Genomic DNA, 57,027 nt, shown 5'->3' with positions numbered 1-57,027 from the left:
CCGTCCAGGAGGACTTCGTTCGGCGCTGGCAACTGGAAGCGGCCTTCAAAGACGTTCGGGCGCATTTGAGTGAGGAGACACAACGCCAGTGGACGGAAGTGGTCACCAGCGAACCCTGGCAGGAGCAGGGCGCTTAGGCCAGACGCGCTGCCTGGTATGACGAGCGTGCCCGAACCGTGTACGGACTCCGATTGAGTCGTTTGCGAAGCGATTCAATCCAAGCAGAGCGAGAAGGAAAGATAACGGGTTCCGTATACTCCTTAACAGACTGGAAGACCGCCGGTTTGCTTCCCTCCACACCCGCAACCCGTATTAGGAGATGCGCCTGCCAAGGTGCGGCAGGCAGGCTGGAAGGCCCCGCCTTTTTGTATATCTGCCCCAGCCCAGGAGATCGTTTAGAGCACGCGTCAAAAAGAGGACTTCTTTTTGAGCGAGCCCGGCGAGCGAACTTGAATGCGCATGGGGAGATGGAGCCGTGAGGGGTGTCCTTCCACGCGCGGCGCCATTCTCCCCCATGCGCCAAGTCCCACGGGCCTCCACCGGTCGCCTTGCTGACGTCCTTTGTTGTCCCGCCCAGGTACAAGAACAGGAGAAAGTGCAGGGCCGTTGGGTGCGGCCGCACGGCAGCGATGGGGATCTCCGGCTTTTCCAACATCCCGCATCCCTTCTGTTCTCGCGCTCAGAACGCAGGAATGACGCTACCGCTGTATTTTTTCAGGAGCCACGCCCTGGCCTCGGGACTCGTGAGCGCCGCGGCGAGTTTAAGAATGTCCGGATTCTGAGCTTTGTTCCGGGTGGTGGCCAGGACGTTGACGTAGACGCTGTTGCGCTCCTCGTGAAAAATAGCGTCCTTCGTTGGGCTCAGGCCGATGTCCAGAGCGTAATTCGCGTTGACGATCGCCGCGTCCACATCCTGGAGGGAGCGGGGCAACTGGGCTGCTTCGAGTTCGCGGAATTTGAGGCGTTTGACGTTGCTGACAATGTCGGTGAGGCCCGCCCGTACACCTGCGCCGGGCTTCAGCCGGATCAGTCCAGCCCGTTCCAACAGCAGCAGGGCCCGGGCACCGTTGCTGGGATCATTGGGGATGGCGATGGTCGCCCCGCTGCGAAGCTCGGTGACCTTGGCAACCCTCTTGCTGTAAAGCCCCAGTGGGGGTAGATAGACGCCCCGTACCGGCACGATGTTCAGCGGCCGATTTTGCTGAAAGGCGTTCAGATAAGGCGTGTGCTGAAAAAGGTTGGCGTCGAGACTGCCTTCGCCGAGCGCGACGTTGGGTTGAACATAGTCGCTGAATTCACGGATCTGCAGCTCCACCCCCTGCTTGGCAAGGATGGGCTTGACGAATTCCAGCAGTTCTCCTGCGGGAACCGGGGTGGCTCCGACCCGGAGGGTTCCAGCAGAGGCCGTGGAAGCGAGGATCAGGGCGGACAGGGGCAGCGTCAGTCGCATAGCGGCACTCCTTGGAGAAAAGGTTGAGAACGTATTTAACGGTGGTCGCTGCGGGAGGCGGCGCGGTCACCCACCCACTGCACGCCCTGCACGAGCAGAAGCAGCACGGTGACGGTGGCGATCATGACGCCCGTTTCGAAGCGCTGGTAGCCATAACGGATGGCCAGGTCACCCAGGCCGCCGCCACCAATGGCACCGGCCATCGCGCTGTATCCAATCAGGCTGACGAGCATGACAGTGAAGCTGTAGATCAGGGCCGGACGGGCTTCGGGCAACAAAACTTTGAACACCACCTGCGGGGTGGTGGCTCCCATGGCGCGCGCGGCGTCCGCCACGCCCTGGGAAACGTCCCGTAACGCGCCGTCCACCAGGCGGGCGACGAAAGGGATGGCCGCGACGGTCAGCGGCACGATCGCCGCGGTGGAACCGATGCTGGTGCCGGTCAGGAGCCGCGTCAGTGGAATGAGCAGCACAAGCAGGATGATGAAAGGCAGGCTGCGCCCGACATTCACCACGGCGTCCAGTGCGCGGTGGAGCAGCCGCTGGGGGAGCAGACCGCCAGGACGCGTCAGGGTCAGAAAGACGCCCAAGACCATTCCCAGCAGTTGCGCCACCAACGCGGCGGGCACCACCATCCACAACGTATCCAGGGTGGCCTGCCAAAGCAGGGGCCAGAGGGCTGCCAAGTTCATGCGGGTACCTCGACCAGGTGTGCGCTGCGGTCCAGATGCCGGTTCACGTCTGCGGCCCCTTGAGGCAGGGCCAGCCAGGCATCTACCCCCTTCGGATGCGCGTGGGCCTGCACGATGCGCGCGCCCAGCCCCGCAAGGGCGTTCAGGGTACGGGGGCTAAGGTCCGGCAGCGTGAGGTGGCGGAGTTGCTCACCGTTTTCCAGCGAAACTTCCGGACGGTGGGCATTCAGCAACGCGCGGGTCACGGCGTGCTGAGGGCAACTGAGCACGTGGCGTGTTTCGCCCGCTTCCACAAGCACGCCGGCGTCCAGAACGGCGACGTGCGTGGTAACCGCCCGCACGACTTCCATCTGGTGGGTCACGATGACCAGGGTGAGGTTGCGGTCCTTTTGCAGGTCGGTGAGCAGGGTCAGGATGCCGGCGCTCGTCTCCGGGTCCAGGGCCGATGTGGCTTCGTCGGCCAGAAGCAGGTCAGGATCAGTCGCGAGCGCGCGGGCGATCCCGACCCGTTGCTTTTGCCCTCCAGAAAGTTGCGCTGGGTAACGGGAAGTGTAGTCGCCCAGGCCGACCTGCGCCAGCAGGTCGCGTCCACGCGCTTCACGCTTGGCGCGGGGGACACCCAGCAGTTCCAGCGGGAGGGTGACGTTGCCGAGGGCGGTCCTCTGCGTGAGCAGGTTGAAGTGCTGAAAGACCAGGCCGGTCCGCACCTGGCGTTGCCGCAGGGCTCTGGAGCTCAGCCCAGCCATGGACTGACCCTGGACGAAGAGACGGCCAGCATCGGGCGTTTCGAGCCCACTGATGAGCCGAACGAGGGTGCTTTTACCCGCTCCACTGCGTCCGATAATGCCCGTGCAACTGCCTCGTGGGACGGTGAAGTTCAGATCGCGCAGAGCTGGAGTGACCTGACCAGGGTATGTTTTTCGCACCTGTTCAAAGTGTAGGGCGGGGGGCGGAGTGACGTTTGGCGTCACGGGGAGGGGCCTCCTCTGGCAGGATCGGGGTGGGCAGGGAACGCAAAACGGCGCGTCCCCTTCCGGGGCTTGAGCTCGTGGAAGGGGACGCGCCTTGAGGCTTGTCCGCTGGAACCTGCAAAGAGGAACACCCTTCCCTTATCGTTCCCGCCGCCTATGTAAAGCCATCGTTGGCGCGTGCGGGCTGGCGGAGCACCGGGTGCCGCGATGAGGGCCGGTTGCTGCGGCGATCTTCAGGCCAGATCCCTACGCCGCTCTGGATAAAGGTGGCCCGCCGAAACAGGCCGACGAGGAATCTAAAGCAGATGACCAGAAGTGTCAACCAAAGGGTGATGGCCTGCGCGCCGAACGCTGCTTCAATGCTTCCCGGTCTGCTCGGGGACAAGGCAAGCCGGAAGCAGGGCCATCAGGTGAGGGCCAGTTGCGCTTCACGCTGTTGCCGGGCCGCAGGGTGGTGTGGGTAAGGCAGCCCCAGGTTTTCTCGCAGGGTGCGGCCCTCGTACTCAGAACGAAACAGGCCCCGCCGCCGCAGTTCAGGCACCACCAACTCAATGAAGTCGTCCAGTCCTGCCGGGAGCACGGGGCCCATCACGTTGAAACCGTCTGCTCCACCCTTCACAAAGCGCTCTTCGAGCTCATCGGCGATCTGCTCGGCCGTCCCAACCAGCTGCCAGTGCCCCCGCCCCCCCGTGACGAAGAGGTACAGGTCACGGACGGTGAGGTTGTCCCGCCGGGCCTGCGCGATCAGGAGTTGCTGCCGACTGCGGTTGTTGTTTGTAAGGGGCAGGTCCGGCAGCGGACCGTCAATGTCGTACCCGGTCAGGTCCACCCCGAGAAGGTTGGAGAGTTGTGCCAGACCCACCTTGGGCAGCACCAGCGACTGAATCCTCTCAAACTTGTCCCGCGCTTCCTGTTCTGTCCGGCCAACGTAGGGCAGGACGCCCGGCATGATTTTCAAGTCCTCCGGCTGCCGGCCGTACGTTCTGAGCCGCCCTTTAAGATCGGCGTAGAACGCCTGGGCGTCTCGCAACGTCTGCTGAGCGGTGAACACCACGTCGGCAGTGGCCGCCGCCAGTTCTTTACCATCTTCGGAAGAGCCCGCCTGCACGATGACCGGGCGGCCTTGAGGAGAGCGCGCGACGTTCAGCGGTCCCCGGACTTTAAAGTGAACGCCTTCATGGTTCAGGACGTGCACCTTGCCAGGATCAGAAAACAGCCCACGGTCCTTGTCCCGAAGAAAAGCGTCGTCTTCCCAGCTGTCCCATAAGCCCAGGACCACCTGTGCGAACTCGCGGGCCCGGTCATAACGGTCCGCGTGGAGCAGGTGCTCGTCACGATTGAAGTTGAACGCTTCCCGACTGTTGGCCGACGTCACGAGGTTCCATCCGGCACGTCCACCGCTGATCTGATCAAGTGAGGCGAATTTGCGTGCGATATGGTACGGCTCGTTGTAGGTGGTGGTCTGGGTGGCGATCAGGCCGATGTGAGACGTGACGGCGGCCAGCGCAGAAAGCAGGGTGACGGGTTCAAAATGCGCGCCCCGCGAGGTGTGGCTGAAGACGCCGTCACCGTCCACGGAGGCGGCAACAGAGTCGGCAAAGAAAATGGAGTCGAATTTGGCCGCTTCCGCTTTCTGGGCAAGGTTCCGGAAATGATCGAAGCGGACGTGGGCGTCGGCCGGAGCACTGGGGTGCCGCCACGCCGCGATGTGGTGGCCGTCCGTCATGAGGAACGCGCCCAGCTTCATGTGTTGTGGGGTGGAGCGGGTCATGGGTGTTCTCCTGAATGTGCCTGCGCAACCGCTGGGCGGGTGCGGACGGGGAGGGTTAGCGGTCTGCCGTGAAATTCAGGGGCACATACCTGGTGGCGTCGATTTTCAAGGGGGTGGGGAGAATCTTGATCTCGTAGAAGGTATCGGCCAGACGCTGGAGCGGCACGGAGTCCGAAGGCCGGAAAGGGCGGATATTGAAGGGCATGGATTTGGGAACGGACACCGCCGCAACGCTGCGGGGAAGGCCGAGTTCCTCGCTGATCTGGGTGATTACCGCTGCCTGGTTTTTGTTGGCCCAATCGGCAGTCTGATCGAGGGCACGCAGGAGGTATTGCAGGGCACGCCGCTTCTCCGCGTCCTGAGTAACTTTGCTGCGCACCAGGAAGTAGCTGTTTGAGCGCCCCAGCCCTTTCAGATCGCGGATCACGCGCGCTTTGGTGGCTTGCAGGGCCGTGGTCAGGAACGGCTCCCAGATGACCCAGGCATCGATGGTGCCGCTTTCGAACGCCGGGCGCGCATCCGGCGGCAGCAGGGAAACGATGGTGACGTCGTTGAACGTGAGCTTCGCGGCTTTCAAAGCCCGGTAGGCGAAGAAGTGGGCGCTTGATCCCCGGGCCAGGCCGATGCGTTTTCCCTTGAGGTCGGCGACCGTTTTGATGGGAGAGTTGGTGGGAACGATGATGGCCGACGCGGTATCACTTTGCGCCTCCGTCACGGCAACGTACTTCAGGTCTGCTCCTCCCGCCAGCGCAAACACGCCAGGCGTGTCGCCGACCGAGCCAAAGTCGATCGCACCGGCGTTGGCCGCCTCCAGCAGTGGAGGACCCGCGGTGAACAGGCTCCATTTGAACTCGATTCCCTGTGCTTTGGCCGGGTCCAACGTTCCCCGCGCTTTGAGCAGCGCGAGCAGACCACCCTTCTGGTATCCGATGTTGAAGATGGTGGCCGCCTGGGCTTGATGGGTCAGGGTGAGGGCGGCACCGAGTAACAGTGCCCGGGAGAGGGTAGACACGGTAGCTCCTGACTGAAACTGAGAAACGGTAGAACAAGGCTGCCACGACCCAGCGGAACGGGTACTCCCCCGGGGTTCGGCGCAGGAGTCGGTGTGACGCCCAAGTAACGGCGTCACGGCACCTGGGCGCAACGCAGCGGGTCAAGCGGCGCAGCAGCGCCGGGAAAATCGTTCAGGTTCCGCTCAACAGCGGCAACAGGCTGGAACAGAGGGTAACGGCATGGAACCAAGGGGCAGTGGAGGCTTCATCATGGGTCTCCTGGCGACAGTGCGCTGGGCGAAAGCAGCACCAGCGGCTGTGTGGACTGGCCCTTTTCTGGGTTGGCGTTAACGTAGACTAGTTTACAAAGGTTGTCAACTATAATGGAGTCCTGTTCATCTTTGAGCCTTGGAGACCCGCGACTAAAGTCGTGGGAGGAAAAGGCTCTGGCGTGAAGCGCCACACAAGGTGGAAGCCTCTTGACGGTCTTATACGAGACCAAAGTGATTCTCGTATGGGCAAAGTCGATGATGAGGCTGTAAAACTCGTCTATGAAGGCCTGGTGCGGAATGGCTCTCAGGCGCTAAAAGGTGAAAATCACTTTAATTTCGTATTGTTGGTACTCCGTTGGGTCTGAAAGTGCTGGCGAAGAACACGGGGGATTCCCACTCTTTCCGTACCGCACTGACCCCAGAAACACGGGCACCATCCATCAGGTTCCCGCCAGTCAACGAAGTACCAATAATGGTACTCCGTTGGGTCTGAAAGTGCTGGCGAAGAACACGGGGGATTCCCACCCTTTCCGTACCGCGCTGACCCCAGAAACACGGGCGCCATCCATCAGGTTCCCGCCAGTCAACGGAGTACCATTATGCGGAATTAAGGTGAGTTCGGAATATGAGAGCTGCAGCCTTGATTCCGCACCATACATCTGAAGAGCTTGAAGTGGCGTATCGCCAAGCCGAACGTCCTACGCCGTTTAGGGCTGAGCGAGGTTGTGGGCGAGGACGGCCAGGACGACGCGGAGCTGGAGAGAGGGAAGCGTTTTGGTCTGAACGGAGCGAATTTGAGCTTCGACCAATTGTGAAAAGACGGTTTCAATGCGTTTGCGGAGCTTTGGGTGGCGGTCTTGCCGCCACCCGTTGTCATAGCGGGTGTTTTCTTGGGTGGGAACAGGTAGCCCAGGCAGCAATAGCCCTTGTCCCCAATGATCTTTGGCCCGCCGAACTCAGGCCACCTCCGGTTCAACTCATAGCTGACGATGGTGTCGTGAAGATTGGCGGGTTTGAGGAGGTACTGGACGATCTCCCCTGCGGGTGTCACCCAGGCATGCAGCTTGTACCCGTACACGTCGCCCTGGGTCCCAAACCCCCATTTCGCTCCCGGGAACTTGCACCGCTTCCCTCGTTTCGGGCGACACACCGGGAGCGGCATGGAGTCAATGATCACTTCTGCACAGCGTTTGGCGGGGCTGACCAAGGCTTCGAGGCGGTCCAGCAGACGTACGCTTCGCATGTACGCCTGGGTGTAGGAGGGAAGACCGCGTCGGTCTTCCCTCAACATGTTCCACCAGATCGAGGGATACGGCTGCTTGAACACGAAGCGAGCGAGCAAGAGGGCCACGAGCAGGGCATCCGTCAGCTTCTGATGCTTGAATCGCTTCAGATCGCTGAAGTGCCGCTTCGCCCAACGGTGGAGCTGACGAATCACCGCACGACGACCTAAACTATGATGGAGACGGTATCTGCAGATACCGTCTCCATTTTTCCTCGTCTCCGTCCTACTCGGCTACCCCAGCCTCAAGCCCTAAACGGCGTAGCCTATTGAACGTTCCCGCTGGCAGATTATCTGGCTCAAAAGCAAAGGAAAGTCAATTCCGGAGATCATTGACGCAACCGGATTCTCGCGTACAACGATCATCGCCCTTCAATCCGACACTGCGGGATTACTGGCAGGCCCGACAGAAGCGTTGCGTTGCGCGGCAGATTCACCAGAAGGAGAGGTTGGAACTTCTGCGCCTTCAGGACGGCAAGTGTGGTCTGTGCCGTCTTCCGCTTGCAGCGGAAGACATGGACGACCATCACGTCACGCCAAGACACGCGGGGACAGAACACTGGACTGAACCCTTAGGAGCGGACCAAGAGGCCAAGCACTTCGTCCCCGTCAGCCCGTAGGCTGACGGCACCGAAGGAGCCCGTATGCCCGGACGTACCCACAGCCGTGAGTTCAAGCTCGACATCGTGAATCAAGTTGACGGGGGTCAAAAGACGACCGCTCAGCTCTGCCGAGAACACGCTCTCTCGCCCAGTCTGATCCACCGCTGGCGGAAGGAGGTCGAGGTGCGTGGGGAAATGGCTTTCACCGACCAGGCCAAGCCCGACCAGTCGTTGGAACAGCGAATCGCCGAGTTGGAACGGTTTTGCGGGCAGTTGTCGTTGGAGAACACAATCCTAAAAAAGTCGTTGGCGACGTACCGCTCGAAACAAGGCACCAAATGATCGAGGATGCGCGGAGCGCGCCCAAAAGAGGTGTCGGTGCGTCGTCTGTGTGAGCTGCACGGGGTTAATCGCTCGTGGTTCTACGAACAGCAGGGCCGGGAGGAGATGGACGCCGATCAGGCGTTGTCCCAGGACATTGAGGCCGTAGTGGTGGAGTTCGACGGATACGGATATCGGCGTGTCACCCGCGAGTTGGCCCGACGAGGCCGCCCAGTGAACCACAAGCGCGTGTTGAGAGTCATGCGGGAACGCCGGTTGCTCTGCCGCCCGAAGCGCCGCTATCGGGCGACAACCGATTCCAACCACAACGAGAAGCGCTTCCCAAATCTGCTACGCGAAGTCGTCCCAGTACGGCCAGATCAGGTCTGGCAAGCCGATCTGACCTACGTGCGAGTCCGCCAAGGCTTTGTGTACCTGGCCTGCGTGCTGGACGGTTTTACCCGTGAGGTGGTGGGCTGGTCCATGTCAAAGTTTCTGGACGCAGATTTACCGCTGGCAGCGCTCAACAACGCGCTTGCAGCGCGTTGTCCTGCCCCCGGTCTGCTGCACCATTCGGACCAGGGCGTGCAATACGCCAGTCGGGTGTACGTGGACCGCTTGCGGTCCGCAGGAATCACGCCAAGTATGTCCAGGACAGGCAATCCCTATGACAACGCCAAAATGGAGAGCTTCTACAAGACCCTGAAGACTGAGGAGGTCGATCTGCAAGAATACGTCGATCTGGACGACGCTCGACGACACATCGAGTTCTTTATTGCGGACCTGTACAACCGTCGCCGACTGCACTCCAGCCTGGGGTACGTTCCACCCGCCGAGTTCGCCGCCCGCTACACTACCGCCCAGATGTGACTTGCCCTGCGGTCCGCTCGATTGGGTTCACTCCACACATTGGATAACCGGATGCTTGTGCATCGCTGGTGCCACCACGCGCACCATCAGCGGGTTGGGTATAAGGGCTTGAAGGCTTGAGCCGTGTGCGGTGAAAGTCGCACGCACGGTTCTGAGGGGGCTGGGTGAGCCGCAAGGCTCACCCGGCTACCCGACGGGAGTGTCAGTTTAACTACGTATGAAACAAAGAAAGCCTCTGGGAAGCGGGGTACGCGTGTACACGCCGTGCTGCTACGCTGGCTTGTGTATGCCCGCCAAGCGAGGCCCCACCATCCTTCACGACCAGGCCGCCGTCAAGCCCCTGCCGCCCTCCATCCTCGCTGCGCTCGCCGCGTTCCGTGCGGCGCTGTCCAGATACAGTGACGCCACGCGCCACTGTTTGGCGGAGGAGGGCGTCAGCCCCAGGCAGTTCACGCTGCTCGCCGTGCTCAGTCAAGCGCCGTCCGGACAACTCAGTGTCGGTGAGGTGGCTGCTGCGCTGCATCTGAACCACAACAGTGCTGTAGGACTGACGCAGCGTGCGGAACGCGCTGGGCTGATCGAGCGCGTTCCGGATTCGTCCGATGCCCGGCGGGTCCTGATCCGCCTGAGTGAACGTGGAACGGATCTGCTGCACCAGCTGGCCCGCGCGCATATCACTGGACTCTGCGAGGAGCGCGGTCAGCTGGTCACGTCACTGCAACGCTGGACACAAGAGCTTGAGGCAACGGAGGATCCCTAACTTCCATTGAGACCGGCACCAGCCCCTGCACCACAGCGCGCACGTTTCTCCATGAAGTTGGAACAGCGCGTGAAGGACTGCTGAAGCCTGGGCGCTGCACAAATGTCTAAGCTGAAACTCGCCGATTTGTATCGCATAACGATCAATTTGTGAAGCAGGTCTACCAACCCAGTCGCCCGTCCCTTGCCACATGTCTGACCCACACCGTTTCCGTCATCCAACGTTTGAGGTGCCCCACTTCTCCAGGCAGGAGGAAAAGCATGACCACCGAATCACGCAACAGCATTAACGACATCTGGGGACAGCGCACGCCGCACGGTCCTACTCAGGAGTGGCCCATACGGGTGGACGAACGGGTCCTGGAAACACCCGAGCGCTGGGTCCGGGGGACTTGCGTGCTGTGCTCGAATGGATGCGGTCTGGATATAGGTGTGAAAAATGGCCGGATCGTCGGCGTCCGCGGCCTCGCTACGGACGTGACCAATAAGGGTCGCCTGGGCCCCAAAGGTCTGCACGGCTGGGTGGCGAACCACAGTCCAGACCGACTGACGAAGCCGTTGATCCGCGAGGACGGGCAGTTACGAGAAGCGAGTTGGAACGAAGCCATGGACCTCATCGTGCGCAAGTCCAAACAGATCGTCGAGGAATACACTGCCCTGGGAATTGGCTTTTACACCAGTGGACAGCTCTTTCTGGAGGAGTACTACACGCTGGCCGTGATCGGCAAAGCGGGGCTGGGGACGCCGCACATGGACGGCAATACTCGGCTGTGCACAGCGACCGCCGCCGCCGCGCTGAAAGTCTCGTTCGGCAGTGACGGGCAGCCCGGTGGGTACGAGGACCTCGATACAACCGACACGATCTTGCACGTCGGGCACAACATCGCGTCACAACAGACGGTGCTGTGGATGCGGATCCTTGACCGCCTTGCAGGTCCCAACCCACCGAAAATCATCGTGATCGATCCCCGCTGCACCTTCACCGCCGAGAAGGCCACCATACACCTAACACCCAAAGTGGGTACCAACGTCGCGGTCCTGAACGGCCTGCTGCACCTGATCCTTCGGGCCGGGACCATCGATCAGGAATTCCTCAACGACCATACCATTGGGTACGACGAGCTCAAGGCAACCGTCGAGAAGTACACTCCCGAACTCGTGGAACAGTTGTCAGGTGTGCCGGCCGCTCACCTGCGTGCGGCCGGCGAGATCCTGGCGAATACAAAGAGTCTCGTCTCTACCGTCTTGCAGGGCGTGTACCAATCGATGCAAGCCACTGCAGCTGCCGTACAGGTAAACAACATCCACCTCGTTCGTGGACTGATTGGAAAACCTGGCAGCGGCATTCTCCAGATGAACGGACAACCCACGTCCCAGAATACCCGTGAGACAGGGGCTGACGGCGACCTGCCCGGCTTTCGAAACTGGGGGAACAAAGGGCACATCGAGCAGCTTGCCAGGCTCTGGAACGTTCCTTTGAACAAGATCCCGCATTGGAGTCCTCCGACCCACGCCATGCAGATCTGGCGGTACGCTGAGCAGGGAAGTATCAAGATGTTGTGGATTCAGGCGACCAATCCCGCTGTGAGTCTCCCTCAACTGGACCGCGTCCGGAAGATCCTTCATAAAGAAGACCTGTTCGTGGTCGTGCAAGACGCTTTTATGACGGAGACGGCACGTTACGCCAACGTGGTGCTGCCCGCCGCCATCTGGGGTGAGAAGACCGGTACCTTCACCAACGTTAGCCGAACCGTCCATATCTCTTGCAAAGCCATTGAGCCTCCCGGGGAGGCGAAGAGCGACCTCGACATCTTCCTCGACTACGCCCACCGTATGGATTTCCGAGACCAGGACGGGGAGCCGCTCATCAAGTGGACTGATGCCGAGAGTGCATTTGAAGCCTGGAAGGAATGTACCAGGGGGCGGCCCTGCGACTATACGGGCTTCACGTACGAGAAACTCCTCGCGGGCAGTGGTATTCCGTGGCCTGTGAACGAGGCGAACCCAAACGGTACCGTTCGCCTGTACACCGACTTCGTCTTCCCGACGAGTGCAGACTACGCCGAGACGTACGGGCATGATCTTGAGACGGGAGCCGCGCACACCCAGGAGGAGTACAAGGCAAACGATCCGAAAGGCCGCGCCCTGATCAAGGCCTCGGAGTACCGCGAGCCGCACGAGGTGCCGGACGACGAGTACCCCCTGTGGCTCACCACAGGGCGGCAGGTGTACCATTTCCACACCCGCACCAAGACGGGCAGGTCCAAGGAACTGCAAGAGGCTGCGCCAGACGCGTTCGTGCAGATTTCTCCAGAAGACGCGGCAACGTACGGCATTGAACAAGACGACTGGATTCTGGTGGAGTCTAGACGGGGCGTGGTAATCGAGCGCGCCCGCATCGGTGATATTGAGCCGGGTCTGGTGTTTATTCCCTGGCATTACGGGTACTGGGATGACCCGAGCCGGCCACGCGCAGCGAACGAGTTGACGCTCACCGAGTGGGACCCGGTGAGCAAGCAGCCGCACTACAAGTACGCCGCTGTGCGAATCAGCAAATACGATGCCAAGGACGCCGTGCCCCAACCCGGGTTGATGAGGCGTGCTGCGCAAGCGGCCACGAACCTGCTCTCGAGAAACCAAGCCGAGGACAACACGGCCCCGAAGTCCCAAGCGCAACAGCCGAAAACGACACAAAGGGTGGATGGTTGATATGCACGTCGGAAATTACCTCGGATTGGTGCACGGCAGCGAAGAGCGGCTGGTGGACGCACTGTCGAAAGTGGCCGAACATCATCAGGACGAGCCCGATATTTACGAAACCTGTCAGCTACTCGCCGCCTGGTCCAGGAAACACCTCGGTCATTTGAAACCGCTGGTGCAGAAGTACAAGGAAAACAAGAATTCTGAACCGGAGAATCTGGAAAACGCGCTGTTTCATGGACCACGTCAGGGGAGCTTGGCGCTGCTGCGAGACCTGCACGACCTCTGGTTGCTGGCGAATGAAGTGCAACTCTGCTGGACTGTTCTGGAGCAGGCCGCTCAGGCACTGCGGGACGACGAGCTGGAGCGTGTCTGTCAGGAATGCGGCAACGAGACCAAACGTCAGCTCGCCTTTTTTCTGATGCGTATCAAGCAGGCTGCCCCTCAAACGTTGGTGGTCGCCTAGAGTATTTGTCCAAATTATATTGGGAGTTGAAGGACACCCCCCACAGCTGCGTTCTTGGCAACACGCATTGAGGGCTGCTCTCGCTGATCGATCAAAAAGAGGATCTCTTTTTGACAAACATCCCGAGGAACAGTAGGAAAGGGCACAGCCCTCCGCGGAAAGTACGGGTCAGAGGGGCAGCAGAGACGGGTTTAAGTTCCCAACGCCCTTCAGAGACGGCTTCGAGGGTTCCATCCGTCACCTTGATGGCGGTCTCGTCGTCAATCCAATAGGTTGGCACGGGGACCTCGGCGGCCATTCTCTCTACCTTGGCTGAAGAACGCTCTGGATGGTTCTCGTGATCCAGGTGTAAAAGCAACGCGAAATCTACCAGCCCCATCCCCGCACTGATGACAAAGGGCGTCTCAGGGTCATCGTACGTCTCTCCGAAGACAGGGGCCGTGACCATGCTACCCGCGCTAATCCCCACATAGACCGTCTCTCGCAGCGACGGCAGGAGGTTCTCTAATTCGGACTCCCGCGTCCAGCAGCTCAGGCACACGACGTCGCCGCCATATACCAGCAGGGCGTCCGCCTCCTGAATAGCAGCCCAATACTCTTTTTTAATGCTGGGCAGTGCGGTGAGTTCCAGCACGCCCAACGACTTTCAACCCAGTTCATACATGGGGCTGGCGGTTGAACCATTAATAGGCCTCTTGCAAAAGTCTTGGACTAAGCTGGCCGGGTGGAGCGAGACCGTCTGACACGCACACTGAAGATGAATCGCAAGCAGTTTCGTCGACGCACCGGGGTCTACCCGGAGACCTTTGCCGAGATGGAAGAGGTGCTGATGCGACGCGAAGGACGGAAGAAGAAGTCTGGGCGCCCAGCCGCACTCAGCGTGGCGGAACAATTGCTCAGTCACGCTGGAATTCTGGCGCGAGCAGCGTACCTTCGCGCACCTGGGTGACGACTGGGGCGTGCATGAGCATGGCGTGCACCGCACGGTGGAACGCGTGGAAGCGGCTCTGATCGCCAGTGCACGGTTCCAGATGCCCAAGAAACGCGTGTTTCAGGAAGCGCAACTCGTGCACAGCATCGTTGCGGTCGATGCAGCTGAAGTGCCCTGTGAACGGCCCAAAAAAAGCAGCGCGCTTGGTACAGCGGGAAGAAAAAGTGCCACACCCTGAAATTTCAGCTGGTCATCTGCACCGTGACGCAGCGCATCCTGAGCACCGCCACAAGCGCTGGAGCAGTTCACGACCTGAAGCTGTTGGGTTCGTCAGACGTCCGTTTTCCTCACCAAACGGCGCTGATTGGAGATGCTGGGTATCAGGGCTTGTGGAGAAGTCACAGGCACGCCATCACCCACAAGGCGACGCTCGCGCCCACCTCTGTCCGCGGAGCAGCGCCAGGAGAACCGTGTGCTGACCTATATCCGGCAGGGTATCCTACATGTGATTCGCCGCATGAAGATCTTCCGCGTGTTGAAGGGCGTGTACCGACATCAGCGGCGTCGGTTTGCGCGCCGGCTTCAGCTCACCGCGGCCCTGCGCAACCTCACACAAGCCTGCCGATCATGACTTTCGCAAGAGGTCTAATGAATTCCCGATCAGCCATGTCAGGTCCACCGGAAAAGGAGTAAATTGCTGTGGGAATGCATAGATCGGCTTCCCCAGGAGGTCGAGTAGCGCGGCATGAATGCTCGGGTTTTTAATGCCAGCCGAAGTAAGCAGGAGTTTCACTGTCCTCCCCAGGAAATGAGATACAGGCGTATGCGCCTTGACTTGGCGCGAAGCAAACGAGCACCGCCTTCCCCCAAACTCTACCCCCGTTTATGAGGGAAGCTTTCTACTGATGAGGCCTGTGCTGAGGAGGTGTTCGAGCCTCAGGACGAGGAGACGGAGAAAGCGCGGAGCACGAGTATCCGAGCGTGCCGAAATGACACGGCGCGCCGGGCCTTGCGACACTCAAGGGAGGGTGAGAGCCGGTGGAAGGGGGAACGTCCGCTGGTCCTCCTGGACCCTCGAATCGGGGAATGCTCCAAACGAGCGTCCCGACGATGAGCAACCCAACGCCGACCATCCCACAAAGTTGCGGGGCGCTTTCGCCGACCAGTCCCCAGACCTCTGCTACGGTACGGCGTGATCAAAGACGATATGGCCATTCACGCAGGCGTTCCCGAAAAAGCCGTTAAAGCCGCGCTTAAGCAACTCCGTGACCACGCAGAGCTGGCCGAGGTCACGTGGGATACGGCCCGTAGTCGTCCCGGTAGGCCCATCAAGGTCTACTTTGAGGCGGCCACCATGGAGCAGATTCGGGCAGCCAAGACGCGGCTGGAGCAGCGGCTCAACGAGGGGGGGTTTGACCTGTATCCCTGACCCATCCCTGGTCTTCAGCGCCTGGCGGAACGGGGACGGCGAATGCCGCTCAACAGGTGCCGGAAAGGCCAGACGCGGCAGGGTTTCGGCGAAAGGGTATGCTCGTCCGCGTGGCCCTCTCCTCCTCGTCAACGCCCACCCAGACTGCGACGCGGCAGGCCCTGACCGGCGTGCTCCTTACCGTGTTTCTGTGGGGCGCAAACGTGGTGCTGCTCAAGGCCTTGCTCGCCCACCTGAATGCCGAGACCATCAACCTCGGCCGCTTCCTGATCGCCGGTACCGTGTTGCTGGTTCTGGCTGTGCGTGCCCACGGCTGGCCCCGCTGGGACGCCCGGACCTGGGGTCAGGTGGCGGCGGTGGGCCTGCTGGGCAACTCGGTGTTCCAGACGTTTTTCCTGGCAGGCATCGGTGCGAGTCCAGCGGGGGTGGCAGGCCTGGTCAACGGCGTCGTGCCCGTGCTGGTGATTCCACTGGGGCTACTGCTGGGCCAGCGGCCGAGCAGGCGTCAGGCGGGAGGGGTGACCGTCGCGTTCGCTGGCCTGCTCGCCCTGTTGGCCGTCACGCGGCAGCCCGGGACGCCTGTGTCCCTGTCGGGTCTGGGATGGCTCCTGGCCGCCGCCACCGCCTGGGCCATGTATACCCTCTGGAACCGCCCCCTGACCCAGCGGCTCGGGGCGTTGCCATTCGTCGCGTTCAGTCTGGTCCTCGGCTGTCTGCCGTATGTGGCGTGGGCGCTCACCCACCTGCCGCGCGCTCATAACGTTCCCCTCTTTGCCTGGCTGGGCGTAACTCTCAGCGCCCTAGGAGCCAATGTCATCGCCTATCTGGCCTGGGCGAATGGAACGCGGATCCTCGGTGCCGCCCGAACGAGCGTCTGGAACACGCTCGCCCCGGCCATCGCCCTGGTGCTCAGCGCCGCCGCACTGCACGAACGTCTGCCGCCTGCCGTGTGGGGGGCTGCCGCCGTGATTCTGGTTGGAGCCACACTGGCAAACTGGCCCGGACAGCGCCAGGACCGTCCGGAGCCTCTGCGCCCACGGTAAGCGGAGCCGTTGCAGCGCCCTTCTCCCAAGCCCTGGGTACCTGCCACCAACGCAGCGCCAGACCGGCACCTTCCCTTTATCAGTGTCAAGGCGGGTGGACACGACGGAAGGACCACGCAGAACAATAGCCACCTTGGTCCTGTCTGCCCTCACTTGGTTGAAGAAGACCCCACCCTGCGCCTGGCGAGCGATCCAGACTCCGGACGGAGCCTGGTGAGCGGCAAGGGCGAATTCCACCCCGACGTGGTGATGGAGCGCGTGACCCGCAAGCAGGGTGTGATACGGAATCAAAGTGATTCCTGTATATGGACAGATGTGTGGTGAGGATATAGATCATGTCTGGGAAGACTTAAATAGATATGACTCTCATAGCCGTATGAGTGAAAATCATTATTATTCGGTATGATGTCCCGGCCAAGAGATGCCAGCGTCGCCTACCGCGAAACGGTGCGGGGCAGCGCCACAACCGACCATGTGCTCCGCAAGCAGACGGGCGGCAGCGTGCCGGGGACTGACCTCACCGGCATTCACAAAGGGCTGGAGGCCGCGCTGCAGACGGGGACGCAAGGATAGGTGACGGACGTACGGGCGACGCTCCTCTCCGGCACACACCATTCGGTGAATTTCAGCGACCTTGCCTTCCTGACGGCGGCCATGGAAGCGTTCAGACTCGCGTTCGCCCAGGCGAGCCGTCCTGGGCAACCTCTTCCTGGGTCTGGCCTGTTAGCTGTTCGGCCCTTTGCAGCACCTGGATCAGGCGCCTGACGGAGGTGCTGTTCGGCACCCTTCAGGTGGAGTTCACGTTGCGCCGCGAGATCAGCATTTACGTCGACCGCAACGCCGAGAAATGCAGGCGGGTGACCGTACGAAACGTATTTCGTACGCAAGCGTGACGTGCCAGACTGCTCCATGTTTCGTCTGCTTTCCGCGCTCGCTGCATGTACGCTTGGGACTGGGCCAGCCCTCGCTGCGGAAGGTGGGGCCGTCCACACCGGTCCCCCTGAGTTTCTCCTGCACCTGACCCTGCTCCTGCTGGTTTCGGCGCTCGCCGCATACCTGTCTTTTCGGGCGCGGCTGGTACCCATCATTGGTTTTCTGCTTGCGGGTGTACTCGTCGGACCGGGCGTCTTGGGGCTGATCCGCGACCCGGCCCTGATCTCCGCGGTGAGCGAGGTCGGCGTTATGCTGCTGCTCTTTACCATCGGGGTCGAGTTCAGCCTGGAGAGGCTCACGCGCATCGCCCGGCTGATTTTCCTGGGGGGCGGCCTTCAGACGGGATTGACGGTCGGTGCCGTTGCTGGAGCCCTGCTCGCCTTTGGAGTGAGCGGGCAGAACGCCGTTTTTACCGGTTGCCTGGTCGCCCTGTCGAGCACGGCCATCGTAATGCGCCTGCTCGGCGAGCGGGGCGAGACGGGCGCGCGCACCGGTCAGGTGGCACTGGGCGTGCTGATCTTCCAGGACCTCGCGGTGGTGCTGATGGTGCTGCTGATCCCCATGCTGGCGGGGCAGGGCGGAGGGCTGGGCGGCGTTGCCTTCGCGCTGATCAAAGCGGTCGGCATCATTGCCTTTGTGCTCGTCGCGGCGCGCCGCCTCGTGCCTCCCGTCATGGAGGTGGTGGCCAGGACGTGCAGCACCGAGATCTTTCTCCTCACCGTGGTGGCCCTTTGCTTTGGGACAGCGAGCCTGACTGCCATGGCGGGCGTCAGCCTCGCGCTGGGGGCCTTCCTGGCTGGCCTGCTGGTGAGCGAGAGCCGCTACGGCATGCAGGCGCTGGGTGAAATTCTTCCCCTTCAGGTGCTGTTCAGCGCCGCGTTTTTCCTGTCGGTGGGATTGCAACTGGACCCAGCCTTCCTCCTGGCCCACCTGCCCGCCGTGCTGGGGGCGGTGCTCCTGATCGCTGCGATCAAAGTGGTGATGACCGCCCTGAGTGCCCGGCTGCTGGGCGAACCCCCCCAGGTGGCCCTGCCGGTGGCGCTCCTGACAGCGCAAGTGGGCGAGTTCTCCTTCGTGCTGGCGGCCGCAGGCACCGCGTTGGGCCTGAGCTTCGCGGGACTGGGCGCACAGGGCACGCAGGTATTTATCGCCGCAACGGTGCTGCTGATGGTGCTGACGCCCACCCTCGGTGCCCTGGCCGGGCCGCTGGTGGGCCGGTTGCCGCAACCCATGCGCGCCCCGGTGGAGGAACCGGCCGCAGAGGATCATGGGGCTGCGCTGCCCGTGGCAGACCGGGTGGTGTTCGCCGGGTATGGAGCGCATGCGCGGCTCGCGGCTCGCGCACTGTCGCGCGCAGGGGTGCCGTACAGCGTCATCACCCGCAGTCCAGACGGAGCGAGCGAACTTTCGGGGCGTGGCGCCCCAGTCCTCATCGCCGACTACACCCGGGCCGGCTTGCTGCGCGACCTGGGGCTCGCCTCGGCCCGCGTCTTGGTCATTGCGGACGACGATGCGGAAATGACGGCCCGCGCAGTGAGCGTGGCCCGCACGGTGGCACCGGAACTGCCCGTGATCACGCGGGCCGAAACCCCCGACGACTTAAATCACCTTAAGGCGCTGGGAGCGCGGCACGTGCTGACACCGCGAAAGGAAATTGCCGCTGGAATCCTGGACCTGCTGACTCCCCCGGAATTCAGCCGCGCCGAGATCGCCCGGCACCTCGCTGAGCGGCCAGCGGTCAGCCTCACTCCAGAGCAGCAGGCGCAGTGCGAACACGCCCTGGCAGCCTCGGGGCCGGTGTTCCCGGAAGCTGACGTCTGCCTGGAATGCATTGCGCTGGGCGACACCTGGGTTCACCTGCGCACCTGCATGACGTGCGGACATGTGGGCTGCTGCGATTCCTCGAAAAACAGGCACGCGACCCAGCACGCCCGCACGCGGACCCACCCAGTGATTCACAGCGCTGAGCCCGGCGAAACCTGGGCGTACTGCTATGAGCACGGCTGGACACGGTAAAGGCCCCAAAGGCCTGCCGAGCAGGCGCACGTTTCGAGTACTTCTCACCGCTGGATCAGGCCTCAAGCTCCGAACAGGGCCAGAGGTATGGGAGGGCGCTCAGATGGTCTTCGCGCGCCGATCACCTCGCCGAAAGCACGAAAGGCGAGGCAGGTCGTGGTGGCGTGGGCGTACAGCTTCCCCGCCCCGTCCTCTACGCGGCCGTCTTGTGGAGAGGACCTGGCCGGCACAGCGGACCCGCTTCGTCTCCACCCGAAACGCACGGACGAAGCCCACCTTGAACTCCGGCGTCGTGTATTCCAGACCCGCCGCAAGGGCGGAATGCACGCTGTAGCCCATTGCCGAATGGGAGCAGCGTGGCGAACACGCTGCCGTGGACGCTGCCGATTGGGTTGTGGTATTCCTGCGGGTCGAGGAAAAATGTCACCCGGCCGCGCTCGGCTTCGGGAGGGACGTCGTCAGAGCCAAGCGCGGCCATCACGGAGGGCACCGGCAGTTCGCTGCGGTCCATGGCGCGCAGGGAGTCCAGACCGCTCACGGGGTGGGAACCGAACAGCGGGCCCTGCCAGGAAAACGTGCGGATGCGGACAGGTTGAGAATCTTCAGCCGCGGGGATCACTCCCGTTCACGAAAGGCGCCGAACAGCAGGGCGGCGTCATGGCCCCCGAAGGCGAACGAGTTCGACAGGGCGTACTGGGCGCCGTGTTCTCGCGCCGTAGTCGGCACGAAGTCCAGCGTGAGTTCCGGGTCGGGCTCACGCAGGTTGATGGTCGGCGGCACCACGCCCGAAAAGAGGGCCTGAACGGTGGCGATGGCCTCCACAGCCCCCGAGGCCCCCAGGCTGTGCCCGGTCATGCTCTTGGTGCTTGAAATGAGCAGCTTCGGGGCGTGCTCTCCGAACACCTCCCGAATGGCGAGCACCTCCGCCCGGTCTCCGGCGGGAGTAGACGTGGCGTGCGCGTTGAGGTACCCGATCGCCTCCGCGGCAACGCCCGCATCCTTCAGCGCCCGGCGCATGGCCTGGGCCGCTCCTCGTCCTTCCGGGTGGGGATTGGCCACGTGATACGCGTCGGTGGCCCGACCGAAACCCAACAGTTCGGCATAGATCCGCGCTGACCGCGCCCGAGCATGCTCCAGGGTCTCCAGCACCAGCACGCCCGCACCTTCCGCGAGCACGAAGCCGTCCCTGCCCGCGGAGAATGGACGGCTCGCCTCCTCTGGGGAGACGTTGTTCGTGGACAACGCTTTCATGACCGAGAACGCACTGACGACCAGGGGCGTGACCAGCGCGTCCGCGCCGCCCGCGAGGACGACGTCCGCCTCGCCGTGCTGCAGGAGACGCAGCGCGGTGCCGAGGGCGTCCGCACCGGTGGTGCAGGCGGTGGCAGGGACCGTGCTGGGGCCTTGCAGGCCGTACCGGATGGCGACGTGGGCCGTGGCGGCGTTCGCCATGAGCATCGGGATGAAAAAGGGGCTGAGCCGCGACAGGCCCCGCTCAAAGGCGAGCCGGGTCTGGGCCTCCCACGTTTCCATACCGCCGATTGAGCTCCCGATCACGACGCCGGTCCGCTCCAGGTCGAGGGTGACCGGGTCCAGGCGGGCGTCCTCCAGGGCGAGCTCCGCAGCAGCCAGGGCGAGTTGCGCGAAGCGGTCGAGGCGCCTCGCCTCTCTGGGATCGACCCAGCGCCTGAGGTCCGCGTCCACCTCACCCGCAATCCGTACGGGCAGGTCGGAGGCGTCGAAGCGGGTGATGCGGCGGATCCCACTGTACCCGCGGTGCTGGGCGCCTTGAAAGGCGGACGCACCGATCCCGATGGGGGTGACGGGACCCAGGCCGGTGACGACCACCCGCCGCCGGGAAGGGAGGAAGATGGGCGCGTTCAGGTCAGGACGCGTCATCTCGGACCTGTCTGAGCTGGAGCGCCGCGCAACGGAAGCTTTGGCTGGCTGCAAGCTGAGCCACGGAGAAGGGATGATGGAGCAAGAACACGCGCTTCCTTTCAGAGGGTGAGTCGAATGAAGTTGGAGACGGCTTCGTCGGTCGCCCCGTCCAGGGCCGCCTCCATCAACGCCGCGTGAAGGGAAGTTGACCTGGCCCCGGCGCCAGACGTGAACCTCCCGCCCTCCTCCACGGCGGCGATCTCGGTTCCGTCACAGACGAAGGTGGTTCGGGCCTGCCACCGCCTCTCACCCAGGTGCGTGAAATCAAAGTCTCCCGTGAGCGGGGCGCTCGCGGCGAGCGTCAGGACCTGAACCGAGGCCGAGGTGGCGTGCAGCATGACCGGCTGCCAGACGGCAAGCAGGGTGGCGGCGTTGCCGCAGTTCCTCAGCCCAGTAAACCCACGCGCTGGGGTACGGCTGGCCGTGAGGTCCGCAGCGCTCCGGCCCAGAGGTCACCGCCGCTGCAAGGGCGAGCAGCTGTGTGCCGGGAATGGACGTCACGCTTCCTCCTCCGCCAGCCGCAGGGCCGGTGCCACTGGCCTTGCGGGCGAGGTGGGCAAGGCCGTGAGGCAGAGCGCCAGGCCCACGAAGAGGGCACCGCCCGCCAGCAGGGCGCCGAGCTGCAGGCCTGTGACGTAGGAGGGGCTGGAAGACGCGGAGGCGACCAGGGCACCGAAGACCGACACACCGAGGGCAGTGCCCAGTTGACGCGCGGTGTTCAGCAGGCCCGACGCCATGCCTGCCTGCGCCGCCGGCACGTGCGCCAGGGCGACCACGGTCAAGGCGCTCAGGCTCACGCCCAGCCCCAGACCCCATCCGCCGAAATTCAGGGCCATCAGGCCGGGCGGGCGCTCCAACCCGATCCCGCACCACAGCAGGGTGCTAACGGCCGCCAGTCCCAGACCGACGGTCAGGGTGAACCGCGCTCCGCGGGCGGGGGTCAACCGTCCGCTGAGGGCTGAGCCCAGGGCGAATCCCAGGGGGAAGCACAGCACGAGCAGGCCCGCGCGGGTGGCGCTCAGGCCCAGGTGGGTTTGCAGGAACACCGTGAGGAAAGGCAGCAGGCCGAAGGTGGCGAGGAAGGCGAGCAAGCCGGTGAGGGTCGCCGGGATAAAACCGGGCGCTCGGCGCACCGCGAGGTCCACGAGTGGACGGCGCGCCGAGCGCTCGACCCGCAGGAACGCGGTCAGCGCGACCAGGAAAAACGCGAGCAGCGCGAGGATGGGCGGTGAGCTCCAGCCCCAGACGCGCCCCTGCGCCAGGGCCAACACGCCGCTGCCCAGGGCCGCCACGATCAGGATCAGCCCAGGAACATCAAAGGGTTCACGCCGTCCACTCCTGGGGGTCTCAAAAGGCACGCGGAGCGCTGGCAGCAGCGCGCCCAGGCAGGCAGCGGCAAGGAGGGCAAAGGGGCCGTGCCAACCCACCGCATCGACGAGCAGGCCCCCCACCACGGGTCCTAACGCGATGCCCAGGCCGGACGCCGTGCCCCACAGCGCCAGGGCCCGGGTCCGCTCCTGCGGGGTGGTGAAGGCGTGCGCGAGCAGCGCGAGGGTGGCAGGCTGGACCAGGGCGGCCCCTACGCCCTGTACGGCGCGCCCGGCGAGGACCGCGGGGAAGGTGACCGCGAGCGCTGCCAGCAACGCGCCCAGTGCGCTCACGCCCAGCCCGGCGAGCAACATGCGGCGGTGTCCCACCCGGTCCCCCAAAGCACCCGCGGCGAGCAGCAGGGTGGCGACGGCCAGGGTATAGGCGTTGACGGCCCATCCCAGATTCGGGCCGACCCGCAGGTCGCGGGCGAGCTCGGGCAGGGTGGGATTGACGATGGACACGTTGAGCATCACGACCACGAGGGCGACGCTCGCCGCGAGCAGGGTCGGGCGCTGGATGAGAGGGGTCACGGCACTCCTTCTCAGACCAATCGGTCTGTTTTAAGGACAAAAAAAACTCAAGCCTGCAGAGAGGCGAAGACGGCCTGCAGGCTTGAAGCGACGCGGTCGAAGTGGTTGAGATCTTCCGTGAGGCGCGCGACCATCACGGCACCCTCTACGGCAGCGATGGTCAGGGAGGCGATGGCCGCTGGATCTGTGTCGGGGCGCATCTCGCCCGACGCGATCCCCTTCTCCACGATGCGCGAGAGGGCGTGATGCCAACCCTCCACGACACCCAAGGCGCGCGCGCGCAATTCGGGATGGGTATCGTCGGCGTCGATGGCGGCATTCATAACCGGGCAGCCGCCGGGAATGAGGGGAGCGGCCAGATTCGCGCGGAAGGCGGCGACGAAGGCGTAGAGGCGCTCGGCCGCGGGTCCGGGCTGGGTGAGGGCCGCCGTGAACCGGGGCCGGAGCGTTTCGGCAGCGTGGTCGAAGGCGGCGAGGGCAATGGCGTCCTTGCTCGGGAAGTGGTTGTACAGGCCGCCTTTCTCCAGCCCGGTGGCCCGCATCAGGTCACTGAGGCTGGTGCCGCCATAACCCCGCTGGCTGAACACCTCCATGCTCCGCTCCAGAATCATCGTGCGCGTGCGGTCGCCCTTGCTCAACACCTCTCCTTTCAGACCAATCGGTCTGAAAGGATGGTACGTTGAAGTCGGAATTGCCGTCAAGGGGAGGAACAGAGGTGCGGCCGCACGCAGTGGCGGTTCCCGCCGCACTCCTCAATGGGCAGCGCCTCACTGCCTGGCGGCGCGCCGTTTTGCCTGGGTGGCACCCGGTCCCTGGGGAGTCAGGAGGTCTTGACCGCGCTGCTGCAGCCGGTTTTCCCCCTGTGGCCTCATAGGAGACCGACAGATGGGGCAATGCGGAGCCCGCGCCCGGCTGACTGTTCGGTGCTCGGCGCACACGTGCGTCTGGCGGTGAATGGAAGGGCCAACCATGAGCCATGCTCGCCCAGAACGCACCTCCCGCGCGTCCGCCGGATGACGTTCCCGTTCCTCACGACTGAAGGCGTGTCAAGCGCAAGCCATCCACGAGCCCATGCGGGCGCTCCGAACTGTGCCGGTGCTACTGGACATGAGCCGCGACATGGAGCGCCTGTGCCCGGACACCCTGCACCTGAACTACGTGAACCCGATGGCGATGAATATCGCCGGACTGGCGCGGCAGTCGCAGATCAAGACGGTAGGCCTGTGTCACAGCGTGCAGCACACGGCCTCGGAACTCGCAGCGGACCTCGGCATTCCCGTGGAGGAAACCGACTTCCTGTGCGCAGGGATCAACCACATGGCCTTTTACCTGAAGTTCGAGCATAGGGGTGAGGACCTGTACCCGCGCCCGATGCAGATTGCCGAGGAAGGCCGCGCACCCGCCTGGAACCGGGTGCGTTACGAGATGCTGCGCCGCCTGGGATACTTCGTGACCGAAAGCAGCGAGCACTTCGCGGAGTACGTGCCGTACTTCATCAAGCGCGGGCGAGAAGACCTGATCGAACGCTTCGGCGTGCCGCTGGACGAGTACCCCCGCCGCTGCGAGGCACAGATTGGCGGCTGGGAGGACCTGCGCGAGAAGTTGCAGGACCCAGGCGCTCCGCTAGAAGTCAAGCGCAGCGTGGAGTACGGCTCGCTGATCTTGCACAGCATGGTGACCGGCCAGCCCCGGGTCGTGTACGGCAACGTGATGAATGACGGTGGACTCATCAGCAACCTGCCGCACGACTGCTCAGTGGAACTGCCCTGCCTGGTGGACCGCCAGGGCGTCCAGCCTACCCGCATCGGGCGTATACCCCCGCAGCTCGCCGCCCTGATGCAGACGAACATCAACGTGCAGGCCCTGACGGTGGAGGCGCTGGTCACCGGCAGGCGCGAACATATCTACCACGCGGCGATGCTGGACCCCCACACCGCCGCCGAGCTGGACCTCAGTCAGATCTGGAGTCTGGTGGACGACCTGCTGAGGGAACACGGCGACTTCGTGCCGCGCGAGTTGCAGGCAGCAGACTGACCGGCCTACAACTTACCGGACCCATGGTCCCGTTCGTCTTGACCAGGGCTGTCAACGGTCCAGCATTCGAATGGTACGTCCGCCACCTGAGCTGAACGTCCACCATGCCTCCTGCCGAATGATGACGCTCCGGACAACCACGGGGTGATCGGGCAACAGGCTGACGTCAATACACACCGCCTGGTCTCGCCCAACCATCAAGTGGAGCTCAATCTTCTTGGGGATCATGACGCTGAACCCAACCCGCCGGTGAACCCTGATTGCCGGAGAACCTCGTCAGGATGGTCGCTCTTGCTGCACAAGCGAGATTTTCGTCCGCCGCGTGATGAGGTTGTGCCGAGCACCAACCTGCAGCAGGGCCTTTCGACCAGGCGGGGTGGCACATGAGTAAGAAACTCTGCGTTCCTCCCAACATCTTCCTATTCCCATTTTCCTCAGTACCCGGCAGTTTCCCGGGTGAGGGTCTGGAACGGGACCAAGAGGTCAATCAGCGGGAGGAGAGGCGCATCTTCGCGGTGCGCCTCCTGGCGGATGGCTCGAACGAGGGCGCGCAGACCCAGCGTGACGACGCTCCACGCCCGGCGACCATGCTGTTTGTCTGGGCAGATCCGAGGATGCCGACCAGAACGCACCCGACGTAGGGAGGCACAGGAGGCGCTCCACGGTCACGTGGAGCGTCATAGGCGCGCGCTCCAGTTTGGAGCCCCTCCTTTTGAGGGCCCGAAACAGGCACTCGACCCGGAAGCGCTTTCGATACTGCGCCGGAATGGCGGTCACTGCACCCGTGTTGCTCGCAATGATCAGCGCTTCTCCATCCGGCGTGTACGTCAGGACGACGTTCATCGGCTGCCCGTAGACCTCAAGCTGCTCGATGAGCAGACCGGCAAAGCCTGTCTGAAGACGTCCTGGCCAGTCCTGGGCCGTCCACCCGTCTATCTTGCTGCCTGCGTCGCAGGCGCACACAGATGGGAATGCCCTTCTGCGCCGCCCCCTGAATAGGGTCGTGCCCGACGAACTCACGATCCGCATACAGCACGCGAATCTGCGGCGCGGTCAGGAGACACAGCGCGTCATCCATCAACGCCTGTCGCAACGCCGCATCACTGCTGCCCCCATGGGGCAGCAGTTCGAACAGCAGAGGGACGGCGACACCGCGCCAGAGGACCGCCAGCATGAGGGCGTTCACGTCAGTCTGGCCATGCTTCCCGTTCGTGCGGTCCATGATGAACTCGCGTGGACGTGCCTGTGGCAGCAAAGCGAGTACGGCGCGGGCCACATCGGCAGGGGTGGGGGGGTGACGATCAAAGACCCGTTCCACACGGCGGATCACGGAACGGGTCTGCGCGCTTCCAGAGAAGCGCGCCGCGAGCGCTGCGTGCCGGACGTCTTTGGCCTGCAGGAGGGCCAGGACCATCGGCGGCAGCCGTTCCACCTGGTTCCTGCACAACTCCGGGAAGTGCGCCGTGAAGCAGCGGGTCCGTTTGGCCAGGACATCAGGAGACGTGTACTGTTCTCGCGTGTCTGACACCCTTTTTCAAGCCCTCCAAGAAACTGCTGGGTACTGAACCCATTTTCACCCTATACACCTGGGCGCTCGCCAACAGGACTTATGGTCAAGAAACTGAAAGTACCATTGGCAAATAAAACAATTCGAGGTGTTCAAGAAGTCGAAGATTTGATCGTAGGAGAATGTGAAAGACTTAGAAGTTGCCCTCAGGAAGTAAAGTCACCGACTCTCTTTCCATGGATCGAGCATGTCCTAGACTCACCTTAATACCGTACTACAGGTGCCCGGTGGGCTTTCCACAAAGGCGAAAAATGGGCAGGCTCAACGACCGAGACTTGGCTTAAATTCACGCCACTGGCCCACATCAACAAAGCCCAGACGCCTATAGATCGATAGGCCGTCCTTGGAGGCTTGTAGCTCAACGTGGTGCATGCCCTGCGCTTTGGCCACCCGCAGAGCACGTCTTGTCAAGGCTGAACCAATTCCCCGTCCACGGAACTCAACACGGGTGGCAACATTGTACAAACCTGCTGTTCCATCAGTGCTGAGACATAATTCGGCAGTTGCGACCACCTGGTCCTCAAGGCAGCCGATCAGGAGCACCACCGGACTGGCCGGCCTCAAGACCTCGTTCACGGCATTGCCGTAAAAGCGTTTGACTTCGGGATCTGGAGGCGTCCAGTTCGCAGCGATTACCTGAGCGTACCCAAACAAATCCTCCTCGTTCACAACACGGCGAATATGCAGCGTTGTCGGTTCACTCGAAACCTGAGTGGACTCTGTCAAATCGGTCGCCATCGCAGTTTCGTCTTCCGCGTGAACCAGACCCTCGGCAACAAGAAGCTCAGGCAGACCCGCCGGTTGGTCCTGAGGACCAACCCACCAGGAAAATGGACGGTTCCCAAACATCTGAATGGCTTTCTTGATGCGGGTCGACGCCTGTGAAGCGCTGAGGCACGCACAGGTAATGACGTTAAAGGTGTCGCTCGCAAGGCCACTGTCGACCACCAGCAATTGACCGTCGTCAAGAACTTGGGCTTGCGGTTGACAGGCAGCAAGCGCCGTGTAATGGGTAAGTACATGCATTGAAGCTCCAGAATTTGGGGATAGACGGCGACGCAGCCTCCTCCCATGGGAATTCGAGAAGAACTTGTGAAATGTGACACAAGAACACGCTTGGAGCATCTGTTAAAAAAAGGACTTCTTTTCGACCGAGCCCAGCGGGCGAACTCGAATGAGCCTTGGAGAGAATGGGGAGCCGTGAGGGATGCCCGTCCATTCGCGGCGCAATTGGGACGAATGCTCTAGTGACTCACCATGACGAATGAAAATACAGGGAATGTGTTGTCAGGATACCCTCTCCTAAAGCCGCTTTTCGGCTTATACAAATTCTGATTGGATCGCCCATAAAACGATCCAATCACAACGGAACGAGCAGGAGAAAAACGTGTTCTGGGTGGGAAGTTGGCAAACTGGTGGGCTTCCAGTTTGTTGTTTCTCATGGAACCACCCTACTTGTCCTGGCGTGACAAGGGAGTGACACGTTGCTCAGCCCTCACCAAAGGCCCCCTTTCCTCCCCTTGCCTGAAGCAAGGGGAGGAAAGGGGGCGAGCGCACTTGGCGCTCCGAAAAGCTGTCGCTGTAGCCATCTCCTTTGCGCAAGGTCGAGAAAAATCGATGATAAAGGCCGTCCACCTGCGGAAGCTTGAAGCTGCCCGTGGCACGGACGGAGACACGCCCGCTATACGTCCCCGCCTTCTTGCCCGACGTCACGACGGCCCACACCCTGTTCCCCGTTTGAAAGCCGAAGAACACCTTCTGGCAGCTCCGGTGCCGGATGGGGAATCCGTATTTGTTTGTGCCGCACATCTGACGATTTCCCCGCCCCCTACGGGTGACCTTCAGCGGCTTCAGGGGCGCGACCCGTACTTGCTCGCCCGACGGCCCGACGCACGCCGCATCAACCCAGTGCGCCTTTTCGTAGCCTTGCTGGTGGCGGTTGGAGCTGGTCTGTGCTCCGCTGCCCATTTCCACGGGGTAGCCGAACCGCTTCAACTCGTCCAGCAGGCGGTACTTCGTCGCGTTGACCGCAGCGGAATCCACAAGGCTGGTTTGCTGCTGTTGCTGAATCCTCCGCAGCACGGCGGGCTTCTTCGCCAGGAACTCTTCAAGGGTCAGGTTGCCTTTGGCTTCGTTGCACTTCCGGCAGGACCAGACCAGGTTGGTGACGCGGTTGGAGCCACCCCGACTCCGGGGGGCAAGACGCTCCACTTCCTCGCCCTTCTTCCCGCAGTAGGCGCACTTGTCCTCCCATTTCTGCCGCAAGTAGGCGCGGACCTCGGTGCCGAACCGGGTTCCTTTCTGGTCTTCCCCCTGCTCCATGTCGGGGTTCATCATCTTCTGGGTATCGAAGCTGACCAACTCCATTGCGAACGGGTCCAGCGGCGTCCAATCGTCTCGCCCAGGAAATGATGGTCAGGACGCGGTGTATCAAGGACGGAGGTAGCCAACCAGCGGGCCTGGTGCGGTTCAGGAAGCGGGCGGGTCGATGACGAAGCTTCCGACTCCGGCGACTGGATCGCGGCCCTCGCCTTGCCTGGAGCTTGAGTTTGATGGCAAGGCCCCGGTGCGCGAGTTCTGCGCCCCAGATGCACTGCTTGCCCGTCTTGCCCTCCAGCACGAGGGCCATCCCCGTGGTCTTGGAGCCGGGATCCAGCTTCAGAGCGAGGAGCTTGAGACTGGCGAGCGGACCCGGCCTTGAGAATGATGGTGAACGGGTAGCATGGCAGCTCTCCCTGCTTCCGGCATCTTCCGCGCCCTTTTTGCCGTGCATGGCATCAGCGGAGTACGGTCTGGGTTGAGAACGAACACTCGGTTTGACCTCATTTTCCTTGCGCGTAAGCGCCTTGTAACGTTCGCCTAGAGGGGCATTTCTGAGCTTGTTCGTGCCTTACGGGGGGCGCGGGGTTTCCCTTCCCGGCTTTCTTCTTGAGGCGACAGCGCTTCCGACTCGCGAGGCATCTCAAGGTGTCGTGACTGAGATCTTTCAGTTTAGGCAGCATGGCGCTGGTTCTCGTCCCAGACAGCTAAAATCTGCTTCTGCGTCCTTTCCAACTCGAAAAGCGGCACCCAGCCGACATATTTTATGCGTACCTGTCGAGCGAAAGTGCCCCAATCAGGCCAAGCGGAATCCGCTTGGCCTGACCCGGTTTGGTCCAGGTACTCGAAGTGACAGAGCAGAAAACAGGCCAGGCTCAGACAGAGGGAGCGCAGGACGCCCAGTTTGGTCTTCTGGCCGAATTTGCAGGGAGGCAAAGCGGCTCTTCAACGTTTTGAAGAGGGCCTCGATCTTCCACCTGCGCCGACCTGTTTGCTTCGCGGTCCTGGGCGTCCTCCGCCGGGAGGACACGAGAAAGCGTTGTTCCTGCCGTTCTCCCTGTTGGCCGGGAAGCCAGATCCAGTACAGCCACAAGGGAAGGTCAGACAGACCTTGGAGGAAGACCCGACGCTGCTGCGCCGTGATGTCTTTGCTGACCGCTTACGGTCAGCCGATCCGCCCGCATCCCCACGGTAAATTCCAGGCCGAGCGCTCGAATCCCAGCCATGAAGGTGGCGCCGCCAAACCCGGCATCTGCAAGAAGGTGCACCTGTTTGGCTCGCGAGCGGATCGCTCTTGGGAGGTGCTGAACCAGCCGCAACGCCAGGTCTGGGCGTGAGGGCGTGGCTAAGACAGACCAGATCTTGAACCCCCAGGGCAAACGGAGGTCCCCACAGCAGAGGTACAGCATGACGACATGCAGGCCACGGATCCCATTCAAGGTATGGATCCAGCCGTCCAGTTCAGCAAACACGCCTTCTTTCGCGATGGAGGTCGTGTCGACGATGATCTCCATCAGCGGTGGACGCCCGCAGCGTCCACCCAGGGAGGCCTGGAACGTGTCCAGGGCATGTTGGCGCACCACTCGCAGGAGGGTACGCAAACTCCAGCGCTGGTGGTTGAGAAAGCGGCTGATGGCCCCAGGTGATTTTGCGGTAGACGCATGAAACCGGAAGATCCCCAACGCCTCCAGGAAGCAGCTCAGGACGACCTGCAGGTTGTCCCGATGCTGCTTGCGGCCACAGGAAGTGAGCATGGCGGAGTGGGAGCCGTCCAGCACGGTCATTTCCCTTAAGCACGCCCTCAATATGAGGTGGGAAGCCGTCCTGGACGTTTTTTTTCCAAACTGAACCATCTCAGATGACTCATACGGATTCCGATTAATTTGTTATGCAAGGCCACCAATGGAAGAAGGTGAGAGAACGGATTCTCTCCCTCTGCTGTTCCAACCGACGACACTGCTCCGCAAGCAACACGGTCAGGTCTTCCAGGGTTTCGAAGTGACGATTCTTCAAGGGAGCATCGGTGAGGGACCAAAGGCGTTCGGCGGGTTGCAACTCTGGGGAGTAGGGCGGCAAGAAGACGAGCTCGATGCCCGGTGGGCACTTTAACTGCGGCGTGGCATGCCACCCCGCACCATCCAAGACCAAGATGATCTCCCGCGTCTTTCCAGCCTGTGTGTCGAGGGCAAAGCGATCGAGCACAGCCTGGAAGGCCGCCGTATTGACCGTCGGCAACAACCAGTACTGGCTCTCTCCCGTCTGAGGACAGACGAACGCACTGATATAGAGCCATTCATACCGGTGTTGGACACGCACGGTCGGTGCTTTGCCTCGCTCGGACCATTGTTTGCCGACGAGGGGTTTCAATCCCACACGGTGTTCATCCATGCACCAGACTTCTACCGCTCGTCCAGTTGCTTCAGTACGCGCCGTAGCTGCTTGGACCACGGCTGGGAGGATTTTTTTTGGAACGCTTCCTGAGTGACCTGGTTGGCCTCGACATGTCGAGGCCGAGGGACCTGGAGGCTATATCCCACCGCATCCAAAAACGCATAACAGCGGCTCAGATGCACGTCCTTCTCCAATTCCTGCTTTACCCAGGACTGCACTCGTGCACCATTCCAGACACCGCCGCTGGCGGTGTCTGCACGAATCGTCCGCACCAGGAGGAGCACTTCGGCGTCGCTGAGCAGGGTCGGTGCACCACTGTTCTGGTGTCGCTGATCTTTGAGCCCCGCCAGACCATGTTGGTGGTACGCGTCGATGATTTTGTCTGCACCTTGATACGAGTAGCCCGTGAGCTTCAGGGCTTCAGCAGCGCTTTTCCCTTCTGCCAGGAACGCGAGGAGGTGACTGCGTCGTCGTTCCACCGCGCAGCTACTCCGGCCGTAGATGCCCCAGAAGTCTTCGGCCGTGTGTTGGAAAGTAACCGTTCTGATCTCATTATTATAACTGATTATTCGGAATCCGTATCAGAAATCGTTTACCGGGGCTTGCCCCGTCTTCGGCTAAGCAAGTGGGGCCTTTCAAAGCCCCCGGATTTATCCCTGGGGTTGCTTACTGTGGTGCGGCCTTTGAAGTGCAGTTCAGGGCAGGGGGGGCGCGCCTTTCTCGGCAAGCAAATCGTTGAGCCCGGCCTCGTCCAGCGTTGAGACCTTCAACGCCCGCGCCTTCTCCAGCTTCCCGCCGCCGTCCTCCCCAGCAATCAGGTAACTCGTCTTCTTCGTCACGCTGCCGCTCACCCGCCCACCATGCGCTTCCAGGTGCGACTTGATCGCATCCCGGGGCCAACTCAGCGTCCCCGTGATCACGAAGGTCAACCCGGCGAGCTGTTCTCCCACCCGTACGTCCACACTGGCTGCCGGTTGAACCCCGGCTGCAAACAGCCGCTCAATGAACGCGCGCATATCCGGGTCCGTCAGACCCTGCACGATGCTCTCCGCCGTCTGCCGCCCCACATCCGGAATCCGAGCCAAGTCCTCAACCGAAGCCGCTTGTACGTCCTGCAGACTGCCATACACCCTGGCGATGCGGGTACTCGTCCCTTCCCCCACGAACGGTAGGCCCAGTGCCCGAATGAAGCGCCACAGCTCCCGCGTCTTGGACGCCTGAATCTCCGCGACCAACTTCTCTGCGTTCTTCCGCCCGACTTTACGCACGGCGCCAGTCGTGGTCTCCCCCATCTCGAGGTGTTCCACCTGCTCTGCAGTCAGTCCGTACAGGTCCGCTGGGTCTGTCACCAGGCCTGAGTCCACGAGTTGCTCGACGAGCCGTTCCCCCAGCCCCTTGATGTCCATGACATCCCGGGAGGCGAAGTACCGAACGCGCAGGGTGCTCTTCGCTGGGCAAGCAGGATTTGTACAGAACGTCCCCGCTGCCCCTTCCTGCCGCACAGCCTCGTGTCCACACCGCGGACAGTGGGTCGGGAAAACAAAGGGCACACTGCTGGTCTTGCGCTTCTCCAGGACCACACTCAGCACTTCAGGGATGATGCCCCCGGACTTGTGCACGCGAACGGTGTCACCAATACGCAGGTCCAGGCCGCGGATAAAGTCCTCATTGTGCAGGGTCGCCCGAGCGACCGTGCTGCCTTCCAGCTGCACGGGCAGGAGTTCCGCCACAGGCGTGAGCTTCCCCGTGCGGCCCGTCTGGACCGTGATCGACTCAACGACAGTTTCTCCTATGTCCGCGGGGAACTTATACGCAACCGCCCACTTCGGGGCACGGCTCGTGAATCCTGCCTCCGCTTGCAAGTGCAGATCATCGAGCTTGACCACACTGCCGTCCGCATCGAACGGCAAGCGCGGGCGCTCGGCCGTCATCTCCGCGTGGTACGCCGCGGCCGCCTCACTCCCAGTGACTCGGCGCGAGTACCCGCTCGTCGCAAACCCTTGGGCTCTCAGCCACTCCAGGATGTCCCACTGTGTCCGGACCGGCACGTTGTCGCGTTTTCCCAGGGCGTACAGGATCACTTCCAGGCCACGGCGGCGGGTTTCCTCCGGGTCCTTCTGACGCAATGCCCCTGCTGCCCCATTCCGGGGATTCTTCAGGAGGGCGCGGCCCTCCTCCTCCGCCTTCTGGTTGTACGCGAGGAAGGCCTGCTTGCTCATGTAGACCTCCCCACGGACCTCCAGTTCGCCCTTCAAGCCAGGAAGTTCGCGAGGAATACCGGGGATACCCTCGATATTCGCGGTGACCTTCTCTCCGACTTCTCCGTCCCCTCGTGTAGCCGCCCATTGCAGCACGCCATCCACGTAATAGAGGTTGACGCTCAGACCGTCGATCTTGAGTTCACAGGTGTAGGCGAATTGCTGATCTCCAACCGGCAGGTTGAGCGCTCGGGCCACCTTCTCGTCAAAGTGTGCGAGTTCTGCGTTGCTGAAGGCGTTGTCGAGGCTCGTCATGGGCGTGGGGTGCCGGACTTTTTCAAACAGCGTGCTGGGACGGCCGCCGACCGTCTGGGCTGGGGAGTCTGGGGCGGCCAGTTCGGGGTGCAGGGCTTCGAGTTCGCGGAGTTCACGGGCCAGGGCGTCGTACTCGAAGTCCGCGATAATGGGGGCGTCCTCTTCGTAGTAGCGCCGGTTATGTTCGGCGACTTCGGCGCGGAGCTGTGCGTGGCGTTCGGCGGGGGTTTGGGTCTGGGTCATGGGGACTCCTGAAGGAAGGTAGACTAACATACATTACGCTGTAAACGTACTAAGAGGAACCGTTTAGAAAGAAGCTATACGCACCTCAAATGCTCAGCAAGTCGGTATTCCTCATGTCCCCGCACCCGGAAGACGCTGAACCATGCGTTCGCTGGGCGCCTCCAGGGGAAAACCCCCGCGAGAAGCGGGGGAAGTGGGAGGGTGCGTCGGTGGTTGTGGTCGCGTCAGAGCGGAGGTGGTTTGGGTCAATCGGGGAGATCCCCCCAGCGTTGCCAAGCGATCAACCCGTCGGCATGATGTCGCAAATACCCTGTACTGGCGCCTCCCCTCCTAACAGCGTGACACCAAGCTCTCCGCCGAACGCGAAGGCCGCATGTGGCTGGCGAAAAGAGACGACGACCGGTGGGCGAAAGTTCGCCTCACTCCCCACGAGGCCTGGGCCGCGCGTCTCGTGCTCGAAGATCCCGACATCATCACCTGCCGGACATGGAAGTCCTACGGAAACACGACGACCCACATCGCCATCAATGAGGACCGGTTCCTGGAACTGATGGTGGAGGCCACGAACATTCCTGAATAAGGTTTGGAAGGCGGGCCGCTTGAGCTTGTCGCCCAGGCGGCCCCAAGCCAGGAAACCCGGCAGCAAGCCGGGCAGCGGCAACCGCCGCCTGCGAAGGGAACGGAGGAGAAGCCTGAACAGAGGGAAGGGGAGGGCGATGACTCCTCAGGCCCTCAAAACGGGAATTGCGAAAATCATAATTTCCGAATTACGGAAACCACAATCCGAGAATTACGCAGACCATAACTCGGGAATTACGAAAAGTGCTCTTCCATACACAGAGCGTCCAACAGAGAGTCCTGCAAAGACCCCAACATCATCAAGCCCCAAGGAGCTCGCTCCCTCTCCCGCTCAGGATGATGATGGCCAGGCGGCGGTTGCCGAAACACAGGAAGCGGCGAACATTCTCCTGAGGCCGGAAGGCGGCGAAGGTTTGCCCCACACAGGTTCTGTTGAGGTTGAGGGGCAAGGTGAGCAACGAGAGTCCCAGCCCTTTGTCTCTGAAAAGGTTCCGGGCACGGCGGGTGGCGCGGCCTTGCTCACCCTGACCCCGATTCCCCGCGAGGTCCTGGCCTCAAGGCCTGCCCGCGATCCAGCCGACGTGCGCCAGGTGCGCTGTTGTTCTGCAGCAACGAGAGCCGTCTACCCGAACTCCAGGTGCACTTGGCGAAGACCACGCCCTCCCGCATCCCCACGAACTGCTCCCCTGCTTGAAGGGCGCGGAGATTCAGCAGGCCGTGGACGCTGCCCGGCACAACATGCCGCTGGACACCAGGGGGCGGGGCTTCGAGGTGCTCGCGCAACTGGGCCTCGACCGCCTGATTGGCGAGACGCTCACCCTGAAGATAATCACGGGTTTGTCCCCCGTCAGCAGGGCTCCAGCCCCGAATCAGCCGCCCCGTCCAGCGCTGGACGGGCCACCTCCACCCTCCCTGTGAGCATTGACGTGGCCAGCCGGTGGGAGCACAAGCACCACGAGGACCGGGTGGTGACGGTGGTCACGTTCGATGGCCCGAAGGTTGAATTGCACACGGGGGAGAAGCTGGCCTGATTCTTGCTGATGAAGGACTACCGGCGTGTGCACCAACCGGCTCAGCGGAGCATGTCGAACAGGTTTGGGAGGAAGGCAATGACCTCCTCCGCTGTGGCAAACGTGCGGAGGGACCGCTCTTCATGGCTGTCTGGATCAGCCAGGCCCCAGGTGATCGGTAGGGGTGTTTGGTCTCCGGAACTGTGTACCCTCGATCTCAATGGCGGTGCTGGCGAGGCCCATGCTGCTATCCCACCCGCCGAAGCCATACCCCATTGCTCGAAGCCCAGACGCTGACCACCGAAGATCAGGGCATCCCTGCCTCCACGGCTTCCACTACGCCTGGACCTGAAGTCTCGCGACGTTCGGGCGTCAGCGTGTAGAGCGGATCATTCATCAGGACCATCCTTTTCGGGGTGTTTCCCCGCGAGAGTTTGGCCTCAACCCCAGCGAGACCACCTGCCAGAACCTCGGGCGCGACTTCCTCGAGGATCAGGGCGAGAGCGCAGCCAAGCTGCCACTCCAAGTCGTGTGAGGACTGTTCTGCGCGCCGCGCCGGAGCAACGGTGACATCGATGTCCACTGGGAAGGTCAGCGCAACCACCGTCATGCCAATCTTTTCCAGATCTCCGGGCAACGCTCCACCAACAGTGCCCGGAATGCGCCGTCCCGTTCCCGGATCTCCCGCCGGGCCTTGGCCTCTTCCAGCGAGCCCGAGATGTTCTCCAGCCCTTTCTCTCGCCCTTCAAGCGTGAGATGCGTTCCATCCACACTGCCCACACCGAGTCGCTCGTCATGCAACACGCGCTTCTTGCTGTTCACGCGCCCCACGTGCACCCAGAGGCCTTCTTGGCCTGACGAATCAGTTGCGTACCCGCAGGACCTTCTCGCCAGTTGTCTTTGCCCGCGAGAAACAACGCTTTGATCTGTCCCCAGGAAACGTGATCGGGGGCGCAGCCGGTTTGCGCGACGTACGCGAGCGGAAACGGCCAGTGCCCCAGGTCGGGGGCGTGAGCCCAGAAGAATGTGGTCGCCCAGTCCCGCTCGTCCTGAACCGCCACGAAGAAACACTGCTTCGCGTACGGAAAGAGCTGTTCGAGGTATTTCTCGAACTGATCGTCGTTGTATTTGTCGTGGAAGGCGCCGTTGTATGTGGCGAAGGGGCGGCCTTCCCTGAGGGTGCGGTCTCCCGTTTGCCGAGGGCCTCTCATGACGCCGATGTCCGGGCGCGCTCCAAGGAGGCTGCCACCCGCCGCAACGGGGTATTTCATGCTGGCGTCCGGAGGAGGCTGGCGTCATCCCGCTGGCGGAAAGCGGCATATGCCTGGACTGCTATACCCCCATGCGTACAGGCAGGGGCACTGCGGCCCTACGGGTAGGCAGACGGATGTGGGACGCCTTGCCTCCTGGTTCGGTTCCCCACTGTAGGGCTTTCAGAGCGTGCTTGGCGGTCGTTTCAAGACCCGGTCGAGCGCTGTCACAACTCGGTCAATCTCGTCGTAGCCGACTGTGAGAGGTGGCAGGAAACGGATGACCAGTGAGGTCGCTGGTAGTGCCAAGACACCCTCCTGTTGAGCCAACGCTTTGATATAGGGGCCGCCCTTCTCCTTCAGTTCCACTCCTATCATCAATCCCAGCCCTCGCACCTCGCGAATTTTGGGGCTTTGGATTGCGCGTAACCGTGCCAGAAAGTAAGCGCCTTTCTCAGCGGCCTGGTCAGGCAACCGCTCTCGCTGGATCACCCGCATCGCGGCCGTTCCGGCCGCCATGGCCAGTGGGTTGCCTCCGAATGTTCCGCCGTGGCCTCCTTTTGGCATCTTTAAGGCGACGTCATCGGTCATCGCGAAGGCCCCAATCGGCACTCCACCGCCCATCGCTTTCGCCAGCGTGATGCCGTCGGGCACAATCCCAAAGTGCTCCATGGCGAACATCTTGCCAGTCCGCCCGAAGCCCGTCTGGATCTCATCGAGAATAAGGAGAGCGCCGCAGCGAGAAGAGAGGGCTCGGGCGGCCTGAATGAACGCCACGTCACCTGGGCGGACGCCACCTTCACCCTGAACAGGTTCGAGTATGACGGCAGCTACGGTATCGTCCATAACGGCTTCCAGCGCCTGGATATCGCCATACGAGACGAATTCTACGTTGGCTGTGTCGATGATGTCCTTAAAAGGTGCGCGGTAAGCCGGCTCCCAGGTGAGGGCCAAAGCGCCGAGACTCCGGCCGCTGAAGCCACGCTTCATGGAAATGAACTTTCGCCGGCCCGTGGCGGCAACGGCGAATTTTTTTGCAGCCTCCATCGCTTCAGTGCCACTGTTACACAGGAAGACCCTTTGCAATGTTTGTGGCAACAGCCCTGTAAGCGTCTGCAGGAATTCAGCTCGCCGGTCATTGGGAATGGTTTGCGCAACCGTGAGGAGTTGTGCCGCTTGCTGCTGAATAGCCCGTACAACTTCAGGGTGGCAGTGGCCTACCGAGGCCACACCTGCTCCTGTCGTGAAGTCCAGGTAGGCCCGCCTTGATCATCCCATACGGTGGTGTTTTCTCCCCGCACAAGGACAAAATCCTGTTTGTTAAACACACCGCTGTCGTGGTGCTTTTCAGTGATCAACGCGCCGAGAGGTGCAGAGACAAGCGTCATTGCATGAATATACAAAATTCTGGTTAATCATTCAAACGAACTCCGTCCTGAGGATGGCTGAACCGGACGGAGGTACCCTTGCGCCTGGCCCGGTATGGCAAGCGGTAGGCGTCCAGAAAGCAGAGGGGCTGTAGGGGGATACAGCCGGCCTGAACTTCAAGCTGCCCGCCACACCGTCTCTTGCCAGGACTTGACGGCCGCTTGTTGGTGGCGTGCGTAGAGCGTGGAGCGAGCCAGGTGGTAGAGAGTGGGGACGCGGGCATGGAGATTGAGAAAACGTTGCGCCGGATGCCGTGGCCAAACCTTGCTGCTGACGTTCCTGCCGTCATGTGGTTCAGAATCCGGTGGTACGTGCCGAAATGAGGATCTTCAGCCAATCCCAAGACGCTCAAGGCAGCCGTCACTGCTCGCTTCCCGGGGGCCAGGAGGATGCCGATGATCAGCCGTTGGACCTGCGGCCGGGTTCTACGAGAGAACACCGGTGCAGGGGCATCAACACTGCGGGTAAACCACCGCGGCAGAGGTGACCTGCTCAAGTCTGACAGGGGGAACAGCATGCTGCTCCCCCTCGCCCTGCTCAAAGTGAAGCCAAGAGTTCAGCAGATGGACTCCAGAATTCGCGTCCATCTGCCCTGATAAAGGGACGTACCGCTTTGACAGTTCGTCCACCCTGACCCTCTCCATAAGAATATGTTCCCAACCATTAGACATGAATATTTTTACAGGTGGATAGATACTTAGAAGTCCTCGTTCATCTCGAATGGCCTTATGGGTGAACGACACGCAACGGTCAGTACAAGGTTGAGCGTTGTCACTCCAGCAGGGCCAGATCGTAGGCCTCGCCGTCCACAGCGCCGCCCGGAAGCGCTGCAAGCATTGCTCCTGCACACTCGGCACTTTCTCAAGGTGCTCGGTCCGTGGCGGTTGCCAGAGGCCACAGCGGTGAATCGCTCGGGCGCACCGGAAGAAAACGGTATCCACCTCAATGGTCACGGCACACCGAGGAGGTATTCCTTTCACCGCAGAGCGTTTCAGCAACTCGGGGGGGGTGATTCGGGCCCTCCCATTGACCCGGAGGGTCTCGCCTATGCCAGGAATCAAAAAGAGCAACGCGGCGTGGGGGTCGGAGAAGATGTTCCGCAAGCTGTCCGCGCAGTTGTTCCCTCGGCGTTCCGGGAGCAGCAAGGTCTTTTCATCGGCAACGGCCACACACCCTCCGGGGCACCTCGTGGTGAAGCGTCCACTCCATCCGGCCTCACCGGAGCCAGAATGGCAAACGGAGAGGCTTCAATCCACCGCTCGTAGACCAGGCACAGGGTGAGCCGGCGCCGAGGACTCCCCTTCCGGACGCAGGAGGACACAGGTCAAGGTGCGCCCGCCCTTGACCTGTGTCCTCGCACACCTCCAGCAGTGCTGAGTCAACCCTCCAGCACCCCGGGGGAGGCCCGCAGCCCAATAGCCTCGATGCCCGTAATGGCGCAGGCTTCGTCGTGGTCGCCCGCGTCACCGGACACCCCCACCGCCCCTACGCAACTCTGATCGGCCGCAACGATCAGCACGCCGCCCGGTGACGGCACCATGCGTCCGCGGCTGGTGGTGGCCAGCGCAGCAAAGAACGTGGGGAACTGCTCGGCGCGCTCAGCCAGCTCGCGGCTGCCAAAGCCCATTCCCAGCGCACCCCAGGCCTTGCCATGGGCGAGGTCCAGGCGCGCGAACCCTGCCCCGTCCTCCCGCTTGCAGGCGATGAGATGCCCACCCGCATCGAGGACGACCACCACCAATGGGGCAAGCCCGTCCCGCCTCGCGTGGGCGAGCGCCGCGTCAATGATGGTGCAGGCCTGTGCTAAGGTCAGCGGTGGTGTGCGCATGTGCCTACATCATAATTTCGCCGTGCCCGCTAGAACAGGAACGGCCGCAACCGGACGTGGCTCCCCTCTTCTTCGTGGGAGATCTTGACGCCAGCACTGACCTGGGTGAGTCTGGCCGTCCTCGGTGGTTGCCTGCTGGTTTACCGCGAGTTACCCGTCTGCCTGCACACCGAGTTTGTCCTTCCCAGGCTTGATCTTCAGGTGCTTGTGGGTGGGTCCGGCCTCGTGCAATTCCGCCTTGCCGATCTTCATCCGGAGGCGAGGCGCTGCGCCGTCCGAACGCGCTCCCAGAGACGTTCTGAAGGTTGGCGGCATGTTGACGGGCATAGGCGGGAGCCGGCCCGGTTGCCAGCAAGACGTGCTGGGCGCCTCAGAAGTGAATTGACGCGGCGTCCTTTATTCAGCTGCCCGTCTCGGCGTTTCACCTGGAGCATATGCCAAAAAGACGACTTCTTTTTGACCGACCAGAGAGCGCTTGAGTGGGCATTGGGGAGAGTGGGGAGCCGTGAGGGGAAGCGCACCCCTTTCTTCCCAATGCTCCAGGCCTCAGAGCCCGCGTCCAGGACGGAGAAACTTCACCATCAACGCCGCCTTATGGCCGGGCCCAGATCGGTCCCTGACCATCCCGAGGACAACGGCCCGTCTGGCTGACACCTTGCTGACACGGCGGTCCTGAAATAAAGGCAGGAGGTCCCACCGCGGGTTCTTCCATCGCCGGCAACTCCAGGGGAGGGCCACATGCAACACGGCATGCACAGCGTCAGCCAGACGGACGTTCTCAGCACGACCTCGCTGCTCCACTACAGTTTTCCGCCCGGCTTCGAGCAACGGCTCGCCGCGGATGAGCGCCTTTCCATTCCTGAGACTCAGTTGCTCCTGCGCGAATACCGGCGCTTCCTGGTCCTGGCCTCCACCGGCCCCGTGAGCCCCAGCCACCGCGTCGACGCGGCCTGGCACCTGCACCTGACCTACACCCGCGACTACTGGGAACGCCTCCCGGAGTGCTGGGCCGCGCCCTGCACCACAAACCTGCGAACGGCGCCGAACATGCCGCGCAACTCAGCGAACTGTACCTGCAGACGCTCGACCGCTACGCGGTGACGTTCGGGCACCTCGCCCCTGCGGAATTCTGGCCCGATCCCCGGCATGCTGGCGCTTACGCCGAAGGACCGGCCACGCAAGTTCAGACACCTGCGCGCAAGCAGCGCAGAACTTGGCTGGTCGGCCTGATCATCTGCGCGGGGTTCGCCGCGCTGTTCTCAGGGTTCCCGGGCGCCGCGTGGCTGCCTACACTGCTGGTGATCATCTGCATTGGAGTGGCGTTCCACCAGCGTCGGCGCCTGTTCCGGGATGGCGCCACCTCCACCGAGACCGCGGGCAGCTGGGCGCTGCTGGGAATCAGTTTCTCGAGTGGAGGAGACGGGTGCAGCGGTGGCGGAGATGGCGGTGGAGACGGCGGGGGCGGCTGTGGGGGCGGCTGCGGATAGCACCTGCCAGGGAAGTAGGCGCCCCAGGGATCGCCTTGATTTTCGAATCAAGCCGGCTTCGGGGTGCAGGGCCACCTCCCAACTGCAGGGCCACGTGGCCTGCCGCCCACGCTCCCGGGGGGTCAGCTCAGCCAGCGCTTTCTTCAGCCCCCGCATCAGTGGGAGACGGCCATGGCAGCTCCTGTACACGGGTCTGGGCCATCAAGCTTCCCTGGAGTTCTGGCGCTTTCCAAGCTGCCTTGAACCCGCCCGCTCCACCTGTACCAGCGGCTTTAAACGGTGCACGGCTTCTTCGATCACGCTGGGGCTGGCCGCTGCGTAGCTCAGGCGCACGAACGCCTCACCGGGCTCGGTCGGGAAGAAGCCACTTCCCGCACTGACCTGCACGCCGGCGCGCGCCGCCTGCTCCGCAAACTCCAGATCCCCCAGCCCTCCTGGCAACTGCACCCACAGGTTGTACCCACCTTGCGGAACGAGGAACAGTCGGGCCTGCGGCCAATGCTGGGTAAGTGCCTGGACCATCGTGTCTCGCCTCACCCGCAGGGTTTCTCGGAGGCTCCCCAGATGCCGCGGCCAGCTCCGCGCAGTCAGAACGCCGAGCGCCGCTTCTTGGAGCGGTCCCGCAAGAAAGTAATCTTCGGTGGCGCGCGCGTTGCGAAGCCGCGTCCAGACTGGTCCCCGGGCGATCAGGGCCGCGATCCGCATCCCAGGCGCCACCGCCTTGGTGAGGGAGCGGAGGTACACGACGCGCCCCTCTCCCGCCAGGGCGAGGGGTGGGAGCGGCTCTCCATGTAGGGTGAGGTCGCGGGCATAGTCATCCTCGATAATGAACGCGCCAGCGCGTTCTGCCGCCGCGAGCACTGCCGCGCGCCGGCCAAGGGCCAGCGAGGCGCCTGTCGGACTGGCGTAGCGGGGTTGCAGGTACAAGACCCGCGCCCCTGAGGAGCGGAAGGCCATATCGAGCAGATCGGGCCGTATACCCTCGGCATCAGCCGGCACAGGCACGGGCCGTGCGCCAACGGCCTGGGCAGCGGCAAGCACGCCGTAGTACGTCGGGGACTCCACCAGCAAGGGTGCACCTGCGGGAAGCAGCGCGCGCAGACTGGTCGACAGCCCCGCCTGTGCCCCCGGCACGATCAGGACGTCCGACGCCCGGTACTCTCCGCCCAGTTCGCGGGCAAACCACGCCCGGAGGGCATCAAGCCCTTCGGCAGGCAGCCGCGACCAGACCCCAGGGCGTTTGGCCGCGTCCCTCAGGGCCGAGCCCAGCAGCTCCAGCGGTTGGAGCGTCTCGTCGGGATAACCGTTTCCCAGGGGCAGGACGTCCGGGAGTGGAGGCCGGAACAGGTCTTGAACGTGCCCAGGCAACGCTGCACGTCCGGCGAGGGTTACCGTCTGCCACCCGAGATCGAGTTGTTGCGGAGTGGCGGAGGGCGCTGCCACAAACGTTCCGTGCCCAGGCCGGGTGGTCACCAGGCCTTCGCGCACGAGCTGCGCCACCACAGCGCTGACCGTTACGGGACTGGTCCCGTAACGGCGCGTCAATTCACGAACGGAGGGAAGTCGGTCACCCGGCTTGGATTCATGCTGAATCAACGCTTTTAAATCGAGCAGCAGGCCTTGCCTACCCGTGACGGCTTCACGCCCGCTGGACATGCCGTTATCATAGAACGTGAAGAACACCAGTAGCGTTACAGCCCTAAAGACAGAAACATCCGGAGCAGAGACAGGAGCAGAGACAGCGGGTTGGTGGTGGGCGGGCCTGGGCGTGTTGTGCTTCAGCCTGACCCTGCCTGCGACGCGCCTCGCCGTGCCTGAGTTCGGGGGATACACCGTGGGCTTCGGACGTGCGGTCGTGGCCGCTCTGTTGGCCGTGATCCTCCTGGTTGTGCGGCGTGAGCGCCTCCCCGAACGCCGTCACTGGCGAGGTCTGGGCCTGGTGGCACTGGGCGTGGTGTTCGGGTTCCCGGTCCTGACGTCGCTCGCCCTGCGAACAGTGCCGTCCTCGCACGGCGCAGTCGTGGTGGGCCTGCTTCCCGCCGCGACCGCGGTGGCCGCCGTACTGCTCACCCGTGAGCGCCCCCGTCCCGCGTTCTGGCTGGTTTCTGCTCTGGGCGTGGCGGCGGTCGTGGCCTTCGCGGCGACAACGGGGGCTGGGCATCTGGAGAGCGGTGACGCGCTCATGCTGCTGGCGGTGCTGCTGGCCGCTGTGGGCTATGCCGAGGGCGGACGGCTGGCCCAGGAGCTGGACGGCTGGCGCGTGGTGAGCTGGGCGCTGGTGTTCTCCCTGCCGGCCTCACTGCCCATCACCCTGCTCGCCTCATGGCCGACCCACCTGCCTTCAGGTACAGCTTGGCTGGCCTTTGGGTACGTGTCGGTGGTGAGCATGTTTCTGGGATTTTTCGCATGGTACCGCGGCCTGGCACTCGGCGGGGTGGCGCAGGCCGGACAGGTGCAACTGGTCCAGCCGGTCCTGACGGTGGGATGGTCCGCCCTGCTTCTCGGCGAGGCGCTCGACGGGCGCACCCTGCTCGCCGCCTTGTTGGTGGTGGCCTGCGCGGGGTTGAGCCGCCTGACCCGTTCCTCCTGACCGGGGAGACCTTCAACACTGGCCTGTGCGGGTCGCGTTTGGACTGGGGAGCGGCCCGGCTCCATGTGATGGGACGTACCACGCCCGGAATGGGGTCCACCTGCCGCGCTACCTCGGTGGCAGCAGGTGGGCCTCATTCCCCCCGGCGTGCGCGGGGCGGCCCCCAAGAAGCGGCCTGCCGACCGTGCCGAGGTAGATGTTGCGTCCGCCTTGCCCCCATCTCCTGACCACTGGCCGCGCCGAGATTCACAGTTCCGAAGGGATCGAGCTGCCAGCGCCTCGCGGCGTCCAGCAGGGCGAGGAAGTGGCCATCAGAAACAGATCCCCGGTTGGCCCCGGCATCGGCGCAAAATGTTCAACAACGGCCAAACCGGTTCCGAGCTCACTTTTCACAGGGAGCAGGCTACGCCCTGGCAGAACGTCAACGCGTTCCAGATCCCCCAGGGCAAGCCGCTCGGTCAGGGCGGTGCGCAGGGCCTCCGGGTTAAAGGCCAGGGGCGAGGTCACCGTAGTTCTCGGTGTCGCCGTGCCTGGAGAGGACGACGGTCTGGGCGTCCCGTACCGGGGCGAAGTGCCCATCGCTCCTGGTTCGCCGCGCAGCTCCGGGCCAGAGCTGCTCCGGGGGTGTCCTGAAGTAGGGACGCCGCGCCAGCAGCCCGTGCAGGAGCGGCGTGCGAACGCGGCCTCGCCCGGGGTGGGAGCTCACAGACCGGGGCCCAACGCGGCAAGGACCGACGCCGTGTCCGTTACGGTGGCAAATTCCCCGTTCAGGCTGGCGAGGTGCACACCGTGAATCTCGTGCGCCCAGAAGTGCCGCCCGTCTGGCCCGGTACGGCCGAAGGTCGCCGTCGCGTCTTCCGGCAGCAGCACCCGAAAGCCCAGGTTGCCCGCCATGCGGGTGGTGGTGGACACGCAGTGATCGGTGGTCAGGCCCGTGATCACCACGCTGGTCACGCCTGCAGCACGAAGTTGCTCTTTCAGATCGGTCCCGATAAAGGCGCTGTTCACGTGCTTCTGGATCACGGTTTCACCCGGACGAGGCTCGGCCAGGGGCTTGAACCGCACGCCGTCCTGACCGGGCCTCAGTGGCGAGTTCGGTTCGCGGGAAATGTGCTGGACGTGCCAGATGGGCCGTCTACTCTGCCGCCACGCCTCCAACAGTTCAGCGATGCGCTCCTCCGCGTGTGGGTTGTTGCGCATGCCCCACGAGGGGGCGTCGAAGCCCTGCTGCACGTCGATGAGGACCAGAGCGGTTTGAGGATCAATGGTGAGCACGGTGTTCCTTTCGGGGCACGGGCTGTCCACCGCACCTCAGAAGCACGTGGACAGAGGAGAACGGTTCAGGCCTGGGAGCGATGTTTAGAGGGTGGAGCGCCAAAGTGTTTCCGCCACACCCGCCGCAGCGCCCGGGCGTCCCCGAAGCCACTGCGGTCCGCCACGGCGTCGAGGGTGAGGCGGGGGTCTTGCAACAAGTCACGCGCGAGTTCGAGGCGAAGGCGCTGCTGGTAGTCGAGCACCGTCAGCCCTGTAGCCGACTTGAAGCTGCGCGCCAGGTGCCGTGCGCTCATTCCAGCCACACGGGCGAGGTCTGTGAGGGAGGTCCGTTGCGCAGGATGCGCGACCAGCCAGTCCTGCACCCGGTGGACCCCAGCGTGCAAGTGGGTGCGGTATTCGAGGTAGATGGAAGCCTGGGCGTGCTCGCCGCTGCGGCGCAGGTACACCACCAGGTCGCGCGCCACCCTGGCGGTTAGGAGTGGCCCGTGCTCCGCTTCGACGAGCGACAGCGCCAGGTCGATGCCGGACGCGATCCCCGCGCTCGTCGTTACGCCCCGGTCCTGTACAAACAGCACGTTGTCCAGCACCCGGGCACTGGGATGACGCTTTTGCAGCAGGCCGGTCAGGGACCAGTGGGTGGTGCAGCGGCGTCCGACGAGCAGTTGAGCCTCTCCGAGCGCGAGGGCTCCGGCGCAGACGGCGGCCACCTCCACGCCGTGCCCCGCGCTGGCCTGCAACCAGTCCCGGGTCCCCGAGTCGAGCAGCGTGGGCAGGTGGTTCACGGCTCCGATCTGCACGCCGGGCACCAGGATCAGGTCACCCGGCTGGACCTGGGGCAGCGGCGCGAGGTCACTCAGCGTCAGGCCCTGGGCGCTGCGAACCTGAGGCTGGGCGGCACAGAAGGTCAAGGCGTATTGCGCCCCTTGCTCGGCGGCGCTGTGAAACACCTGCGCGGGACCGGAGAGGTCCAGCAGGTGAACGTCGGGAAGAAGCAGGACCAGCACGCGGCGCACGGCGAACACCTCCTCCCGGCAACAGGGAACAGAACCGGCCACGCCAACTGGCAGGCCGCGAGTCCAGCAGCTTTGGACCCGAACCCCATGCTAGGGCACCTCCCACCTCCCTGGAAGGGAGGCATCTGGCCAGAAGTCGGCTGTATCCGGCCACTCCACCATTCGCAGGAAGAGCCGCCTCAGCCGGCATGAAATGAGAGATGTCAAGTGCGTCTTGCGGCCCGCTTCACACCGCCACAGGCGGGCGCCCCCGGTTCACCGACTGCTCCTTCACCAGCTTCCCGTTGCCTCCCTAAATCCGCCACGGGGCAGATGGAGTTGCACGGGTGTACAGGAGACGCAGTTCAGCAAGGGAGGCCCGCTCCCCGGTGGCCTTTGAGGAACAGGAGCAGGGCGACGCGTGAGGACGTTGTCCGCCGCCAAACCCCATCCACTCGAACACCTCACTGCGGGTGTGGGCCCGGGTACCGCGTGCCTGGCGCGGACCGGGTTCGGACTTTAGGGTCGAGAAAAACCTCCCCTGCACGGCGTAATCCCAACACTGTCCTTTGTTGCTCATCCGCTGGAGCGCCCCAGCGCTGGACTGGCCGCCTGAGCCGAAGTGGTGCGACAACCTGCGTGCGGGCTGCCGCCGCTGCCCCCGGCAAGGCCTCCTGCTGGGCGCACGACTTGCGGACTTGTGGAATTCAAGCAGAAACGTATTGCGGACTTGTGGAATTGGTATTGCGGACTTGTGGAGTTCAGACACTTCTTCGTACTGCGGACTTGTGGAATTGGTCCAGGGACCTATTGCGGAGTGGTGGAATTGCGGACTCTCCCCTATTGCGGACTTGTGGAATTGGTATTGCGGACTTGTGGAATTTGAACGGCCTCCTCTTGCGGACTTGTGGAGTTTGAGGTCAAAAAGTATTGCGGACTTGTGGAGTTGCTATTGCGGACTTGTGGAATTCGGACGCTGGAGAGCGGCCAGGACGGCCTTTTTACCTGCTCCTTGATGATTGATCATCAATGTTTTTAAACAATCTTTTTATCAGTAAAGGGGAGGCTGTTGATCAACATCAGGAGCAGTCCGGAGACGAAAGGTGGCCGCACCCAGTAACATGGAGTGTGCCTCGCAAAGCCGCTTCTACCCAGTCGGTTAGCCAGGAGCTCACCCTCTCAGGGAGTGAGGAGCGGAATCTGAACCGGCTTTCCCTGGTGCTGGCCGCCTCGCGCGTGCCTGAGACGATGACCTACTGGGAACGCTCCTGGTCGTCCTCAGACCACTTCGGCATCACCATCCGGGTGAGTTGCGTCTCCAGCGCCAATGACGTCGTGCCCCACGGCATCGACAACGACATCCTCTTCGGCCTCACCAACGCCTATGTCGGTGCCGGACTGCCGCAGGACAACACATTTCGCGTCACAGCCTATCAACTGCTCATGTACGCCGCCCTGCCCATCGGGGGGCACAGCTACGCGGTGATTAAACCCAGCCTGACGCGGTTGCGAAACAGCACTTTTACCATCACAGACAGTTGGTATGACCGGAAGGAAGAGACGTACCAGTCGCTGAGCACCAGTCTCGTTCAGAACTGGAAGGTGATTGAGAGACGGAAATTCCCGTCGGCCTTTGGAGACGAGGCGGTGAATGCCGACGCCCTCCTACAGGTGACGCTCGACCCTGATCTGGCGCGCAGCATCAGGCTGGGGTATATCCGCCCGGTTGACCTCAATATCCTGCGGGGCCTCAGCCAGCCCCTCACCCGCACCCTGTACCGCAAACTTGAGGACGAGAAGCACCCGGTGGACCGTCCGCCCCAGATGCTCTATCAGACCGCCCTGCTCCCCTGGGCCGAGCGTCTGGGCATCAACGGTCGCCCTGACACCATCCGCCGTGCCCTGCAAACGGCGCACCAACAGCTGCTTGACTGCGGCTTTCTCGCCGACGTGAATTACATCGGGCGGGGCAAGGGCCAGGATATCCAGTACGTCTTTGCCCAGTCCACCCGGCCTCCCGCGCGCCCAGAAGCGGTCGCCGCGCTTACCAGCAGGCGCATCACCCAGGGAGCGGCACTGAAGTACGCGTCGGAGTTTGGCCTTGAGGCTGTGATGGCCGCAGTGAAGCGGTACGACGAGCTTATGGCGGGCGGGTACCAGGCCAAGAGTGCCAGCGGCCTGCTGGTGGACATCCTGCGCCATCCCCTCAAGTACCAAACGCTCGAGGCAGAGCCCAGGTCTTCTCTGCCAGCAGCCCCAAAACCGCTGTTGGGCCAGCCTGAGACGCTCCCTGAGGAGGACCGCAGCCTCCAGACGGCCGCGTTCATGCTGAAGAAGGTCGCCCTGCCCGAAACACTGAAAGACAACGCCGCGGAGCTGTACCTGCAAGGGTGGGTGAGGGCAGCGGAACTGGCAGCGCTCAAGCACGATCCCGAGCCGGCGAAGACGGTTCTGTTGTGGAACGCCCGTGCAAGTGGAGTTGCCGAAGGCGGAGCCGAGACAGACGGAGAGCCGTGACAGGCAGATAGAAGGTGCGGTGCTGGACCTGGGCGCCTTCGTGGGTTCACCTGCGCCCGCCCCTACGGGCCAGCTTGAGGCTCGGGGCTTGGGACCGGACACTCCAGGGGCGCTGACCGCCATGGGCCTACGTCACGCCTGCTCCTGATCGCCTACAGCCGGCCCCAGACACCCGCAAAGGCGGTCCCGCATTGCCACCGCCGAGGGATTGAGGTCGGCGCCTCGCAGGATGGATGCTCGGCGAGAGAACCTCAAAGGCACATCGTCGTCCTGACGCAAACCAACGCGCTTCATTCTGTTGTAAACTTAGTAAGAGTTGAGGACGTACGTCCTCCAAGGAGACCTATGGCGAAGGAAACCACAAAAGAATTCGGTGTTCCCACCGACAGCAAAGAGCGCACCAAGGCCATCGAAATGGCCATGACGCAGATCGAGAAGCAGTTCGGCAAGGGCAGCATCATGAAGCTCGGCGCCGACAGCAAACTCGACGTGCAGGTCATCTCCACCGGCAGCCTGAGCCTCGATGTCGCCCTGGGCGTCGGCGGCATCCCCAAAGGCCGCGTCACCGAAATCTACGGCCCCGAGTCGGGTGGCAAAACCACCCTCGCCCTCTCCATCATTGCCCAGTCCCAGAAAGAAGGCGGCACCTGCGCCTTTATTGACGCCGAGCATGCGCTGGACCCCGTCTACGCCCGCGCCCTGGGGGTGGACACCGATCAACTGCTCGTCTCGCAGCCCGACAACGGCGAGCAGGCGTTGGAAATCATGGAACTGCTCGTCCGCTCGGGCGCCATCGACGTCGTGGTCGTGGACTCGGTGGCTGCGCTGACGCCGCGCTCGGAAATCGAAGGGGAAATGGGCGACTCGCTGCCCGGCCTCCAGGCCCGCCTGATGTCGCAGGCCCTTCGCAAGCTGACGGCGATCCTGTCCAAGACGGGCACCGCGGCCATCTTCATCAACCAGGTGCGCGAGAAGATCGGCGTGATGTACGGCAACCCCGAAACCACCACGGGCGGACGGGCGCTGAAGTTCTACTCCAGCGTGCGCCTGGACGTGCGCAAGGTGGGCGGTAAATCCAATATGGTCGATAACGTCGCCGTCTCACACACCGTGAAGGTCAAGACCGTGAAGAACAAGGTCGCGCCGCCCTTCAAGGAAGTCGAGCTGACCATCGTGTATGGCAAGGGCTTCGACGCCATGGATGACCTCGTGACCCTGGCCACGAACTTTGAAGTCATCAAGAAGTCGGGCAGCTTTTACAGCTACCGCGAGGAACGCCTCGGTCAGGGCAAGGAGAAGGCCATCGCCTTCCTGGCCGAGCGCCCCGAGTTGCTCGCCGACATTCGCGAGCAGGTCCTCGCCCAACTGCGTGGCAACACGCCTGCCCTTCCCACCACCGCAGAAGCCCTCCCCGCCGACTGACCCTCAACTTGAAAGAGCGGCGTGCCCGTTCGGGCACGCCGCTCTTCTCGTTTGGTGAAACTCCATGCCCTGGGCCGTCAGGTACTCCACAGGGGCTGGTTCCACGATCAGGCGCTGTTGGGCGGATGCGGCGTCCTGATACCACTGCCCTGCAGCACCCCGTTGGGTGAGCGTCAGCGCTTGCTGGGCGGCGCCCCTCGCCTGTCCGTGGGCGCTGTGGCCCGACTGGGTGAGTTCAGCGGGAACGCTTTCTGGCCGCTGCTCCTGTGGAACGGGCGAGGGTGTAGGGAATCAAGGTGGGGTGCGGGGGTTCAACGCTTCATGGGGCATCTGCAAAAGTTGGAAAGGAGGCGTTCAGCGCGGCGTTGATCTACGCGCAGGCCGCCGGTTCAGCGGGAATCAGGACGGCGCGAGCCGGAGGCCTGCGCCGCCCGTATTGAACGGTGGAGCCACCCGTTGTATGTCGGGCGCTGACCGCGCGCTCCTGGTGGCAAGCCCGGCCCACCAAGGCGAGCAGCGTGACCTCACCGCGCTGGGCCTCCTACAACTGGGGGAGATGTACCGCGGGCGTCTGCATCCGTGGGGTCTCCCTCAAGGGCGTGGGCGCGCCTCCGGGCCATGGGCTTACTTCAACTCGCCGTGCAGGGTGGCCGCGACTTTCTTCACGGCACCTTCGTGTAGGGCGAGGAGCTCCTCGGCGGTCGAGCGCTGCAGCGAGCGGAACGCGTCGAAGTCGCGCGCAGCGGGGCCGGTGAGGCGTCCAACGTTGCCCTGCACCGTGAAGTGCGCTTCGGCGAGTGTGGAGAGGTTCGTGGCGGCGTCTTTGTGCCTGGCGCTGAGGAATGCCTGAAGGATGCCACCCTGCTCACTGCGTTTCATCAGGTCGCGCTGCAGGCTGCGGTCCTTGATGCGGGTGATAACGTCCCAGGCAGCGTCGGCGAGGAGTTCCGCGGCGCTGGTGGGGCGGGCGTACTCAGCGGCGAGCTGCTCGCCCTCGGTGGTCTGGGTACGCCACATGCGGTAGGTGAGGCCGTTTTTCTCAGGGGTCCAGAGCGTCTCGAAGTCACGGGCGTCCTCAATCAGGACACGCAGCTGCGCTGCACTTTTGACGGTGGTGCGCTGGCCTTCCCCGAGGACGGGCCAGGAGCTGAGGCCGTGTTCATCGGGAGCGCCCATGCCCGCGTAAACAGAGGCGATGCGGGCGGGATCAGCGTTCAGATCTGCGACGGCGCGGCCGTCGGCGAGCAACTCGATGGTCTGTCCTGTCCAGCGGGCCGTATGCTGCAGGTGGTGTAGCCCAAAACCCCAGCGGTCGTGCGCCTGGCGGAGCAGGTGCGTGAGTTGCGCGTCGACATCATTGGTGTCGGGCTGGGCGATGATGGCCTGAACGTCAGCGGTGAGGGCGGCGGTGGCGAGGAGGGCCTGAAAGCGGTTGATGCTGGTAGGGTTGCGTGCGTTCGTCTTTGCCATTCTCATGACTCCCTATTCTGATAATGGCGTAATTATAGCGGAGGAACTTACGAGAATCGAGGCCCAAACGGGCGGAGCCGTGCATGCCAGAACCCTTGAAGGCGAGGGGCAGAAAAAGTACCACCTTGAGGCGCCTGGGTCTGTGGGGACGTAGTCTGCCTGACCCGCTTCCACTGAACATTCCCCGCTGCAGGTCCAGCCCCTACGATGGTCACTCTCATTTGGTCCTGATCCAGGCCGGGCCATGTACGGCATCAGGCAGATCCAGGAGGCGTGATCCTCGCCCCACACACGGGATTTCTGTCAACCAGGCATAAGGATTTTGGTGGATCAGTTATGAGGTAACGGGTTGAGCCGGTCGGAGGGGACGTGACGAATGGTCCGCAAAGCGCGTCACAGGTGTGCGCCGCCGGCCCAGTTGTTGGAAAGGTGCAGCACACCCGCCGCAACGGCAGGGCTTTACAGCCCTCGCAGGCGTAAAGGCTCGCCCTGAATTCTCCGGATCAGGCCGGCACACCCAGGAGCCTCATAAACGCTTTGAAGGTCCCAAGGGCGCATTCATGCCGCTCAAAAAGCATCTCCGGGTGCCACTGCACACCCAGGAGGCCGTCACCCTCCAGGCCCTCCACAATGCCGTCCGGCGCTATCGCCGTGACCTGCAGCGGCGGCGCAACCGCGTCAACCGCCTGATGGTGATAGGAATTCAGGTGAGCGCTGGGTCCATGGGTCTGCTCCAGGAGGCTCCCCGAAACGAACGCAATCTCGTGGCCAAGGACAGGTGGGCGTGCCACCTGGGCGTGATCCACCCACGCTTGCGGCACGTCGGGAAGGTGCTGATGCAGCGAGCCACCCTCCAGCACGTTGAGCATCTGCATGCCCCGGCAGATGCCCAGCACGGGTTTCCCCAGCGCCCTCACCGCCCGGTAGAGGGTCATTTCAAACGTATCCCGTTCCTCGTCGACTTCACCCAGACCACGCCTGGGCGCCTGACCGTAGTGCCGTGGATGAACGTCGACGCCGCCCGTGAGCAAGACGGCGTCCACCTGACGGGCGTAGTCGGCGACCGGGCCATGGAGATTGGGCAGCAGGATGGGGACGCCCCCCACGCGTTCGACCGCCTCAGCGTAGCGGCGGGGCGTCCCATTGACACCGCGGGTCAGAACGTCAGTGAACTGCGAGGTACTCAGGCCGATCAGGGGACGGGCACGCATTCCCGACAGCATACAGAGGCGCGCACGCCCAGGCCCAGCTTCCCGGGTCCCCCTTCCCCGTTCTGTCATGCCTGACCGCCATCAGGACGTATGGACTTCCGGGGCCAGAGGACAGAGGACCAGCCGAAGTGACCGAAGGTGCCGCGCAGGTCCCTCCTCCGGCTCCCCTCCCCCTCTCAGTCAGGCTGGGCGTTCCCTTGAGGGCGGCAGCGGCCGTGAAGGTAACTTTCCTGTCGGCGGAGTCTGGCGCTTCTCGGCTGCTCCAGGCCGGCCACCAGTATGGACGTCGCTGGCCCCGAGATGGAAAGTCATCACGCCCGGCAATCACCCCCGCTGGCCTTTTTGCACGTGGCCGACAAGGATGTCCACCACGGCGCCGACCCCTTCTCCCCCGCCTTTTCAGTTGTGCGGCCCTCTCCGCCATCTGCCAGCGCCGCGCCCCACTTCCTCGTGGACGCCCTGGGCGGTGCTTGTCCTGGCAGGGCATATGACAGGCACTCCAGCCAAAGGACGATAGAGCGTGTATTCCAACATTGGGAGACGCCTTTAAGATGGGGCATGGACAACCTGTTGAAGAAGGCCGGAGCGATGCTGGGTCACCTGGACCTGTTTACGCACATGCTGCACCTACGCAGCCTTCTTCAGCTCGCTGCACATCTGGAAGAGCGCGGAGACCGTGTGATTCTCGTGACGCCACAGACCATGACCCTTATAGGAACAGACCTGGAGACAGTGGAGGTCATCACCAACAGCAAGGGTGTGCAGATTCAAGCAGGAGTGGCCTACAACGTTCTTCAGGGCCTCAAGGGCCATGAAGCGCCAGAGTACGCAGTGACCCGGGAGGAACTCAAAGCGCTGAACGCGGAGGCGATACGGAACTTGGAGCAGGGTGACGCACTGCGTGCATTCGGTGAGACGTTGGTCCGAATCAGCGGGCCGATCCCAGCCCGCAAGGGCCGGAGCACAGGAGGTACAGCGCCCACCCCCGATCCCACCTGATCGCCCGCACACCCGCCAGTCTTCCCCCGCGTGAGACCTCCGCTTTGCGGTCACTCTGCGCCGCAGGCCTCTCCCGAATGGGAAGAGGAGACGCCTGAAGAGGGCCATGGCCGGGGTGACCACTGCAAGAAGGACGGGCGCCGCCGAAGAGGAAGGCGCCGCCGAGAGGCTGCCGCCACCAGGGAGCGTGTTCCGGAGCTGGGTTACGGTTCCGGGTTCTGTCCGCGCCGCAACCGGACCCAGGGCTTTGAGCCAACCAGGTACACCTCGACCTCCGGCCATGCCGCTGCCAGCCGTTGCAACGTGGCCGCCTCCACGCCCTTGAGGAGCTGCGACACCTGCCCGGTCGGCAGGCCGTCCACGCCGTGGTCTTGCAGCAGGCGCCCCAGTGCGGTGCGGAGCTGCTCGGGTGTGGTGGGACTGGATTCGCGGCCGAAGCGCTCCTGAACGCGTTCCCTTTCTGCTGCCGAGAGTTCGTCCACAATTTTACGCACCAGTTCCGGAGCTTCGTCCAGCGGTCCACTCCACAGTGAAACGGTGCCGCGATCCCCTTTCTGCACGCTCAGCCGCACCGTCTCCCGGGCTTCCGAAGCGCAGCCGCCACCGTCCAGCGACACCTGAACCATCAGGCCCCCACGGTGGAAGCGGGAGTGTTCCACTTCAATGCTGCGCGCAACTGCTTGCAACAGCCGTGGGAGTTCCGTCTCGGCTTCGTTCCGCATAAGTCGTGTCGCCCCCGGGAAGCGGCTGAGGGCCGCGAGTGTGAACCGTGCCTGCTGATGGGCAGCGCGGGCAGGTGTAGTTTCCCGGTCACCGTGGACCAGCTCAATGCCCCACCGAGTGAGCGCCATACGCAGCGTGGGGACGTTGGCGTCTTCTTCCGTGGTAAGGCCGCCTATCCGGCGGACTGTGCGCAGGTCGTCGCAGTGTAGGCGCACTGTTCCTGCGCCGTGCAGTTGCGCAAGGTGCTGGGCGGCGAACTGCACGGCGAGAAGCTCACTCTCGTAGGGCAGGGGGCCACCGAAGGTGCCGGTGCGGCGAATGCCTGAGCCCGCCTCGCGCCACACCAGGCCCCAGGCATGTTCGGGAAAACCGCCGTTCGGATGGAAGCTGGCCATGTCCACCCACGCCTGAAGGGCTTCGGGCAAGCCTACTGAGGTGGGTTGGCGTGACGTCATCGCGTAGATGTCATTGTGCCTGATGCAGAGGTGATGGTGTGGCCTCAGGATGGTGTGTCCCAGAGTTCGGTCGTGTGGGGGCGAGTCGGGAGTGCTGGTCGTCCCCGAGGGGTCGGGTCTGTACGTCCGGTCATTTCCCCGTGTTCGCGCAAATGTTCGTCGCGCTGGGTTCCTCACCCGAACGGTTGGTGAGTGGCCTGTGCGCCATGTAGATCACTCTGGGAATGTTGGGGCAACGCCCTGCGGGATGTATTCGGCACACCTTGTCCTGGGCTGGAACACGCCGGGCCTCACCTCCCTGTTGCGGAAGGTCCGTGGTCCACGCTGGTTGAGGTAATGGGCGCCGTGCTGCCCACAGCGCTGGTCTTCCTGTTCCTCAGGTCAGTGGGCCCTTTGACTGTATCGTCCATCGGCTGCCAGTGCCCCTTGCTTCGGCCCTGCTTGCGGGCATGCTGTTGCCGTTCGTTTTTCGGGGCATGGGGCCGTATCCTCCCCCAGCCGCGCCGCTTCCCATGCTCGGCGCGCTCGTGCTGAGCCGGGCCCTGCTTTCCCTGGCCTGTGCCACTTGCCCTCCTGGCACGCCTGAACGTCACAGCAGTGACGGCGACATTTTACGGCATCTCCCCCGGCCGGCCGGTGCCCCTGAACCTGATCCTAACGTGGCTGAGCTTCGGTGCGCAGGCCATCCTCTCCACGGCTCTGCCGGGCCTCGCCTCCTGCCGGCGGTGGTCTCCCAGTCCCTTCCTGGCCTCACCATCCTTGGGGTCAGCCGCTACGGCCACGTGCCTCTCAGGCGGCTGATCACGCTTACGGGGTTGGGACACCTGCGGCTCCACTTGGAAGCGTCGCCCTCAATCCGGGTGCCGTCTCCACCGCCAGCTGTATGGGGGCAGACGCCCATCCCCATTCGGCCAGGCGTTGCGCTGCTGGCCACCTGACGCTGGAGTTGAACTGAACGGGGGGCACAGCCCTCGCCCAGGTCGGCGTTTTCCCCATACCGCTGCTGCCTGACCGGGTTGGCTTGCCTCTGCTGTGACTGGTCCTGGTCGGAGGCGGAAAGCACCTTGGCAGTCGGTCCCCACTGACGTGAGGCGGCGCTCCTGACCCCCGTACTGACGGCGCTGGGCTTCACCTGACCGGGGCTCGGGGACGCGTGTGGAACCTGCCACTCGGTTGGGAGATCACTGGGAAAACCCCTGGGGGCCACCCCGTCAGGTCAGAGCCCGAAGGCAACTTCCCGCATCCTTGTCCCGCATGCGCCAAGGGCCCCAAAGAAGCCTCACTGATAAAACGCTTAACGGCACAAGCTGTGGAGCACAACTGCCCCCGTCTGTGCCAACCGCCCGTTCCCTCCACTCGCTTACCGGTAAGCCAGAAAGCTA

Annotated in this window: 54 protein-coding genes, 3 pseudogenes and 1 riboswitch; of the genes and pseudogenes, 23 read left to right on the top strand and 34 right to left on the bottom strand. The window is 63.1% G+C overall.

Annotated elements, in window-relative coordinates; translation table 11 throughout:
* Positions 1-679: 679 nt before the first annotated feature.
* The 6 genes and pseudogenes from B9A95_RS30305 to B9A95_RS30280 all read right to left on the bottom strand — a co-directional run bounded on the left by B9A95_RS30305 (position 680) and on the right by B9A95_RS30280 (position 7,628).
* Entirely contained in the window at positions 680-1,450 is a 771-nt protein-coding gene (locus tag B9A95_RS30305; protein WP_084051318.1) for a MetQ/NlpA family ABC transporter substrate-binding protein, read from the bottom strand.
* 35 nt (positions 1,451-1,485) lie between these two features.
* Positions 1,486-2,142, bottom strand: coding sequence for a methionine ABC transporter permease (locus B9A95_RS30300; RefSeq protein WP_084051317.1), 657 nt, complete (start codon positions 2,140-2,142; stop codon positions 1,486-1,488).
* The gene (locus tag B9A95_RS30295) at positions 2,139-3,113 is read right to left on the bottom strand and encodes a methionine ABC transporter ATP-binding protein (RefSeq protein ID WP_084051316.1); all 975 of its coding nucleotides are present in this window, start codon (positions 3,111-3,113) and stop codon (positions 2,139-2,141) included. Before B9A95_RS30295 ends, B9A95_RS30300 begins: the two co-directional genes overlap by 4 nt.
* Positions 3,114-3,248: 135 nt before the next feature.
* A riboswitch (SAM riboswitch) is annotated at positions 3,249-3,380 on the bottom strand.
* A 139-nt stretch (positions 3,381-3,519) separates the two neighbouring features.
* Entirely contained in the window at positions 3,520-4,884 is a 1,365-nt protein-coding gene (locus B9A95_RS30290) for an LLM class flavin-dependent oxidoreductase (RefSeq protein WP_084051315.1), read from the bottom strand.
* Positions 4,885-4,939: 55 nt separating this feature from the next.
* On the bottom strand, positions 4,940-5,896 hold the full coding sequence (locus B9A95_RS30285) for an aliphatic sulfonate ABC transporter substrate-binding protein (protein WP_084051314.1): 957 nt from the start codon (positions 5,894-5,896) through the stop codon (positions 4,940-4,942).
* 959 nt (positions 5,897-6,855) lie between these two features.
* Positions 6,856-7,628, bottom strand: a pseudogene (locus tag B9A95_RS30280) (IS982 family transposase).
* A gap of 446 nt (positions 7,629-8,074) precedes the next feature.
* Between B9A95_RS30280 and B9A95_RS30275 the strand changes: the two are divergent.
* The 5 genes from B9A95_RS30275 to B9A95_RS30255 all read left to right on the top strand — a co-directional run bounded on the left by B9A95_RS30275 (position 8,075) and on the right by B9A95_RS30255 (position 13,148).
* On the top strand, positions 8,075-8,374 hold the full coding sequence (locus B9A95_RS30275; protein ID WP_084044986.1) for a transposase: 300 nt from the start codon (positions 8,075-8,077) through the stop codon (positions 8,372-8,374).
* Between the two features lie 6 nt (positions 8,375-8,380).
* On the top strand, positions 8,381-9,223 hold the full coding sequence (locus B9A95_RS30270; RefSeq protein ID WP_084044985.1) for an IS3 family transposase: 843 nt from the start codon (positions 8,381-8,383) through the stop codon (positions 9,221-9,223).
* A gap of 286 nt (positions 9,224-9,509) precedes the next feature.
* A complete protein-coding gene (locus B9A95_RS30265) occupies positions 9,510-9,983 on the top strand; it encodes a MarR family winged helix-turn-helix transcriptional regulator (protein WP_170928878.1) in 474 nt (157 codons plus the stop codon).
* Between the two features lie 260 nt (positions 9,984-10,243).
* Positions 10,244-12,691 (top strand): molybdopterin oxidoreductase family protein, encoded by a 2,448-nt coding sequence (locus B9A95_RS30260; protein WP_084051312.1) that lies wholly within the window; start codon positions 10,244-10,246, stop codon positions 12,689-12,691.
* A gap of 1 nt (position 12,692) precedes the next feature.
* On the top strand, positions 12,693-13,148 hold the full coding sequence (locus tag B9A95_RS30255) for a molybdopterin oxidoreductase (protein WP_084051311.1): 456 nt from the start codon (positions 12,693-12,695) through the stop codon (positions 13,146-13,148).
* A gap of 91 nt (positions 13,149-13,239) precedes the next feature.
* Here B9A95_RS30255 and B9A95_RS30250 read toward each other — a convergent pair whose 3' ends face one another.
* Entirely contained in the window at positions 13,240-13,782 is a 543-nt protein-coding gene (locus tag B9A95_RS30250) for a Type 1 glutamine amidotransferase-like domain-containing protein (protein WP_212648432.1), read from the bottom strand.
* Between the two features lie 123 nt (positions 13,783-13,905).
* Here B9A95_RS30250 and B9A95_RS35960 point away from each other — a divergent pair, with 123 nt between their 5' ends.
* From B9A95_RS35960 to B9A95_RS30210, 10 genes and pseudogenes are all read left to right on the top strand, one after another.
* The gene (locus B9A95_RS35960; protein WP_245808196.1) at positions 13,906-14,097 is read left to right on the top strand and encodes a hypothetical protein; all 192 of its coding nucleotides are present in this window, start codon (positions 13,906-13,908) and stop codon (positions 14,095-14,097) included.
* 25 nt (positions 14,098-14,122) lie between these two features.
* On the top strand, positions 14,123-14,317 hold the full coding sequence (locus B9A95_RS35955) for a hypothetical protein (protein WP_245808601.1): 195 nt from the start codon (positions 14,123-14,125) through the stop codon (positions 14,315-14,317).
* Positions 14,314-14,415: pseudogene (locus B9A95_RS36475) on the top strand (hypothetical protein); the annotation flags it as partial. The gene B9A95_RS35955 and the pseudogene B9A95_RS36475, both read left to right, overlap by 4 nt.
* A 136-nt stretch (positions 14,416-14,551) precedes the next feature.
* Entirely contained in the window at positions 14,552-14,710 is a 159-nt protein-coding gene (locus tag B9A95_RS36470; RefSeq protein ID WP_281255910.1) for a hypothetical protein, read from the top strand.
* Between the two features lie 561 nt (positions 14,711-15,271).
* The gene (locus tag B9A95_RS30230) at positions 15,272-15,508 is read left to right on the top strand and encodes a hypothetical protein (RefSeq protein WP_084051309.1); all 237 of its coding nucleotides are present in this window, start codon (positions 15,272-15,274) and stop codon (positions 15,506-15,508) included.
* Between the two features lie 110 nt (positions 15,509-15,618).
* A complete protein-coding gene (locus B9A95_RS30225; RefSeq protein ID WP_245808600.1) occupies positions 15,619-16,551 on the top strand; it encodes a DMT family transporter in 933 nt (310 codons plus the stop codon).
* Between the two features lie 9 nt (positions 16,552-16,560).
* Positions 16,561-16,875: a hypothetical protein gene (locus tag B9A95_RS37450; RefSeq protein ID WP_084051307.1), complete on the top strand. Its 315-nt coding sequence runs from the start codon at positions 16,561-16,563 to the stop codon at positions 16,873-16,875.
* 78 nt (positions 16,876-16,953) lie between these two features.
* Positions 16,954-17,124 carry a hypothetical protein gene (locus B9A95_RS34340; protein ID WP_170928877.1) on the top strand — a complete coding sequence of 57 codons (171 nt, stop codon included), beginning with the start codon at positions 16,954-16,956 and terminating at the stop codon, positions 17,122-17,124.
* On the top strand, positions 17,125-17,316 hold the full coding sequence (locus tag B9A95_RS37445) for a hypothetical protein (protein ID WP_084051306.1): 192 nt from the start codon (positions 17,125-17,127) through the stop codon (positions 17,314-17,316).
* A gap of 144 nt (positions 17,317-17,460) precedes the next feature.
* Positions 17,461-19,500, top strand: a complete 2,040-nt coding sequence (locus tag B9A95_RS30210; protein ID WP_084051305.1) for a cation:proton antiporter domain-containing protein — start codon at positions 17,461-17,463, stop codon at positions 19,498-19,500.
* Positions 19,501-20,115: 615 nt separating this feature from the next.
* Here the strand turns inward: B9A95_RS30210 and fabF are convergent.
* The 4 genes from fabF to B9A95_RS30185 all read right to left on the bottom strand — a co-directional run bounded on the left by fabF (position 20,116) and on the right by B9A95_RS30185 (position 23,980).
* Complete coding sequence (gene fabF, locus B9A95_RS30200) at positions 20,116-21,399, bottom strand: beta-ketoacyl-ACP synthase II (RefSeq protein WP_084051304.1); 1,284 nt, start codon at positions 21,397-21,399, stop codon at positions 20,116-20,118.
* A gap of 101 nt (positions 21,400-21,500) precedes the next feature.
* On the bottom strand, positions 21,501-21,779 hold the full coding sequence (locus B9A95_RS30195; protein WP_084051303.1) for a hypothetical protein: 279 nt from the start codon (positions 21,777-21,779) through the stop codon (positions 21,501-21,503).
* 159 nt (positions 21,780-21,938) lie between these two features.
* Complete coding sequence (locus B9A95_RS30190) at positions 21,939-23,342, bottom strand: MFS transporter (RefSeq protein ID WP_084051302.1); 1,404 nt, start codon at positions 23,340-23,342, stop codon at positions 21,939-21,941.
* Between the two features lie 47 nt (positions 23,343-23,389).
* On the bottom strand, positions 23,390-23,980 hold the full coding sequence (locus B9A95_RS30185) for a TetR/AcrR family transcriptional regulator (protein ID WP_139807174.1): 591 nt from the start codon (positions 23,978-23,980) through the stop codon (positions 23,390-23,392).
* 433 nt (positions 23,981-24,413) lie between these two features.
* Here B9A95_RS30185 and B9A95_RS30180 point away from each other — a divergent pair, with 433 nt between their 5' ends.
* A complete protein-coding gene (locus B9A95_RS30180) occupies positions 24,414-25,376 on the top strand; it encodes a family 4 glycosyl hydrolase (protein WP_245808599.1) in 963 nt (320 codons plus the stop codon).
* Positions 25,377-26,235: 859 nt separating this feature from the next.
* Here B9A95_RS30180 and B9A95_RS35945 read toward each other — a convergent pair.
* From B9A95_RS35945 to ligA, 9 genes and pseudogenes are all read right to left on the bottom strand, one after another.
* Complete coding sequence (locus tag B9A95_RS35945; RefSeq protein WP_245808598.1) at positions 26,236-26,904, bottom strand: hypothetical protein; 669 nt, start codon at positions 26,902-26,904, stop codon at positions 26,236-26,238.
* A gap of 300 nt (positions 26,905-27,204) precedes the next feature.
* Complete coding sequence (locus tag B9A95_RS30170) at positions 27,205-27,969, bottom strand: GNAT family N-acetyltransferase (protein ID WP_170928876.1); 765 nt, start codon at positions 27,967-27,969, stop codon at positions 27,205-27,207.
* Between the two features lie 462 nt (positions 27,970-28,431).
* Positions 28,432-29,310: an HNH endonuclease gene (locus B9A95_RS34335; protein WP_245808597.1), complete on the bottom strand. Its 879-nt coding sequence runs from the start codon at positions 29,308-29,310 to the stop codon at positions 28,432-28,434.
* 58 nt (positions 29,311-29,368) lie between these two features.
* A pseudogene (locus B9A95_RS37440) lies at positions 29,369-29,572 on the bottom strand (RRXRR domain-containing protein); the annotation flags it as partial.
* Positions 29,573-29,601: 29 nt separating this feature from the next.
* Positions 29,602-29,769, bottom strand: coding sequence for an RRXRR domain-containing protein (locus B9A95_RS37435; protein ID WP_425429992.1), 168 nt, complete (start codon positions 29,767-29,769; stop codon positions 29,602-29,604).
* Positions 29,770-30,362: 593 nt separating this feature from the next.
* Positions 30,363-31,016, bottom strand: a complete 654-nt coding sequence (locus B9A95_RS37430; protein WP_212648431.1) for a transposase — start codon at positions 31,014-31,016, stop codon at positions 30,363-30,365.
* A gap of 124 nt (positions 31,017-31,140) precedes the next feature.
* The gene (locus B9A95_RS30150) at positions 31,141-31,650 is read right to left on the bottom strand and encodes an IS630 family transposase (RefSeq protein ID WP_084051093.1); all 510 of its coding nucleotides are present in this window, start codon (positions 31,648-31,650) and stop codon (positions 31,141-31,143) included.
* An 11-nt stretch (positions 31,651-31,661) separates the two neighbouring features.
* Positions 31,662-32,132: a winged helix-turn-helix domain-containing protein gene (locus B9A95_RS30145; RefSeq protein ID WP_084051297.1), complete on the bottom strand. Its 471-nt coding sequence runs from the start codon at positions 32,130-32,132 to the stop codon at positions 31,662-31,664.
* A gap of 216 nt (positions 32,133-32,348) precedes the next feature.
* Positions 32,349-34,409, bottom strand: a complete 2,061-nt coding sequence (gene ligA / locus B9A95_RS30140) for an NAD-dependent DNA ligase LigA (RefSeq protein ID WP_084051296.1) — start codon at positions 34,407-34,409, stop codon at positions 32,349-32,351.
* Between the two features lie 373 nt (positions 34,410-34,782).
* Here ligA and B9A95_RS30135 point away from each other — a divergent pair, with 373 nt between their 5' ends.
* Positions 34,783-34,989, top strand: coding sequence for a hypothetical protein (locus B9A95_RS30135; protein ID WP_084051295.1), 207 nt, complete (start codon positions 34,783-34,785; stop codon positions 34,987-34,989).
* Between the two features lie 689 nt (positions 34,990-35,678).
* Complete coding sequence (locus B9A95_RS30130) at positions 35,679-35,906, top strand: hypothetical protein (protein ID WP_084051294.1); 228 nt, start codon at positions 35,679-35,681, stop codon at positions 35,904-35,906.
* 399 nt (positions 35,907-36,305) lie between these two features.
* Here the strand turns inward: B9A95_RS30130 and B9A95_RS30125 are convergent, their stop codons facing one another.
* From B9A95_RS30125 to B9A95_RS34325, 7 genes are all read right to left on the bottom strand, one after another.
* A complete protein-coding gene (locus tag B9A95_RS30125) occupies positions 36,306-36,608 on the bottom strand; it encodes a hypothetical protein (RefSeq protein ID WP_084051293.1) in 303 nt (100 codons plus the stop codon).
* Positions 36,605-36,820: a hypothetical protein gene (locus B9A95_RS30120; RefSeq protein WP_139807173.1), complete on the bottom strand. Its 216-nt coding sequence runs from the start codon at positions 36,818-36,820 to the stop codon at positions 36,605-36,607. The genes B9A95_RS30125 and B9A95_RS30120 overlap by 4 nt, the downstream gene beginning before the upstream one ends.
* Positions 36,817-37,269, bottom strand: a complete 453-nt coding sequence (locus B9A95_RS30115) for a hypothetical protein (RefSeq protein ID WP_084051291.1) — start codon at positions 37,267-37,269, stop codon at positions 36,817-36,819. The genes B9A95_RS30120 and B9A95_RS30115 overlap by 4 nt, the downstream gene beginning before the upstream one ends.
* Positions 37,270-37,431: 162 nt before the next feature.
* On the bottom strand, positions 37,432-38,478 hold the full coding sequence (locus B9A95_RS30110; RefSeq protein WP_342744641.1) for an aspartate aminotransferase family protein: 1,047 nt from the start codon (positions 38,476-38,478) through the stop codon (positions 37,432-37,434).
* 650 nt (positions 38,479-39,128) lie between these two features.
* The gene (locus tag B9A95_RS37425) at positions 39,129-39,845 is read right to left on the bottom strand and encodes a PNPOx family protein (protein ID WP_212648430.1); all 717 of its coding nucleotides are present in this window, start codon (positions 39,843-39,845) and stop codon (positions 39,129-39,131) included.
* A gap of 209 nt (positions 39,846-40,054) precedes the next feature.
* Positions 40,055-40,504 carry a GlcG/HbpS family heme-binding protein gene (locus B9A95_RS30095; protein ID WP_084051289.1) on the bottom strand — a complete coding sequence of 150 codons (450 nt, stop codon included), beginning with the start codon at positions 40,502-40,504 and terminating at the stop codon, positions 40,055-40,057.
* 150 nt (positions 40,505-40,654) lie between these two features.
* Positions 40,655-40,819, bottom strand: coding sequence for a hypothetical protein (locus tag B9A95_RS34325; protein ID WP_170928872.1), 165 nt, complete (start codon positions 40,817-40,819; stop codon positions 40,655-40,657).
* 423 nt (positions 40,820-41,242) lie between these two features.
* On the opposite strand from B9A95_RS34325, the gene B9A95_RS32970 reads away from it, so the two are divergent.
* On the top strand, positions 41,243-41,605 hold the full coding sequence (locus B9A95_RS32970; protein ID WP_139807172.1) for a glycine-rich domain-containing protein: 363 nt from the start codon (positions 41,243-41,245) through the stop codon (positions 41,603-41,605).
* Positions 41,606-42,192: 587 nt separating this feature from the next.
* Here B9A95_RS32970 and B9A95_RS30080 read toward each other — a convergent pair.
* On the bottom strand, positions 42,193-43,647 hold the full coding sequence (locus B9A95_RS30080) for an aminotransferase-like domain-containing protein (RefSeq protein ID WP_084051286.1): 1,455 nt from the start codon (positions 43,645-43,647) through the stop codon (positions 42,193-42,195).
* A 16-nt stretch (positions 43,648-43,663) separates the two neighbouring features.
* On the opposite strand from B9A95_RS30080, the gene B9A95_RS30075 reads away from it, so the two are divergent.
* Positions 43,664-44,581: a DMT family transporter gene (locus B9A95_RS30075; protein ID WP_084051285.1), complete on the top strand. Its 918-nt coding sequence runs from the start codon at positions 43,664-43,666 to the stop codon at positions 44,579-44,581.
* 484 nt (positions 44,582-45,065) lie between these two features.
* Here the strand turns inward: B9A95_RS30075 and B9A95_RS32960 are convergent, their stop codons facing one another.
* From B9A95_RS32960 to B9A95_RS30060, 3 genes are all read right to left on the bottom strand, one after another.
* Complete coding sequence (locus tag B9A95_RS32960) at positions 45,066-45,287, bottom strand: hypothetical protein (RefSeq protein ID WP_139807170.1); 222 nt, start codon at positions 45,285-45,287, stop codon at positions 45,066-45,068.
* Complete coding sequence (locus tag B9A95_RS30065) at positions 45,284-45,856, bottom strand: cysteine hydrolase family protein (RefSeq protein WP_139807169.1); 573 nt, start codon at positions 45,854-45,856, stop codon at positions 45,284-45,286. Before B9A95_RS30065 ends, B9A95_RS32960 begins: the two co-directional genes overlap by 4 nt.
* 65 nt (positions 45,857-45,921) lie before the next feature.
* Entirely contained in the window at positions 45,922-46,869 is a 948-nt protein-coding gene (locus B9A95_RS30060) for a GlxA family transcriptional regulator (RefSeq protein ID WP_084051465.1), read from the bottom strand.
* A 1,107-nt stretch (positions 46,870-47,976) separates the two neighbouring features.
* Between B9A95_RS30060 and B9A95_RS30055 the strand changes: the two genes are divergently transcribed.
* On the top strand, positions 47,977-49,365 hold the full coding sequence (locus tag B9A95_RS30055; protein ID WP_170928871.1) for a replication initiator protein A: 1,389 nt from the start codon (positions 47,977-47,979) through the stop codon (positions 49,363-49,365).
* A 345-nt stretch (positions 49,366-49,710) separates the two neighbouring features.
* Complete coding sequence (recA, locus tag B9A95_RS30050; RefSeq protein WP_084046743.1) at positions 49,711-50,787, top strand: recombinase RecA; 1,077 nt, start codon at positions 49,711-49,713, stop codon at positions 50,785-50,787.
* Between the two features lie 624 nt (positions 50,788-51,411).
* On the opposite strand, the gene B9A95_RS30045 is transcribed toward recA, so the two are convergent.
* Positions 51,412-52,257, bottom strand: coding sequence for a DNA repair protein (locus tag B9A95_RS30045; RefSeq protein ID WP_245808596.1), 846 nt, complete (start codon positions 52,255-52,257; stop codon positions 51,412-51,414).
* A gap of 503 nt (positions 52,258-52,760) precedes the next feature.
* Positions 52,761-53,468, bottom strand: coding sequence for a gamma-glutamyl-gamma-aminobutyrate hydrolase family protein (locus tag B9A95_RS30040; RefSeq protein WP_084051464.1), 708 nt, complete (start codon positions 53,466-53,468; stop codon positions 52,761-52,763).
* A gap of 558 nt (positions 53,469-54,026) precedes the next feature.
* On the opposite strand from B9A95_RS30040, the gene B9A95_RS30035 reads away from it, so the two are divergent.
* A complete protein-coding gene (locus B9A95_RS30035) occupies positions 54,027-54,467 on the top strand; it encodes a multidrug DMT transporter (RefSeq protein ID WP_084051280.1) in 441 nt (146 codons plus the stop codon).
* A 203-nt stretch (positions 54,468-54,670) separates the two neighbouring features.
* Here B9A95_RS30035 and B9A95_RS30030 read toward each other — a convergent pair whose 3' ends face one another.
* Positions 54,671-55,615, bottom strand: a complete 945-nt coding sequence (locus B9A95_RS30030; protein WP_084051279.1) for a hypothetical protein — start codon at positions 55,613-55,615, stop codon at positions 54,671-54,673.
* Between the last annotated feature and the right edge of the window lie 1,412 nt (positions 55,616-57,027).

This window comes from Deinococcus hopiensis KR-140, assembly GCF_900176165.1.
GTDB classification, from domain to species: Bacteria; Deinococcota; Deinococci; order Deinococcales; family Deinococcaceae; genus Deinococcus; species Deinococcus hopiensis.
Note: the sequence above shows the minus strand (reverse complement) of the source record. Positions and strands in the feature narration are given on the sequence as shown.

Bases quoted from the DNA above. Each gene is read 5' to 3' on its own strand.
- ligA (WP_084051296.1), bottom strand. From the start codon at position 34,409: ATGACCCAGACCCAAACCCCCGCCGAACGCCACGCACAGCTCCGCGCC.
- B9A95_RS30040 (WP_084051464.1), bottom strand. From the start codon at position 53,468: ATGCGTGCCCGTCCCCTGATCGGCCTGAGTACCTCGCAGTTCACTGAC.
- B9A95_RS30210 (WP_084051305.1), top strand. From the start codon at position 17,461: ATGTTTCGTCTGCTTTCCGCGCTCGCTGCATGTACGCTTGGGACTGGG.
- B9A95_RS34340 (WP_170928877.1), top strand. From the start codon at position 16,954: ATGATGTCCCGGCCAAGAGATGCCAGCGTCGCCTACCGCGAAACGGTG.
- B9A95_RS30150 (WP_084051093.1), bottom strand. From the start codon at position 31,650: ATGGATGAACACCGTGTGGGATTGAAACCCCTCGTCGGCAAACAATGG.
- B9A95_RS30290 (WP_084051315.1), bottom strand. From the start codon at position 4,884: ATGACCCGCTCCACCCCACAACACATGAAGCTGGGCGCGTTCCTCATG.
- B9A95_RS30265 (WP_170928878.1), top strand. From the start codon at position 9,510: ATGCCCGCCAAGCGAGGCCCCACCATCCTTCACGACCAGGCCGCCGTC.
- B9A95_RS30115 (WP_084051291.1), bottom strand. From the start codon at position 37,269: ATGAAATACCCCGTTGCGGCGGGTGGCAGCCTCCTTGGAGCGCGCCCG.
- B9A95_RS30300 (WP_084051317.1), bottom strand. From the start codon at position 2,142: ATGAACTTGGCAGCCCTCTGGCCCCTGCTTTGGCAGGCCACCCTGGAT.
- B9A95_RS34335 (WP_245808597.1), bottom strand. From the start codon at position 29,310: ATGGAGTTGGTCAGCTTCGATACCCAGAAGATGATGAACCCCGACATG.
- B9A95_RS37430 (WP_212648431.1), bottom strand. From the start codon at position 31,016: ATGCTCACTTCCTGTGGCCGCAAGCAGCATCGGGACAACCTGCAGGTC.
- B9A95_RS30135 (WP_084051295.1), top strand. From the start codon at position 34,783: ATGTGGCTGGCGAAAAGAGACGACGACCGGTGGGCGAAAGTTCGCCTC.
- B9A95_RS30195 (WP_084051303.1), bottom strand. From the start codon at position 21,779: ATGCTGCACGCCACCTCGGCCTCGGTTCAGGTCCTGACGCTCGCCGCG.
- B9A95_RS32970 (WP_139807172.1), top strand. From the start codon at position 41,243: ATGCAACACGGCATGCACAGCGTCAGCCAGACGGACGTTCTCAGCACG.
- B9A95_RS30035 (WP_084051280.1), top strand. From the start codon at position 54,027: ATGGACAACCTGTTGAAGAAGGCCGGAGCGATGCTGGGTCACCTGGAC.
- B9A95_RS30170 (WP_170928876.1), bottom strand. From the start codon at position 27,969: ATGCATGTACTTACCCATTACACGGCGCTTGCTGCCTGTCAACCGCAA.
- B9A95_RS30180 (WP_245808599.1), top strand. From the start codon at position 24,414: ATGCGGGCGCTCCGAACTGTGCCGGTGCTACTGGACATGAGCCGCGAC.
- B9A95_RS37435 (WP_425429992.1), bottom strand. From the start codon at position 29,769: ATGAGGTCAAACCGAGTGTTCGTTCTCAACCCAGACCGTACTCCGCTG.
- B9A95_RS30260 (WP_084051312.1), top strand. From the start codon at position 10,244: ATGACCACCGAATCACGCAACAGCATTAACGACATCTGGGGACAGCGC.
- B9A95_RS30095 (WP_084051289.1), bottom strand. From the start codon at position 40,504: ATGCGCACACCACCGCTGACCTTAGCACAGGCCTGCACCATCATTGAC.
- B9A95_RS30045 (WP_245808596.1), bottom strand. From the start codon at position 52,257: ATGGCAAAGACGAACGCACGCAACCCTACCAGCATCAACCGCTTTCAG.
- B9A95_RS34325 (WP_170928872.1), bottom strand. From the start codon at position 40,819: ATGCCGCCAACCTTCAGAACGTCTCTGGGAGCGCGTTCGGACGGCGCA.
- B9A95_RS30255 (WP_084051311.1), top strand. From the start codon at position 12,693: ATGCACGTCGGAAATTACCTCGGATTGGTGCACGGCAGCGAAGAGCGG.
- fabF (WP_084051304.1), bottom strand. From the start codon at position 21,399: ATGACGCGTCCTGACCTGAACGCGCCCATCTTCCTCCCTTCCCGGCGG.
- B9A95_RS30080 (WP_084051286.1), bottom strand. From the start codon at position 43,647: ATGTCCAGCGGGCGTGAAGCCGTCACGGGTAGGCAAGGCCTGCTGCTC.
- B9A95_RS30275 (WP_084044986.1), top strand. From the start codon at position 8,075: ATGCCCGGACGTACCCACAGCCGTGAGTTCAAGCTCGACATCGTGAAT.
- B9A95_RS30270 (WP_084044985.1), top strand. From the start codon at position 8,381: ATGCGCGGAGCGCGCCCAAAAGAGGTGTCGGTGCGTCGTCTGTGTGAG.
- recA (WP_084046743.1), top strand. From the start codon at position 49,711: ATGGCGAAGGAAACCACAAAAGAATTCGGTGTTCCCACCGACAGCAAA.
- B9A95_RS30125 (WP_084051293.1), bottom strand. From the start codon at position 36,608: ATGACGGTGGTTGCGCTGACCTTCCCAGTGGACATCGATGTCACCGTT.
- B9A95_RS35960 (WP_245808196.1), top strand. From the start codon at position 13,906: ATGAATCGCAAGCAGTTTCGTCGACGCACCGGGGTCTACCCGGAGACC.
- B9A95_RS30305 (WP_084051318.1), bottom strand. From the start codon at position 1,450: ATGCGACTGACGCTGCCCCTGTCCGCCCTGATCCTCGCTTCCACGGCC.